This window comes from Paenibacillus sanguinis 2301083 = DSM 16941 (assembly GCF_000374825.1).
GTDB lineage: Bacteria > Bacillota > Bacilli > Paenibacillales > Paenibacillaceae > Fontibacillus > Fontibacillus sanguinis.
Map to the genome: position 1 here is coordinate 1 of NZ_KB895393.1, position 57,671 is coordinate 57,671.

Below are 57,671 nucleotides of genomic sequence, written 5' to 3' on the forward strand. Positions count from 1 at the left end.
GCTTTGCCTTTAAAGAGGACGGAAAAACCAATACCAGCCACTATGGAAACAAAAAAAGCGAGTTCTGCGCAGCCACGCAAACCCGCTCCTAACCATCCGTGGAGATCCACGGTAAACACCATAACTAACCATAGCACAAAACAAAGCTCATTCCAAGATGCTATGTATTCACAGCATAGCAGCTATTCGGAGACCTCCTGGTGAAGCAGGAGGCTCCAACGAATAAAGTGACATTTTCATAGCACAGTTAAGGTGACATTTTCACAGACGATTGACAAGGCGATTCAGAAGCTAAGCTATGTACTATGCCGCTAACCCTCTAGGGTCCGAGCCATATTGATTGGCTGCCGATTGACCTTCTTGAGCCAGGAAAAAGAGAAGAATAATCGAGCCAACTGCCGGAACTAAGGAAATAAGCACAAACCAGCCACTTTTGCCTGTATCATGCAGACGACGAATAGCAACTGCCACCGACGGCAACAACACGGCAAGCAAGTAGACATTAGCCAGAATTAAGCCTAGTGTTTGATGAATAATTCCACCAACAATACTTAGAGCCAAGACAGCAAGTGCATTAAACAGGAAGAACATCCAATACTCTTGGCGACTTGCCCGCCCTTGAAACCCTGTATAATTTTTCAAAACCTTTAAATACCACTCCATCTTGCACTCCACCTCTTCTTTTTTGATTAGCTGCGTTTTCCGCATTCACAATATTATCGGATTTTCATTTGAAAAGCTTGCTTTTTGTTCATAATTATTCAAAAAAACGTATAAAGACCTACAAAGTGAAAAAAGTCCTACGAGAGACTATACTCTCTTACAGGACTTTTCACTTCTTGCCATTTCATAAATGCAAGTCTTATCACCTATTACTTCGCCAACTTAATCTCGAATACATCTCCTGCCAGACCGCCGAATACGATAATGCCATTCTCTGGCAGAAGCGCCGCGCGATTGCCACTGGCTCCCGAGAACTCCACCAGCGCCCCGTCTGCCGTATAGACGGCGAATCCCCCGCCAGCCGGAAGCTGTACACTCATCGTTTTCCCGGCGGCTTCACGGCCGACCTTGAACCACTGTACATAACCGGATTCAGGGATCGTAACCCGTGAAGCCGAGCCGCCATAAATCGTGCTTACTGCCGCTTCACTTACGTAAGTGCGCCCATCTGCCAGCAGGTACTCTACTCCGCCTTGCTGCTGGAAGTTGAGATCAAAAGCGTCACGGCCGTTCATCACTGGAATTTCCGCGATATTAACAGCATGGTTCGCATCCTTAATCTTTGTTCCATTTGCATAGCTGCCTCCTTCATCCAGCACGATTGGCTTCCACAGAATGGATGAAGGGGAGAGATAAAAGAGGGAATTGATCTTCTCGTCCAATGCATAATACGTTTTCCCTGCTCTTTGCTGCCACACCTTTAACACCTCTGGGCTCAGCACGTTCTCTTCCAGCTTTTGAAATTCATAGTAGGCCATCAGCGTCTGGCCAAGGCCCGGGAATTCCAGCATGGCCCGGGTACGAATATACGTATGTCCATTAGTTTGCTCATCAAAGCTGATCAAGGTATGGCCATCTTCACTGGTGAACTCTCCATCACCAGTGTATACATAGTTCTGTCCCGGAATCATGCCGTCTAATAGTTCTGGCATGGCAATCTCACCATCTCCTACACTCACCTTAAGGGTTGAACCTACCGTTCCGTATAGACCGGAGAACTCGCGCAGTTCACTTGGCATATCTACCTTCACAGGCGCTTCGAGGGTTGGCTGAGGCAGCACTTCAGCAATTCGCCCCGTCTCCTGTAAATAAGCCAGCATAATATTGGATGCCGCCAGCGTATTGAAGATGGATGAGCCGCCTGAGGTCAGCAACGCGATAGACATGCCTTCTTCCGGCAAAGCAACCAACGCCGAATGATAGATAATCGTGTCTCCCCCCTTGGTCACGGCCTTAATGCCGTATTGGTCAAATGGACTAAGATCCACGGAATCCCATCCCAGACCGTAGCCATACGTATTGGTCTCGTCTTTAACCCAGACGCCCTTGCGGTACTCTTTGGCTTGCATGGCCAGTGCGGAAGCAGCAGTCATTAGCTCAGGACGCTTACCTGTCAGTACCTCCGAGAACAGAGTTACTTCTTCCGCAGTGGAGTAAATACCGCCCGTTCCCAGTATATTTGGATTCTCATGCGGTAGATCCCCGGCAATTCCCGGGAACCGCGCCGGGCTCAGCGAAGCCCGATTGAATGTATCCAGCGGTGTCTTGGTGGAGGTTAACCCAAGGGGGACGCTGATATAGCGGTCCAGATATTCGCTATAGCTTAACCCGCTTACCCGTTCCACCAGAAGCTGCAGCAATTGAAATCCATCATTCGCATAGACGGAATACTCTCCCGGATTAGATTTGAGCCGCTCGTTACGCAAATTATCCAACAATGTATCATAGTTCTGCGAGTCATTATCCGCCATCAGCATACTATTCTTATAATGGCTCCCGTAAAATCCGGCCGAATGATTCATGAGCATCCGGATTGTAATTTGCTTGTAGCGCTCATCCGCCATTTGAAAATCAGGAATGTAATCCGTAAGTGGACGGTCAATGTCTACTTTTCCCTCCTCAGCCAACATGAGTACGGCTGCGGTAGAGTATACTTTACTTATTGAACCAATTCCGAACATCGTGTCCTTGGAAACGACCTCCTGCTTCCCATCTGCTGTAACTCCAAGCCCCCCCGACAACACAACCTTTCCTTGATCCCGGATCGCATACTGCACGCTATTCACGCCATAATCCCGAACGAGCACTTCAGCGGCTTCCCGCGCTTTGCGCTCTGCCAGTCCGGCATCCTTATGATCTGCCGCACCAACTCCAGCTACCGGTAAAACAAGCATCAGGGCTGCAATCGCAGCTGCGCCCAGCTTCTTTAATGTATTCATCGGATAATCTCCTCTCTTCTCCAGCCAAATTACTTAACTGAATCTTATTATACGAATGGCTTCCTGCGAGAAGTGTGGAAAGACCCCGAAACGAACAAAAAGACCCCTGAACAGCATGGGGTCAGTCCTGACTATTTTAGACTAGGGAGTTTTTGGTTGAAAAAGGGATCATTACCATATTGTCAAATGTGTGATTGGCAGATTCAATCGTCATATGTCCACCGTATTTGGCACAAATTCGTTCAATATTAACTAGGCCAAAGCCGTGATAACCAGAGCTTGAGCTTGTCTTGCGGGTGCTCAAATCGCTTACCTCACGGTCCACATAATTGCGGACGCAAATCAAAAGTGCAGATTTGTTAGAACGGAGCTGGATCCGGATATGTCGGTCCTGCGCGATCCGTACCTTTTTGGAAGCCTCTATGGCATTATCCAGCAGATTCCCCAGTACGACGCAGAGATCATAACGTTCAATGCCAAGCTCCCGATCATGCAAGCGAAGCTCGGTATCCATACGTATACCATTCTCCTGACCAATGTTCAGCGCGTTCGTTACCAACGCATCGACGACCAGGTTCCCGGTGTTCACCCGGTGGTAAGCATGCTCCACCTTATTCAGGATGACCCGGATATGTCGGTTCGCCTCGTCTACCTGCCCCTGATCAATGCATTCAGCGACATAGAGCAACTGCATGTTGGTATCATGGATGATGCTTTTGATCTTCTTGAAGCTGTGGACCGTCTTCTCGTAGTTGGCATCCTGATAATCCATCTGCTGCTGGAGCCCGGCATTCTCATGCAACAATTGGAACCTGGCAATCACGGTATCCAGTATATAAACCACCAGCACATTTAATACGATGGAGCCGATAATCGAGATGATGTAATGAATGTTCTTCTCGCTGTAGACAGACAGCACGTTCACTTGATAGATGCTGATGACCGGCACGCTTAGAAACATCAGGTAATAGCGTGAATCCAGGGGAAAGCTGCGGCGTTTGGCAACAAACCGGATAATCTGCACGACGGCAAACATAATCATACAGCTCAGCAAAATACTCATCTTGGCATACAACATCCCTTCCCGCCCCTGCACAATCTCCCCATTGTCCAGAACCAAAGAGGTCGAAGGATTGAGCCAATACAAACAAAGCAAGTTGATGAGGGAGAGGAGCACAGCATACAGCACCGAGAAGATTACCCTCATGCGCATCTCCACCTCATACCCCATCGCCAGACAAAAGATGACCAATAAGGCGATCAAGGAGGACAAAAGCGGTGTAAAGTAGGCACTCATATACCAAAAATTCAGCAGAAAAAAGAGAAGAATAAACCATCTCTTCGTAGGCTTGCTCTTCTCCTTGCCAAACACGGAGTTAAAGTAGAAATTGATCTGCACAGCCATAACCAACACCACACTCAAATTAAGAAAAAGCAGCATTCCGTCCATCTTCACTCCGCCTTCAAGACCATAAATTTTGTACAGGCATCCTTGACTTCCTTCATTTTGGACCTGCCAATCGGCAACTGCATGCCGTTCGACATCACCACCTGCCCCCCTGAAAACTTATGCACATGCAATAAATTAATCAAAATGGAGCGGTGGATTTGCAGGAAATGTTCCGCCTTGAGCGCTGAGGCATAACCAGAGATTAATCCTTTGCCTTCGTATACGGCATGTGTGGTCGTGAACTTGAGTTTATTCTTGACCGTCAAGCTCTTCACGACCTCAATGGCAATAATATCATCTTGTCTGAGCACAATTTCTTCATGCGCAGATTTGATAATCAGAATATCTGATTCACTTTCCTGAAAGAAGCGGCATACCTTCAACATCTTCTCTTCAAATATTTCAGGCTCCACAGGCTTGATCAGATATTGAAATGTGATGACATCAAAGCTCTCCAGCATATACTCCGGATAGCTGGTCAGGAAGATGACCTGCTCACTCTGCCGCTTCATCTCCCGTAGTCTGCGGGCTGTCTCTATTCCATTCAGTCCATTCATTTCAATATCCAGAATAAGAACATGGAACGGTTCGCCACCAGTCTCATAATACTTAACCAAACACTCTCCTGCCTCAAATGCTGTGACTTCAAAATCAATTCCGCTCTTGAACGATAGGGCCAGCAGCCATTGCCGGACCTGCTCCCGCTGTTTCTCTTCATCATCGCAAATCGCAATACGATACAAGAAGCCGCCTCCTATCTCGTTTGGATTAAATCAGTTCCCCGCGTCTTTTGAGATAACGATATAAAACAAAGCCGCAAAGCATACACAGAAGGGCACATAGTCCGATAAATGCGTATCCTGCCTGTAGCCCGCGCAATAACCCCATCTGTGTCGCTTCCCCGTATATTTTTTTGACCATTTCAATGACAAAACCAATCAGATAATTCCCAATAACACTACCAAGTCCCATCAAAGTCACGGTAAAGGTGATGGCCGTGTCGCTCCCTCGCGGATAACGCTTGGCAATAAAGGCCATGACCGTTGGATAAATCATGGCGATGCCCAGCCCCGAGGCGGCAAACAGGAAGGACCAACGCTCCCCTCCAGCGATCGCGACAAATGTGCATACTGCCGAGAAACCAGAGAAGATGATCAGAGATAAGGTAAAGCCAATTTTGTCCGTCACCGGGCCCAATACGAGCCGCCCCACCGAGAATAGCAGGAAGAAGATCGATAATAGGCCGGATGCCTTGACGGTATCCCAATGGTACGCCTTCTCCAGGAAATTGACCAGCCAACCTCCAACCGCAAGCTCGGATACAACGCCAAAGGACAGAATGAGCACGATCCACCATAATGCCGGGTCCCGTGTTAGCTCCTTAAACGAAGTCCGGCTCTCCAGCGGCAAATCGTCTCCCGGAAACTTACTGTACAAGGCGCTCAGGATGGGAAGCAAGGACAAGGAAAGCATTACCAGATACATGCCCCTCCAATCCAGAACATGCCCAAATATCTGCATCGACATAACACCGGTAGCCAGCAAAGGCGCAACAGTCGAACTGATTCCATAGAAGAAGTGCGACAGGTTCATCATTGTACCTACATTTTTGACAAAGATACGAGCACCTAGAATAGCCAAAGCAATTTCCAACATGCCGTTGCCAATGTACATCAGAAAATATGAACCGGCAAATAACGGATAGGTATGAGACAGGAAGATAAAGACCCCTGAAATGAGCATGGCGGCAAAGGACAGGATACTCGTCGCTTTGATCCCCCATTTCCGCACCAGGATGGCCGTAAAGGAACAGGCAATGAGATAACCCAGCGCATTCAAGGACAACAGACTGCCAAGCTGTTCTTCATTTAAATTGAAGGCAAATTGAATTCTGGGAATAGCAGGTCCCTTAATATTTTCCGAGATGCCAAAAATAATAAAGCCTGAAAAAATCGTGACAAGCTGCATGATGTACAGCTTGTTTTTGGTTATGTATCCTGTATCTAATTTCAAGTGAGTAATGCCTCCCGCGATAATTATTCATTGCCAATAGATGTTGCGCTTCATATTACAATGCCTATTTTGACTACAATTCAGTTTGAATCTTTTCTAGCACACCTTCATCAAAACTAGCCCCCGTTATATTTGCACCTGCCCAAATCACATTATCCAACTTTGCATTAATAAAGCTTACATTTTCAAAATTTCCATTAGTAAGATTTGCCCCACTAAGATCGACATCTCTAAAGGATGCATATTTCGCATTGGTTCCTGTTAAATTTGCATTTCGAAATGTACTTCCATTAAAAATGGAGTCATATAAGTCCCCATCTGTTAAATCAACCTGATCAAAGCACGCCCTCTCACAAAAACTGATTTTAACTTTAGCAAATCTCATAATTGATTTAGTGAAATCTGTGTCCCTAAAATAGCAATCTGCAAAATCAGCATTTTCCAAATTGCAACTTTGAAAGTCAGCCGAACTGAAGTTACAATCACGAAAGGACGTTCTCATCATAGAGGATGCACTTAATTTGACCCCGATAGCTATCATTTGATCAGCTACAAGTTCAGAAAGATCGGCAAAAGTAAGATCTATTTCTGAAATATCCATTGATTTGATAATATTTTTCTCATGTATAGAAAGTGGTATTTTCAAGAGTATTTCATCTCTTTCGCTTCCTTGACCAGCCATTCACTCCTCCCCCCTGTCTCAATCTTTGTAAATTCTTTAAATATTTTTCCCACGCTTTATTTGCATTAAATGAAACTGATCTTTTACTTTCACTAAAGTTGGGAATAGCAAATACCTCGTACTGCTCCATGTAATCCATTACACAAATCCAGCGATCAAGTAGCTCATTAACATCTGCCTCCCAAGGCTTAGCTACAAGATCAACTCGAATACCTCCCCAATCAGTTTCTGTAACGTCAGCAGGTATATTTAAGAATGTCTCTTTATGAAACAAATCAAGTATATCTCCACTAAAATAAGTTCGAGTTCCCATTCCCAATGGACCAGATGGCCCAAAGTTAACCGGAGCAGGTTGAGAGCAAAAATTCATCCATTTGTGTTTGCGATCACGTTCAGATTGCCATGGTGTAGAAACTGGCCAAAAGCTGTGAGTAATTCCGTAGCGTGGCTTAATAATACTTGCGATAACTTCTGATAGTTCATAAATTTCAGGCCAAAGCTTCCTGGGAGTATTTTTAAAATCAAAGCCAAAATAAGCTCTAAAACTTGATATTAAATCAAAGCTCCCCGAATATTCTATTGAATGCGTTCGCTGAAGGTGTAACTCCGAGAATCTTGGTTGTTGCATAGCTATCCTTTCCTTAATCTCATCCCGGTCGTAGTCAAGTTTTACCATCTCCGTATTTCCCCATAAGGTTGGTATAAAATAATCTTTTGTTTCAAAAATATTTAATACATTGTTTATGACAGCTATCTCTTGCAAATCAACACTAGGAAACATAGAGATGCCAATAATTTTTGGTAATTCATTCATATTTTAACTACCTCCAATTCAACCTATATCTTGGGATATCCAGCACTGCTTGGGAGTTGCTTTGCCATCACAAAAGATCAGAAGGAAGAAAAAAACACAATACGAATGGGGAACTCGCATTGTGCAATTCTACGTATTACTCAAAGCCAATAACAATCCATTCATCAACGTGATCCCAAAAATGAATATTATATCTAGGTTGCAATTTTGCTGACCAAAAAGTTGCATTCCCATTATTACAGTTGTTGTAATCAACAGCTATATAAGAACCCATTCCGTTACTAAAAAATCCAAACGAGGTGTTTAAATCGATTTGAATAGGTTCTTTAAGATCGTCGATAATACTCCAATCCAAATCATCATCACCTAGAAATGTTACAAATTCCAAGGGTACTAACCCCATCGATACACTTGCATAATAATAAAATCCATTATGAACATTTTCATAAAATTGTTGAATGGTTACAGGAATCTTATCCCAATTCCGTTCCAATTCATCGTTATGAAATTCTTCTTGTGGGTTTCGCCCTTCATAGTAGGTTACCCCACCGTTTGGTTTTTTTATAGTATATAGAATTGAATATCTTTTTGAATCACTATCTTCTATTTCCAATAATTCAATATCATCAATATTTTTAGTCAAATATAATATTAAATTGCTCAGTTCCCTTCCAACATATTTTTTCCAAATCTCCAGAAGCATATCGATTCTTACTCTAATGTCTTGCTCCCTAAAAAGTCTATGCCAAGAATCTGGTATCAATTTTTGTTTACTTTCATCTAGGTCCTTAATGGTTATTAAATTAGCACTTGTATCAAATTCCCTTAAATAGTGAATCTTCTGTTCCATATTATCAATAAAAGCTTTATGCTTATCTTGATAATCTTTTGATTGTTTTTCAATAATATTTTTCAATAATTGGACTACTTCTTCTTTTTTGGACGGTGAGATCAGACTAAGTATATCTATAAAGGGTTGTCTTAAATTCCTTGAGTCAATAATACTCTTAAACAGTCTCTCCATACACTTTTGCGCATGTGGCTTCATGGTTTCCATTCCTTCAATGACTTTCAATAACCCTTCCCTGATCCCATGGCGTTGAGCAATATAGAATATAGTTTCCATTAAATCGCCGATAATTGCCGGTTCAAATATCTCATCATGGAAAAGTTCACACAATGCAATGATGGAGTTATTATCTGCTGACTCTCCTACTTCATTTAATAATCTCACGATGTCTTCGATCTCATAATCTTCATGATCTAAAAATCGCATTTTTTTAATAGCAGAAATTTTGTTTTCGATAGTACTCACACTACTCCTCCTTCATGCCTGAAATTTATATTTTCTCGTCTTCCATATAACAAATATCTGGAATTACAAATTTACAATGATTTTATTTTCAATTATTGTTCTAAAGTTGGAGTAATTTCTCATCATGTTTCTACCATAGGCACTGACGGGATCATTGCCCTGTATCATACTTTCATAATTTGTTTTGAATTCATGCTTGATTGGCTCTTCCAGACTCTCATACCATCTTTTCGTGGCCTCTTCCGCTAATTCCCTTGAACCATACAGCAAAATAAAATGAATATCTATTTTATATCCACCTAAAGGATAAAAGCCTTCTGCAACAACTTGACGAATAAAGTTCTCCAGATTGTTTGTGCATTCATGAACAATGGGCATAAACACCTCATCTAACCAACCAGTAAACTCTGCTATGGCTCGACTCCAGCTTTCCTGGTCTGCAATATTCCAGTACAGTTTGCCCTCCGGGATATTGCATTCATGAGTATTGATATGAAAGATTTTATTTTTTGATTTATTCAAAATAATAGCACTTTCTCCGTAGAAACCTACATTCCTATCAGACACATTATTCCAGTTCGTATAGAAATAAATCTTATATGTTAGATTTTTATCTTTCTTGGTAAGCCAGTGCCTGGATTTTGCATACTTCCAACCGTTACTTGTATACTTTGCAGAAATCCGTTCACAAACAGCCTGAAATGCTTCGCTTGATTGCATACCTACACCTCGCTTGGGATTTTAGGGGAATATAAGCTGCGCTATCCTACGATTGTCATGCAGTTTCCTCCCTTTTATTGAAACAACTCCCCATTTATTATCGACCTTCATTCTATACATAGGTATCACAACCTTATTATTAGTTAAAGGGTTCTCTGTCTTTATGTCCTGCGGCAGCTCCCATACCAAAGTGGAGCTTGTGACATGCTGCTTCCAATATATCACAGACCACAACTGCTTGTAAGCGGCTCGCCAGACGCTGCAGCAGCTCCCAATCCGTCTCCTCATATTGCAAAATCGGCTCCCCAACCGCCTCGCCGCCCCCGGTGTAATAGATCCTATCACTGCTCGGATAGGCTTGCAGCACTTTCCCGATCAAGGCGCTTTTTTGTTTAATGAGGCAAAAAAGCTTATCCCAACTCTCTGGGATAAGCCTCTTTGAATGATTGAATCGGAACAAATTTTCGGAAAATGAATATGAATATTCATTCGCATAGCATTTTGCAAAAATAACTCACTTAGCTTTGTGTTACCGGGTGTCCGTTAGGGTCTAACATACCCATTACTGCTTTATCTCGGTCCGATACAATTAAAGTATACTCTTCAAACAAAAAAGGATTTGGTTGTAAATCTACATTAACTCTCCAAGCAGGTCGAATATCATCATTCTCTCTATTTTCTGGATCTACTTTAAACGTAAAAGCTTCATCGAAAAACAAATTTTCTATTTGTTCATTAACCGTGCCTTCCAATTCATGTTCTTGATGGTACTGTTTTGCGATTTCAATTGCCTGTTCTGGGGTCAAAACAACATCAAGCGTGATCTCTTCTATTCTACGATAATGTTTAGGAAAATTTTCATTAACTGATTCTATCAATTTTTCTAGTTCTTCTCTAGTTCTATTATATTTTCTCAATTCTGAACTCCTTTTAACTATTTAAATTTCAATCGCAATCTATTGATACACTCAATTGAATGTTTAATTGATGCATCATCGAATATTGTCGTACTACTCACTACAATCTTTTAGATTTAAATACCCCAGATCTGTTACAATATAGCCAGTCAATACATAATTAAACGCAGTTGAAGGCTAATGAGGTGAGTACGCTGGAACCAAAATTCAATCATCCATGGGATGTTAATGAAGCCCAATCCATTGAGATCCAACAGGTGCTCGCAAAGAAAGTCATTCAAGCAGATCAATTGTCTGAAATTAACTACATAGCTGGCGTTGATGTTGCTTACCACAAATCAAGTGATCGATTAGTAGCTGCCGTTGTCATCCTAGAAAAGGATTCTCTAGAATGCATAGAGACATCTGTTATTGAAGATATCGCTCAGTTCCCGTATATTTCAGGATTATTTTCTTTCCGAGAACTGCCTTCAATCATCAAGGCATTTGAAAAAATCCAATATACGCCACAACTGATTGTGTGCGATGGACAGGGTGTTGCTCATCCCAGAAGGTGCGGGCTTGCTTCTCACTTAGGTGTACTATTTGACGTTCCAACAATTGGTTGCGGGAAAACCAGACTATTAGGTGAATATACCGAGCCGGACATATGGCGAGGGAGCACTGCACCATTAATTGACGATCATGAAGTTATAGGTAATGTATTAAGGACGCAGGATAAGATTAATCCCGTCTTTGTATCCGTCGGCCATCGCATATCCTTGGATACCGCCTGCCAGTGGATACTGGACCTTGCACCCAAGTATCGCTTGCCAGAGACAACTCGCCGGGCGGACCAACTGGTCAAGAAACATTAATGTTATGTATATTCTTCCCATTTTCTAGCCTCTAGGAGAATATCGTATCTTGAATTGGGATCGTTAGGATTGACTTCTCTAGTTAATAACAAGTTCCCATGTTCATCCCATTCTGTATAATCAAGTTCGAAAGCCAATTCATAATGAGCTATTGATTTTATTGAACCATTCCGGTGCCAATATTTACGATCCCCATGAATACGTCCTCTGTTCATTTCAAACTCGCACTTAATCTCTCCTGAAGCATACCATTCTCTGCACACCCCATCTTCAAACCCATTTTTATAGGAAGTTACATGCATAATTTGACCATTCGGATATAACTCATATGCTAGTCCACTAAATGGATTATCATTATATAAAACCATGTCACTATCATCAGCAAACTCTAAATAATCAAAATTTACACCTCTACTAAATATCTGGTTTAAACCGTCCATTTCGTTTATCATACCATAGCACCTTTGGGAAGTATTTTGTTCCTCCTGTAATTATCACTCATCTTCAATAGTAACAACCTCAAACTCCTCACCGCTAATCAGGTTAAGTACGGACTGACAAAAGTTATCACCTAACCGAATAAGAAAATCATCGTTCCCACCATAGAAAGCACCTGTAGATGAAATGTACCAAGTCATGTCCATAAGTGAAACTTCTCCTATGATGACAAAAGACTCTTTGCAATGATTTTCATATCGTTTTGACAATTCCCTAATACTTAATACATCTTTCTTGGAAAGGGATTCTATCATCGAACAACAATTCTTCTTGCAATAGTTTTTTAATATCATCTAATTTTGCAATGAAAAGTACAAAATAATCGCCCGAATTAGGATATGAAAATAGTCCATAACCCTTTGGTAGTAATACTTTATTTACTTCCATAATCTTTTCAGGCAAATACTCATAATTAAACACTTCTAATTTCTCGAGTTTTTCTTGTGTTGCTAATTCAATTTGATGGGAAAATTCATAATCCAGAATAAAATCTACAATTTCCTGGTATTGCTCACCTTTATAATCAACATACAAAAATTTTTTCGTCTTCAATCCATACTTTAATAAGTCCTCATGTAAATCGTAACTTCCTTGCTCCTTAAGAAATGATTCCAAATCCTTGTTATCAGAGAATATGAGCTGCGCAATCCCTTGATCTGCCATACTGGCTCCTCCCTTTTATTGAAACAACTCCCCATGCTTGTTAGGAATATATTCAGGGTAGTTTTTACGATAAAATTGATCAATCTGTTTAAGCACCGGGTCCCATGCAGGATATGGCTCTCGATCTCCAAACATCACTTTAGCTTCTGGAGTATTCATTAGTAAATTGTCCAGCATATTAGGCACTGGTAATCCTTGTTTTCTCCTAACATGAAGTAGGAATAAGATTTCAAAAGGATAAAATCCGTATCTAAAATCGCCAAATTCACCTAGCTGTCCAATTTCAGAAGCTAGCACAGAATGAAACCGGGACATTTTTGAAATTAATTGTTCTATTTCCTCTATATGATCAGTCGTCCAATGCTTCAACACTTCATCATAGATGTCCAGGTCTTCCGGGATTGAGCCAAATCGTAAATTCGCTTCTTTTAGCTTCCTTCTAACCGTTAAATACAACCCTTTATTAGTTCCCATGATTGTTTTATTTTTATGCTGTAAGTACAGCTCTAACAAAAACCAAATATGCCTGTTCTCTTCATTGGCATTTATTAAATGTTCGCCGAAATGATGAGACATAAAATCATATAATATAGCTTCTTCCTTTTCCCAGCCATACATAGCAAAATGGATTAATGTTATCACGACTTCTCTAAACGAGTATAGCAATATCATCTCAGGATACTTAATTGTATAAAGCTTCTGCGCCATGCATTGGTAAAATACAACCTTCTGCATCTGCTTTAATTCTTCCGTACTGTTTTTATGATCAATTAATACATTCTTTTTCCACAGTGATAAATAGTACGAGAAGATTTTGCTTAGATTTATTAACAATATGTGGTCCTTTTCTGTATCATTTTGATCAATAATTTTCTCAATCTTGCTTCTACTTATATTATATTTTTCTTTAACATCTTCAAATTTAATTCCTTCGACAAAATTATTTATGTATCTTTTAAATGCTGCTTCAAACTTTTTTGAATTTATCATCGCAAGCTCCTACTAGGTTAGCATAGAGTTTAGTAAACTTTGCAGGTCATTAGTCAACTAAGCATCGACAACATAACCTATCTGCTCTTATTCATCGTCTTCGTCATCTTCGTCTTCATCATCTAGATGGGGTGTGACCTGATAACCCGATGGATCAAACATATATTCAACACATGCTTGTTCATCAGAAAGAATCAGACTTACTGTATCACCACCACCAAAAGGTGAAGGTGGTACTTTCATGTTAACAGCCCAAGTGTATCCCTCAACACCTTCAAATCTCTCATAAAAAGCTATTGACTCCCCATGATTGAAGTTGATTGCTCCCTCTATTTGATACTCATCATTATAATTTCGAGAAATTTCAAGTACTCGCTCTATAGTTAATAGCGTATTTATTTCGGATAATTTACTTCTTTTAATTCCGAATATTAGAAAAGAAATGCCTTTATCTTCATCAGAAATAACTAATAATTTATCAAAATCCACAAAATCGATCTCAACAACCCAAGCACCACCATGCAATGCAAAAAACTTCTCATAATACTGAACAGATTTGCTTATGTCACCTTGAATTGTCCAAGGAACAAAGTACTTGTTGCGCTCGTTGATGTACTCATGTGCAATATTTATGGCTTCCAATGCAGTAAGTTGTGACTTATTCATGTAAGCACTCCCTGTTACCAAAGATCAAATCCCCTGGGCTTTAAGATCCAACGGCCTCTCTGATCAAGGTATCCCCATTCCCCGTTGTAGTTCACATATGCCAGGCCATCCCGAAAGGACTTAGCTGTCAAAAACACATTTTTAATAACGTACTTTCCCTTTTGATTAATAAAACCTGTTTTGTCTTTATTCACCACATCTGCTAAACCACCACAAAATGGTTCAATACTTTGAAATTGAGGCTTGATTACTACCTTACCTAAAAAATTCAAGTACCCCCATTTCCCCCCACTCTTTAATCTAAACCCTGCGAGTCCCTCACTAAATCCTTTCAACTGATAGTATTTTGGTTCAATAGCAAATGCACCCGTTGAGTCGATAAATCCATAATGTTCCCCATCGAGAGTAGCTACAGCAAGACCTTCAGAAAATGGACCAGCGGAGTGAAACACAGGTTCAATAGCCATAGTACCCATAACATTTATGAAGCCAACTTTCCCGTCTTTTCTTACCGCTGCTAAGCCTTCTGAAATCGTCCCTAAGTAATCCCATTCAGGACGAATAATATACTCATTGATATGATTAATCAGCCCCATTTTTTCATCTACTTCAACAACGATCGTTTGGTCTGCATTAATCCTATGAATCTTGTTATATAATGGCAAAGTAACAACTTCTCCATATTTATCAATACAATAATCAGTTCCATTTTTAGATATCTGAGCTAAACCGTTATAAAAATCCCCATAAGAATCAGCTTCTACTTCTATTATCATCTTGTTATCTTTATTTATATATCCCTTCTTGCCATCGAATGTCCGTACCCAGGCAAGTCCATCGCTAAAATCGTAAGCATCTTTGTATTGAGGTTCAATAATGTAGCGCCCAATCCTATCAATAAAACCATATTTATTATCAATCTTCATTCTATACATAGGTATCACAACCTTATTATTAGTTAAAAGGTTCTCTGTCTTTACATCCTGCGGCAGCTCCCATGCCAAAGTGCAGCTTGAGACATGCTGCTTCCTTCCAATATATCACAGACCACAATAACATAGGGATTTTCATCATCCGCAGTGTACGCTACTAAATTTTGATATATATGAAAAGCTCCATGCAAAGCCTATGTAAGATGGGCTTTGCATGGAGCTATTTTTATTTTATTAACATTGACAGATGTGACTCATCCTTTTCCCGTTACAAAGGCCAGAATCGCCTTAACGTCCGCCTCATCGACAACCCCGTCATTATTGAAATCCGCTGCCATGAATTGATCCGGATTTAAGGTGATGGCACCCTTCAAATACTTCGCCAGCAACTGGGCATCCGCAGCTGAAACGCTGTTAGAACCATCAAGGTCGCCTTTAACAAGCTGGGCGTAATACGCCGTATACGTGACCGCCCCAGTAATAACCGTCGCCTTCAACTGGTCGCTGCTTAGCTTGGTCACACCGCCATCGCTGCTCCACCCTGTGAATCGATAGCCAGGGGCAGAGGTAACGGTCGGTACAGCCTCTGGCCGGTCCCCAACCTCAACATCCTCGCTCGCTGTGCTGATCGTTCCGTGATCGCCAGGCTGATAGCTTACCTTGACCTTCACAATATTGAGGGTAAGAGTAGCCGCGTCCGAAGTCAATGGCACCCCGGAAGCATCGGTAATAATGACACGATACAGATAGCCGTCCATATCCCTTGATACCGGATGAATAGTCAGGCTGCTGCTTGTTGCTCCATTCATATCGGTGAAGCTGTCGCCTGTCCCCGTCGTATCCACCTGCCACTGATAGGCAAGGCCATCGCCGCTGGCCGTTACAAAGAAGGTAGCAGCTGCACCAATGTTTACTTGCGCACCTTCCGGCTGCTTGATAATGCTAGATCCAGCTACTAACTGGTACAGACCTGTGTCCGTACCAACCAGCAGCTTCCCGTCGCCATATTCCATAGCACCAAAGTAAGTTGAAGCATTGTCGTTTTCTTTGACTGCGATTGGGGACCATGACATTCCGTTATCGGATGACATGAGCACGGTTCCATCAGAGCGTAAGACATAAATATTGCTGTCTTCATCAACAGCTATAGCCTGATAATTGCTCCCAGAGGGCAAGAGTCTGTTTATGGTAGTTCCTTGCAATTTCCATACACCATCGTCCCCGGCAATGAAGGTTGTCCCTCCAACTTGAGCAAGGTCGGATATAGCTGACGAAGCGGATGTGGAATCCAGCCCGATTTTGTTCCAACTGACTCCTGCATTAACGGAGTAGACGATACTTCCTGCATCATCAGAGAATATGAATCTATTATTGACCTTATCGTATACACCATTTTCAAAGCGGGAGCCGCTGGTGATGTTTTTGCTGCTAGTCCATGCCTTCTCTTCTATATACCCGGTGGTTGAAGCTTGCCGATAGATAACATTATCATTGCCAGCTCCTATTACATAGTTGCTCCCGTCGGTAAGCACGGGCCCAAGCACCACATCTCCCGTTGGAAATGCGGATGCAGTCCAGCTAGCGCTGGTATTGGATGTATCATTCATATAGCCCAAATAGGAAGTAGTAGTATAGTTAGGAAACGTGGTTGTAGACATGTTATCTCCCGTTGCATAGACTCGATCTCCAATAAAGGAGATGGAGGCCAAGCGGAACCTTTTGCTTGAACCAAAGGTATCCCAGCTAATAATTTTGGTCCATGTCTGCAAATCCATGGATTGGTGTGCAATATTGTTGCCACCATCCAACTGTGACTTGTAGTAAAAGGTCCCATTGTTGAAATAAAGCTTCACCCCGGTACCCATATCATCCTTGAGCAGCTTGTATTTATACTGCGGAGCCGTTGCCGAGCCATCCGCCTGGACCTCATCCTTGGGAAGCAAGCTGCCCAGCAAAGTGGTGACTAACGCCAGGCATAAAGCAACTCTTCCTGCTTGTTTGAGCATAAATTGTTCTTCCCCCTCTCCACAATGCAAAAATGTATTTCCATTTCCCCCGTTCCATGTACCAAGCAGACATGCTCGCTTAAGGAACGCCTGTCTGCCGCAGACAAAGTCATCGTATACAGACATAGGGGGCGAATCGCCCCCCTTTACGAATCAAATCAGCTCGGATTGCTCCAGAAGCCTTTGAATAATCGCCGCTACCTCAGCACGAGTCATATGCTGTTTCGGTGCTAGTTCGGCAGCGCCTCTACCGGATATAATGCCTGCCTGCACGCTGTCTGCCACGCTGCTTTGCGCCCATGACGATACGGCTGCTGCATCCTTGAATGAACTCAGCACGGTAGCTGCGGGTGTCAATGCGCTAGACTGCTTATCCTTCAATCCAGTCAGCTTCATGGCTTTTGCAAGCATGACCATGGCCTGCTCACGCGTAATCTTGTCGTTCGGACGGAATGTGCCATCCTCATATCCACCAATCAGTTCATAAGCTTGTGCTGTGCTGACGGCCTTGTTATACCAGTCTCCTTGCTTCACATCCGAGAAGGCCATGTCACCTTGCTCCGAAGCGAGTCCCAGCCCCCGCACGAGAATAGCTGCAAATTCTGCACGGGTGATGTCACGATTCGGACTGAATCGCCCATCGCCAGTTCCCTCAATAATCATCCGCGAACCCATATCGTTCACAGCAGCCTTTGACCAATGGGAAGCCACATCCCTGAACTCAACCGGATGCCATACGACGGAATAAGTGCTGTTGGTCAGACTGTTAATCTGTGCATAATACGTCCCACCTTCGTTCACGACCTTCGTCGGCACATGTCGTACACTTCCGTCTGGGTTAACCACGACACCTGTTGTAATCTTGGTCGGATCAATGCCAGTTGGAAGCAGGATGCTTCGCTCCACGTAAGCATTGAAATTCGACACTTCGACCACAGAATCGCCATTGACAGCCCTCACGGTAAATTCAAGTGGTGATACGGCAATCGTGAATGAGCCTTGTGCAGCTGCGTTCTCTACCACCTGCAGCATACTCGCTGCCGCTACAGCGATCTCAATGCGCACCTTGATATTTTCCAGTGCGATGGAATTACCTAGCTTGTCCGCAAGTGCGTCAATCTGAATCTGACTTGCAGGAAGCGTATATGTCGCCTGGGCCGTCTTGAGTTCGACCACCGCGTGCTTGCTCTCCATGCTCTTGACCATTTGCCCGTTCAATTCGCCAATAATTACATCCGACGCTGTATTGACCGGAATAGTAATGACTGCTCCTTGACCTTCTGCTGCCAGTCTCTGCTCCAGCTTCTGCGGGTCGACCTGAATCGTTGTCACCTTCTGTCCATTGCGCTCTGCCAAGACAGCTGTACCTGCTTGCTCGGCCTTGCCATTGACCAGAATTTCCACGCCGCCGGAGGTTGGGGATGTCGTTGGCGTTGATGACGTGCTACCACCACCCGAACCGCCGCTGGTGCTGCCTCCATTTCCGGTGCCGCTATTGTCGTCGCTGCTGGAAGATCTTCTTGGCACCACGGCATTGGATGCAGCAGAAGCCACGCTTGCCCCGACGGCATTCACAGCCTTCACCGTGAATGTATAGCTGGTGCCATTGCTCAAGCCAGTCACGACGATTGGGCTTGCTGCTCCTGCAACCGTCTGTCCGCCCGGCTCAGCAGTAACCTCGTAGCTGGTAATCGGGCTTCCGCCATCGCTTGCGGGTGCTGTAAAGCGAACCGTTGCCTGTCTGTTCCCTGCAATAGCTGTCACGTTCGTTGGAGGAGTCGGTGTGTCAACTCCCGGAACATTTCCTGCACCAGGGGTTGCGCTCGCCTGAAGCGAAGCCACGCTTATGCCCTGATTATTACCTGCTTTTACCGTAAAGTAATAAGCTTGGCCGTTAGTCAGGCTCCGAACAGTGTAGGTCGAGCTTGTTACGCTTGCGATCTCCTGATCGCTGTATGCCCATGGCTCTGTCGCCATATAAATGTTATAGTACGTCGCTCCGGTAACCGTATTCCAGCTCAAGTTCACTTGCCGGTCTCCTCCAACGGCTGCAAGACCTTGTGGCGCAGCCGGTGAATCACCAGACGATCCCGGAACAGGCAGGACCGTTAACGTCGCTGTGCCTTTCTTGCTGGAATCTGCTGCTGAAGCGGCCTGAACGGTATACGATCCCGGTGCGGTATCCGCCGCAATATCAACCTTGCCTGTATCGTCAATGGTTACTTTGTCATTCTTGCCGCTGATGGACCAGAGTACAGTCGTATCCGCGCCCTCTGAAGCGTCTACTACAGCATTGAACTGCTGGCTGCCTCCCGGCAGTACGCCAATGTTAGCCGGGCTCACGCTTACACGGTTAATGGCCGGAGTGTCGCTGACCGTTATTTTACCAGCCTCCAGCGTCTTCTCCATCTCAGCGGCCAAAGCATCTGTGACCGAAAAATGGTTCAGGTCCGACGTCTGCACCGTCAACTGCTTGTTCCCGATTGCCGCGTCGCTCTTGATGAGGAAGGTGATGGTGAACAGCTTGTCTCCAGCCATCATTGGCGTATCTCCGCCGTCACGGTCTGCCCACGCTGTCTTGAGCCAGCCCTCCGCATTATCATAGTTGGAATCGAAGTAGTCACCTGATTCACCTTCAATGCCCGTCACTTGCAGTGCAGCGGCATCAAAGTCAATCTGCAGCACGTAGGAGCCAATTCCAGGAGTTGCACTGCTTGCCGTCACTGGCACCTTGACCGTCTCTCCTGGCATGCCTGCTGTGCTGGCAATGCCAATGGTTGCAGTATGACGCAGCCATTTGGCAAAAAGTGTCGTATTGGCCGTAACCGCTGCTGAGGAGAAATCCCATGCCGATGCTCCGGCCGGATCAGTGAACCAGCCCACGAAGCTGTAGCCTGCCCTGCTCGGAGCCAGCGGCTCGCTGATGGTTGCCCCGCTGTCTACCCCCGTGATGCTTGCTACTGCGCTGCCGCCTTGTGGGTCGAAGGCCACCGTATATTGCCCGGCTGAGACCGTAATTTTGCCATTAGAGGCATAAGACGGCTCTGCGGGTTCATTACCTTCATAAAGAGTATGCTCGGTAAAATTCACCTCCACCTCGCCAGGCAATACATTTTCCTTGATCTTGAACTCCAATGTTGCGATTTTGGTTTTGCTCATGATGGCTACAACTTCATCAGTTGGAGAATCGAGATTAATTTGGCCTTGCGCTGAATCGCTAGAGTATGTATCCGAAGATACCTCAAGCTCGTTCTTCAAGTCTACCAATTCAAGTGAATTGGGGTCATACTGAAGCGAAATATTAAATTTGTGAATAAGAAACTCAGGTTCGGCATATACCGCCATACTTACTATATCTCCAGGACTGCCCTCCGTAGAAGTCACTTCCACGATGGGCAACCCAAGTGCAGGAGAAGAACTCTCGGCATGAATCATCGGGCTGATGGACAGTGCCAGACAGATCACCAGTAACATCGACGTCCATCTTCTCCAGCCAGCCAGTTGCTTCTTTGTGTTATCCATTTTCATATGCTCATCCCTTTCCTGTAATGATCGCCAGAATTGCCTTGACATCCTTCTCATCCACAATCCCATCACCATTAACGTCTGCTGCTTCCAGCTCTTCAGGCGTCAAATGGATGCTGTCCCTCAAATACTTGGTTAGCATTAGTGCATCCGCAGCCGTCAAGATGCCGTCGCCGCTGAGATCGCCTTTAACAATGGGAGCAAAGTACGCCGTGTAGGTAATGGCCTGGGTGACGACCGTTGTCTTCAACTCGCCGCTGCTCAGCTTCGTCAGGCCACCATCGCTGCTCCAGCCAGTGAAGCGATAGCCGCTATGTGGAGTGACGCTAGGCACTGCTGCCGGATGACCGCCCTTCACTACCGTCTCGTTCGCTGCGCTGATCGTTCCATGCTCCCCTGGCGCATAGTCGACGGTCACGTTCAATGAGGTCCACTTTGCATACAGCAGAACATTGGAATTGCTGATCGTAAAGGTGTCACCAGCCTTGTAATCCGTTCCGCTGCCATCCGCTGCCGTATTCCAGCCGTCAAAAGCGTAGCCCGGCTTCTCCAGATTCCCTGTATTGCCCACGGTCGTCACCGTTGCCTGATCATCATACAAATGGCTGTCTACAGGCACATGACCGGCGGTTGCGCCGTTGCCGCTATAGGTCACTGTGAATGCCTCGCCCAGCTTCATGACCGTCATGCTTTGACCGTATACACTGTCCTGATAGGCAATGTAAGGAATGCCGTGGTCAATCGCAAGCCAGGTATCGTTAATCAAGCCTTCGGAGAACTCGGCATTTCCCACTATTCCCCACACACCGTCTTTGCCGTATTTCATCACAGTCGCCTTTGCAGAGGCCCCATCACGGAAAGCTACAAATGGTGTACCATCTTCATCCATAGCCAGACTTGTATTATAGGCACCGTTTGGCGAGAAGCCCTCCACCCCTACAGGCTTCCAGCCATTCTGCTCGCTATAAGCAACAACGGTTGCTTTATTGCCGTGAGTACGATCTCCGAATGCGAGGTAGGGCTGACCATCATAGACTGCAAACGCGGAGTAATAATTTCCATTATTATTAAAAATGCCATCTCCCAGGCTCGTCCAGTTGGTTGCTTCTGTATATTTCATGACCGCTGTTTTATAACCGTTATAGTTATACTGGTAGGTCAGAAAGAGGACACCATTATCCATCTTCAACTGGATATCCTCAGGACTGTCTTCGGCATAGAGGGTGCTCCCTACAAATTTCCAATTGCCATCTGCCGGATCATGCTTCATGACAAATATCTTGAAGTTGTTTGTAAATGCTATATAGGGCGTACCATCCTCGTCGATGTCCATTCCGGCGTTATAGCCCATAGGCGGCAATGACTCCGGATTACCGACAGGTGCCCAGCCGTCTCCCTCGCTATACTTCATGACCGTAGCCCTGCCATCATGAGCCATATCAGGATAGACAATATAAGGGGCGCCATGATGAACCTCAATCGGGGTCGTGTAAAAGGTCTGTTGGTTGAGCCCGGTGTTGTCGAGTGTCCGCCAGCCATCTGTACTGGAATAGGTCATGACATTCAGTCGCCCATTTACATCCTGAAAAGTCACATAGGGCGTACCATCCCCCACTGCCAGCCGGTGATATCTCATATATCCGTTCGAGATGCCTGGACTGCCTACAGTCGTCCATTTCTCGGAAGCTGCATAGGCACGGTCCGCCTCCCATGTCTGGAGTGGAGGAAGATATCCCATCGTCAGCATCCATGCCAATAGAATTAAACAAACTCTTCTTGCTGTCAAAACGCCTTTCCTCATGGTTCAGTTCATTCCTTTCTTTGTTGATGTATAGATGCGATCCCTTGATCCCTCCTGCCAGCCGGAAGCGGCAGCTTCCACAATCCTGTAATACTTTTGCTCCACTTCTTTTAGCCTAGTATAAAAAATCAAACCTTAAAGAAACCTTAAAAATTGACACGATTCTACAGCAATTTCCGCGCCAACACCCCTTTTTTCACAGTTACACGAATAATCAGCTGAATAATAACCTTAATCAGCAGAAATTTTTTCTGAAAAAGGATCAATCTAAAAATCAGTGCTTAAAAGCCTACGCTTGGTCGCCTTTGCGAGTGGATTTCAACCTTATATGAATTTTATGAATCAAGAAAATCTATGAACAACAGCGATCGGAAGAGCTCTACGAACCCGCCGCACCTCATCGTCCACATGACAAGCATAGATTTCGGTTTTGAGCCAAAAAAAACAGGCCCTATTATGCAATCAATAGGAACCTGTTATGATGTTATGAAAGCTATCACCTTGATTAGAGCCATCGCCTAGACCATCATTTTTCCAGCGCTTATTACGACATGGACGAGGCAGGGATGCGTACAGTTACTTCTGTTCCGTGCCCCGGAGTGCTCTCCAGTTGCAGCGATATACCGTATTCATAAGTCAGCCGCTTGTTGATATTCAGCAAGCCAACTCCTTGCGATTCATCAGTCACCGTGCGATCAAGCAGCGCCTGTAATCGCTCCGGCGGTATGCCAACCCCATCGTCAGCTACAACAAACTGCCAATACCCATCCGCCTCACTCACGGTTAGAGTAACCAGGCCCCCTTCAAGGCGGTCGCCAATCCCATGACGAATGGCATTCTCTACTAACGGCTGCAGTAGCAGTGGCGGAATGCGCAGCTCCAGCGCGCCTGTCGCAATGTCTGATTCAAAGCGGATCCGATCGCGGAAGCGAGCTTGCTCAATGTCCACATAGGTTCGTATGAGCTTGAACTCCTCTTCAAAGGCAATTCTCTCGTCCGTATTGCTAAAGCGGAAGCTGCCGCGCAAGTAATCCGCCAAATCGACAATCATTCCCCGCGCCCGTTCAATATTCGTATAGCTTGAGGCCACAATACTATTCAGCACGTTAAACAGAAAATGCGGCTTGATCTGGGATTGCAGGAAGGCTACCTCCATCTGAACGGCACGTCCAAGGGATTCCTTCATCGCCAGTAGACTTCCGATGCGAGCCTTCAGTTCCTCCATATCGAACGGCTTGGGCAAATAATCGTTTGCACCTGCCTGGAAGGCTGCTACCTTGTGCTGTGGCTGGATGGCTGCTGTCACCATCAGGATCGGCAGCTCCAGCAGCGAATATCGCGTCCGCAGCTCCTGGCACACCTCATAGCCTGATATTCCCGGCATCATCAGATCAAGAATGACCAGATCAACCTTGTCTGCTTGCTGAAGCTGCTCCAGCACCTCATACCCGTTCTTCACCGCAATCACCCGATAATCAAGCCCCTGAAGCGCGTCGATGAGAACCTTCAGATTCTCGTACTGGTCGTCAGCGATGAGTACGGTATGCCTGCCCTCGCGGTTTGAATAATAAGGCGTAGCAAACGAATACTGCATTTGCCTGGGGGCGACCTCGACGTCTGGAGCGAGTATAGTTGCCTGGTTGCCTGGATATGCAATAGGAAGCGTAATCGTGAATGTCGAGCCAACTCCAGGCGTCGATGAGACTGTGAGTGTACCTTTCTGCAGCTCTACCAGCTGTCTTGCGATGGAGAGCCCTAATCCGAAGCCTCCCCGCTGCGTTCCCTGAAGTGATCTGAACGGATCGAAGATCAGCGCGAGGTCCTGCGGCTCAATGCCCCGCCCTGAATCCTGCACCGCAATTTCGAGCTGGTTGTCATGCACTCTTCCCGTCACCACAATGCTTCCGTGCTCGGTATGCTTGATCGCATTATCCAGCAAATTACCGATCACTTGACCCATACGACCCTCATCGGCCAGTGCAAAAGGCAAATGCGCCGGGACGTGGTTCACCAGGTGGAGCTGCCGCTCGACAGCCAAATAAGAGTAGAAGCGCACCTGCATCTCAGCTACGGCACGAATGTCGATTGGCGCCGGAGTAATCTGGAGCTCGCCCTGTCGCAGCTTGGACAAGTCCAGTATGTCGTACACCAGCTGTGACAATCTTTTGGTCATATCCGTCATCAATTGCAGCTTCTCCTGTTGCTCGGGCGTTGGCGGATGGACGGTATCATTCAGCATGGAACGTGAAATATTCATGACTACATGCAGCGGTGTCTTGAACTCATGCGAGGTACGGGCCAGGAAATCATCCTTGACCTTGTCCGCCTGCAGCAGTTCCTCCGATAGCTCCTCGATTTTGCGGAAGGCGTTTGAGAAGTGGACCGACATCAACAAGGCCAGCATCAGCAGCATCAGGAAGGGCTCGATCGGCGCCATTTCAAAAATCCGCACTCCATAGTAAATGTTCATATTCTGCTTCAGCGCCTGTACATTCGTGGCCATGGCGGCTACAGCCAGATACAGGCTGCCCGCGACCCTATGGAGAGCCGCCAATACGAATACATAGGTGGCATACAGCAGCGAAAAGGTAGCGTAGAACGTCGACATCTCGCGGAACGGCCATAGTGAAAGCTGGGCACCAAACAGCACATGCAACACTAGCAATATTGCCCCGAAGCTCAACGCACCGCGAACGAACCATTTGTGGCAATAGAGACGGAAGGCGGAATAGATATAGAAGAAAAATCCAAGCCCCACACCTGCTGCTGACACCATCTGAATACGGTAATATAACCAGAAGGGCAGCGGACCGACCACCTCGAACAACACTCGTTCACCGTTTACACTGGTGAACAAAGCGATACACATGCAGACGATACCAAATACAGCAATTGAAAAGTCCTTGCGGCGCAGAGAAAATGAGCCAATAAAATATAAGCCCATGACGAGAAAAGCCGTTATAGTAATCCAGTCATGAAGGTTTGCACGATTATTGAGGTCGGAAATTTGCGTAGCTGTGCCGAGAAAGACAGACTCAATGATCCCGCTGCTGGCACGAAAATCATAGTTGGCTACCTGGAGCAGCAGTTCATTCGAGCCAGGCTGCAGAGTGAAGTATGTGACATATGGTTTATTCAAGGCTGCATAATCCGGCTGCCTGCCCGGAATCCCGCTGGAGCCAAGCATCTGCCCATTCACTATCAGTTGATTTGATACCTGGATAGATGATGTTTTGAGTCCATACACCTCACTGGTAGCTATGTCATCAAGCTTGATCCGCAATCGGTAGGTCGCCATCCCCTTAACAGGCATCTGCTGCGACCATGATCCTGGCACCTGAATCATGGCAGCCGTTAATTCGTCCCCGGCAGCCATAGAGGGCAGGTCCTGCTGAGTTAATAGCCTGTCCGGGTACAGCTCCCATTCACCATCCAGTGGAATAACCCCGTTCTCTGCGAACTCCCAGGAGGTCAGGTCCAGAACTCCGCCCGTTGCGACGGGTATCTGTTCTTTGGGCATGGATACGTAAATCAGGAAAATCCCGTAGGCAGCAACTAGCAGAAAAATTGTAATACAAGCAGCTTCAGCTTGTTTTCTCATCGCTTTTTCCACTCTGCCTTTTCCTTCGTTCGCTGAATCAGCAGCACTGTCTGTTCCTCCAGATCAGCCCCCAACTGCAGGCATACCGCTTGCTCCAACTGAACGCCTACTTGATGCGCCTCATATCGATTGCCCATGTCCAGATGCAGCCTGATCAGTTCACGTCCGTCCTGTTCCGAATCAGGAAGCAGCTCCAATATACGCTGCATGCTGTCTACAGCCAGACTGGCATGGCCTTGCTTGCGGAAATGCGCATACCATACACGAAGCGCACGAATATAAGCTCCCCTAATCTCTAGCTGTCTGGGCTCCGCCCATCTGAAATCGCAGGCATCCATATAATCGCCCTTGTACAACTGATTCATTTGGTCATACAGCTGTGCATCCATCTCTGTAGCAGCTATATGGTCCGGCTGGGGGCTCGGCTCTTTGAACTGGCTTACCAAGTGCTTGAATTCGGCTACATCGAGCTTCATTCCATCCCATTCAGCCACAAAGCCCATATGAACCTTGTGAATATGAATCGGTATCTGATTTTCTGTCAGGCTTTTGCGTAAATAAGACAGGCATGTATACAGATACGTCTTCGCCTTGTTCAGATCGTATCCAGGCCAGATGGCTTCAAGAATCGCTGCCGTACTTAAGGATTCGCCGTCTGCATGAATCAATAACGCACACAGCTCCTTTGCCTTCTTCGTCTTCCACGACAGCACTCTGCTTCCGTTGCCCGGCAGTCTGATTTGGAATCCTCCCAAACATTGAATGGCAGCAGACAAATTCTCGATAGGTCCGGCTTCGGAAGGGACGGAGGACGAGGAACCAAGGGGGGAGCGGGTCATGTAATGCTGGACACGAGCAACTGCATTCTGCAATCTATCTGGCGTAAAGGGCTTTAGCAAATAGTCGATAGACTGAATCTCAAATGCTTCTACAGCATATTGGGCATGGGCTGTCGTGAAGATGATTGGTATCTGGGGGATCATTTGCCTGATTGCTCGTGCTGCCTCCATCCCGTTCATGCCTGGCATCTGATAATCCAGGAACACCGCATCAATTAAGCCTTGTCCTCCATCCTGGAGCGCCTGAATCACCTGAGCAGCCTCGGCCGGATTCATGTACCGACCGACCACCTGTACATTTCCAAGCTGTCCTAGTAAAATCTCAAGCAAATCAAGCGCATCTTCTTCATCATCAATCAGCATCACACGAATCATCCGGGTGTTCTCCTTAGCAGCTATAATTGAACGGGTGATACATACCCGAGACAATGTCCTTTATTCATTCCTGGAGTGCAAGCCATTCTCGGTATAATAATCCCATATAGATTCGATCGATCTTTACTCCATCCCTTAGGATGCCTTCTCGCATTCGGCCTTCCACTGTGAAGCCGCATTTCTCGTATGCGCGAATCGCAGCAATATTATTGTCGTTAACGTCCAGCCCCACCCGATTCAGGTTTAATTCGTGAAAGGCATACCGTAACAGGAGCCGTATGGCTTCAGTGCCGTATCCCTTGCTGCGATACTCTTTCTCACCGATTCCTATTGCAAGATGTGCCGCCCGGTTGTTCCACTCGATTCCATTCAGTGCAGCAAAGCCAATTAACTTATGATTATCTATCTGTCTAATGCCAAATTCCATTTGTGCAAGATCCGAAATCGTGGCTTGAATATCCGATTTATACCCTTCAGCGCTACGTGGACGGGCATAATCCGTATCCAGGTTGCGAAGATACTCAGAGTCGTTGCTCCAGTCTGCGTAAATCTCCGCATCTTGTTCCGTTAATGCTGTTAACTTAACCCTATTACCTTGGAATAGGTTCACTTGACCAACACCTCCGCCAATGCTTGCTTAAGCTGTTCCTTATACGCCACTCCCTCATAGTCTGCCGGATGCTCCCCATTTCCTTCAAGGAACAACCGTGAAGGCCAGCCTGTTTCCTCATAAAGCTGGTGTATCATTTGGGCTGTCATCGTCTTCCCTGAACCCGGCAAGCCCTCAACCAATATCAAGCGTGTTGCTCTGCCCAATGTAATTTCCTCCGTTCATCATTTAAGAGGACAGCAGACTAAGCTTAAAAGTGAAGAGATGCGGTTTTTTCCTCCATTAAAAAACGGATACCGTCAGGTATCCGCAGAATAGTGGTCGTGGTTGTCACCATGGCTGTCTGCATACCCTGTAAGTGAATTTAGAATACATGCCTAACAAAACGGTGTTAACGCCGCTTTATTAAAAACATGCTCTCCCATCATTCATCCCTGCAGGGCAATCAACATTAGGCCAGGCTCCTTTATATGCATCTCTACAGCTAGAATAGCACCCGTCTCAGGTTATGGCAAATGAATTTTGCCGCTATTATACCACAGCGCATCATTCGTTCCTGCCTTGTGAAGCTCGATCAATGTGTTGCTGGACGCATCGTAATCCACGCTTGGCTTGGAGGAGCTGCCAGAATCCCAAATATAATTGTGAACCCAGTCAATCGCATTTCCCCGAATTTCGCCAATGTTGTACCAAATTAAGCCGGTAGTTTCACTGGTATGCAGCTCAATAACCTTATCGTTGCCTACGAATGCAACCGTCGGGTCATTTCCATTTTGCCCTTGCATATCCCCTGTCGTTCCCCAGGTTATTGAACCATCTTCATTCCAGGCACCCAGTGTATAGTTCAGGCGCCCATTATTCTGATAGACCACGACAAGCTGATCATTCTGGAAAGCAACATCCGGTCTTTCCGCACTCTGATCAAGGATGGTGCCTGTTTGATTCCACGCGATTTGATAGTTGTCCGAGTTGATCAATCCTGCCTGATATTGCAGCTTGCCTCCGTTCAGGTAAACGAGGACGATACGATCACCGTCGATTGCCACATGAGGCCATGAGCCTTGCGTGTGCTGGCCGCCTATGGCAATGCGCTCATTAGTCATCCATGTAATTGTTGAGTCCGCTTCCAGTCGTCCGATATTAGCCCATAGACCTGAGCCATTCCCATCCGTTTGATTCACTTGCACTACGATATGCTGGCCGTTAACCTCAGTCACACCACTATGCGGCTGAATACCGTTTTTGCTGCTGCCGTTTGGATCAATCCGCTTGTTCGTCAACCACTGGATATATCCATCGTCCTGAATGCTGCCGACAGAGTACCACAGATTGTTATTCAGCAGCCCTTCCGCCTTGTGTACCTCGACCACGCGATTGTCGCTCGTTAAGGAGACGGAGACATCAGTGCCGCTTTGCGTGCCTCCTGCCTTTTCGACCCTATGATTATAATCTCTTAGAGGCACAAGGAAGCGGTCGAACACCTTGGTTATCGCTTCATAGGAATCTGTGGATACGAAGTGACGGGTACCCAGCTTATGATTCATATAAGCAAACTGGGTCCAGCGCTGTGCGGCATCACCATCGCCACCCGGGAACTTATAGTGCCAAGCCCCCTCGTTGCCGTTCAGGCTGTAAAAGCGGAGCGTATACCCTTTGTCCGTGGCAATCCGGAGCATCTCCTCCAGACGTTCCTCCTCATCCTGAGCCCAGTTCCCCGGAGTTAGCAGATCGAAGCCGCTCTCAATATGCTTCCAGTGAATAGCGTAGAAGCGATGATAGATATCCGCATCGTTTGGAAAATAATCAGCAGGATTCTCCCGCCGCCCGTCCGTCAAACTGTACACCTCGTCCTTGAAGGCCAGCAGTTTACCAGTCGTACCGGAGATATAATCAAAATAAGCACTCTTCAAACCCTCAGAGCCGGAAAGGCAAACGGTGATAGCACGTTCGGTAAAGCTGCCCGCATCCCCCACATTCCCGAAGGTCATCAGCGCGCCATAATGCTCCAGCATCGCTTGCAGCGAGCGAGCAATTTGCACATAATCAGGATTGTTAGCTGGCTTCATATCCAGATTGATGACGATACTTTGCCCATCGCCATGCAAGCTTCCGCCATTACGCTCGATCTGGGCTACAACCTCTTCAAAATATTGATAAAGATTTCGGGTGTTCGGCTGTGCAGCAGCATCGTGCTTGACGTACAGCTTGACCTGGCCTTGTAAATAGTCGGGATACTGTGAACCGGAGTAAGTGCTATGACTGGAGTCAACCATGATATCAAGTTCTACATTGTAGAAGCTGGTATCCAACGCATGAAGAAACTTTTGATCCGGGTCTTGTTCATCATAAGTATCATGAAATGCCTTATACGAGTTAGAGTTGATCGAAAGGGGGGCTGCCGCCGTAACGCCGGCCGAAATCGGAGACCATAAGAGGGCTAAGCCCATGACCGCCGTTAATGCCGTTCTTCCCCATATTAGCTGCTTGCTCATCATACCACTCCTTCGGATTAAAAGGTTGTCATTTCCGTTCCCTGCGAATCCAGAAATTGAAAATATCATTTCTCAAATAGTCAAATGAATACAACACTTCTCGGTTCCGCTCGTCATAGTGCAATTGCTTCATTAGAATAACGGGGGTTTCCACTTCTTCATCCATCTGCAAACGTCTTACATACTTGTCCTGCTTGAGGGGTACCAGCAGCTCCGTATCGGCTCTGGCAATGTAAATCTTGCAGGTCTCCTCCAGAAATCCAAATAAAGACCCGGAAAAGTCTACGCGCTCGAAGGCATCTTCCACCAGTTCCTTCGGCATAATGTTAATGGAGTAAGCGACCGCTTCTCCATCGGCATAACGAACCCGCTCCAGCTTGATCACACTGGAACCCTCTGCAATATTCAAAGCATCGGCCCACTCTTTTTTGCACATCACCTCCCCGATCATTTCCTTCGTATCCGCCTCGGTTAGACCAGCCAGCTTAATCATCGTTCCCGTACTCTGGAGAACCTCCAGACGGCTTGGGATGACAGGCAAGGGCTTAATGACGAAGGTACCAATGCCATGCTTCACCAACAGCTTGCCCTCCTGCTCCAGCAGCTTGATAGCAGCACGCAGTGTTTCTCGGCTTACATTGAAGTACTTCGCCAATTCGTATTCAGAGGGCAGTCTTTGCCCTACTTTCCATAACCGGTTGTCGATCATTTTCTCGATCTCTTGTTTGATGTGTTGGTAGCCAATCAATAGGTTTGTCCTCGATTCCTTCAAATTTCCTTGGATTCCAATAGCTCTCTCTGTAAAACCTCTAACAGATTTGGATTACAGCAAAGAGTCAGGGCATGACCGTCTATATCGGTTCGCTGCACCTTGCCGCCCGCTTCCTCAGCGATTAAAGCCCCCGCACACATATCCCAGGCATTGAGATCAAATTCCCAATAGCCGTCAAAATAAGAGGCTGCGACAAAGCATAAATCAAGCGCGGCACTGCCCGTTCGACGAATGCCAGAGACTTTGCCTAGCATTCGAGTGAAATATTGCAGATTGAGAGCCTGCTTGCCAAGCCCGTTAGGGAACCCGGTCGACAGCAGACTATGCTTCAATTCCTGCGTTCGGGATACCTCCAGCCGCCGACCATTCAGATAAGCCCCGCCGCCCCGGATCGCTTGAAACTTCATCCCCAATCCAGGGGAATGCACCATGCCTGCTACGGGAATACCACGATGCTGCAAAGCGATGGAGATCGAGGACATAGGGAACCCATGGATGAAGTTCGTGGTCCCATCAATCGGATCGATCAACCACAAATAGTCTGCATTCCCGTCCAGCTTGCCTCGCTCTTCTGTCAAAATGCTGTGGTCAGGGTACCTGCTGCGAATCAGATCAATCAGCATTGCTTCCGATTGGAGGTCAACATCGGTGACATAATCTGTCTCGTCCCCTTTGACCTGCACCCGCAAATGGGACAGGTTTGCCGCTTGTCTCTGGAAAGCAGCCACCCGATCAACCCATTGTCCGATTTCCTCTATAACAAGCTCCAGATTCATAACCATCACGTATCCTTATTCCTTGAAGTATATTTGTTCCCTGGTTACTGGCTTCCCCGAATAGAACGCAGGATATAGGCGATGGAGAAGGCCAGCACAAGCAGCACCATAATGATGGAAGCTGCGGCGCTATATCCAAACTGCAAATTGTAAATCCCCTGCCGATAAATATATTGCGTAACTGTCGCAGTCGAGTTAGCGGGCCCTCCACCTGTCAAAATGTTAACTTTATCGAACAAGCGGAAGGTATCAATCGTTCGCAATAGCACTACGAGCAACAGACCCGGCCATAAGTGGGGCAGTGTAATATGAGCAAACACCTTCCAACCGCTCGCGCCATCCACCTTTGCCGCCTCATATTGCGATCTGGGTATGGCTTGCAATGCAGCATACAGCAGCAAAAATGCAAACGGAGTCCATTGCCAAATATCGATGAGCAAAATCGCACCGAAGGCCAGCCTAATATCCATCAAAAAATTGAAGGGTCCTATGCCGAAGATCGACAGCAAATGGTTGATGATCCCGTTATGATTGCTGAGCATCATTTGCCACACCAGCGCCACCGTAACCGGCGGCAGCAGAGAAGGCAATAGCAACGTCACTCTCAGCAACCGCAGCCCCCTCTTCATACTCTCCACAAGCAATGCAATGCCGAGCCCCAAAGCCGTTTCAATCGAAACGGCCAGGAGCATAAATTTCACTGTATTCCAGACAGACCGCTGGAATAGTTCATCATTCAGAAGCTTTATATAATTGCTTAAGCCAACAAACTGCTTGGACTCCGCGGCCAGGTAATAATAATCGGTAAAGCTGTTCATCACTGTATAAGTGAAGGGAAACACGGTCAAACCGATCAAGAGCACAATGACGGGAGCCAGCATTGCTGCTTGAAACCGCCGCTTACTAGCCAAAGGTATATCGCTCCTTTATATCCATCAATATCTTCGCTCCTTATTGCATGACCTGATCCATCGCTTCATTGGCTGCTGCTAAAGCATCCTCTACCGATTTGGTTCCAGCGATAGCCGCCGACAGCTCGGCTCCAAGCGCTTCTTCTGCCAAAGACCATTTTGCCGTTCTGGGCCGGGCTTGCGAATTTTGCAGAGCTTCAAGCTGAACCGGGAAATGCTTATACTTGGCCGCAAGCTCACCATCCAGATAAACGCTCTTGCGAGTAGGAACACCGCCATGCTCTACCATGGTCTTCTGACTTTCCGCACTGGTAATAAAGGTGAGGAACTGGGCAGCAAGCTCCGGATTTTGGGAATTAGCGGCCACACCCATCATCCAGTTCCCGATCATTCCGGTGGACATCGATTGTCCACTAGCAGTTGCTTTCGATGGAATGGGAGCATAGTCCGCTTGAGCCGTTTCTCCAGAGATGAACCACGAAGGCCAGCCTAATGCCATCGCCCCACGGCCTTCCGCTAAGGAGCTGACGATGTCCGTCGTCTCGTAATTCTCGCCCACAGCCAGCAGACGGATATAAGTATTCAGCGCCTGCCGCCCTGCCTCGGAATTCACTTGCGCTTTCCAGTTCTCATCAAAGACTTGTCCGCCGTAAGCCCAGAAGATAGGCAGAAAGTCGGAAACGATCGGATTGCCCTGTTGGCCGCGAATAACATAGCCTGCCACACCATCTGCAGCATGGACTTCCTCAGCCATATTCAACACTTCCTCCCAGCTTCCTGGCACGTTATAGCCGTGCTTGTCGAACAGTTCCTTGTTATAGAAGAACAATTGGACATTGCCCGCGAACGGCAGAGCATACAGTTCCCCGGTGTCGTAAGGATGCTTGCCAAGAGCCAATGAGGATTCTTCAAAATCGGCATCCGGCTCTACATCCAGCTCGGACAGATTGGCGAATATACCAGCTTCACTAAATTCAGGCATCCAAGGATCATCAGCCATAATCAAGTCATAAGCGCCCTTCTTGTTCTTGGCATCCAGAGATACCTTCTGCTTGAGGTCCGCCGCTTCCAGTCCAACAATTTCAATAGTAACGTTATGCTCTTGTTCAAAGGCACCCTTCACAGCTTCCATCGCTGTGACATGCGAACCTCCTCTTGCTGCGATTACCAGCTTGTCCGGTCCGCCAGATTGACATCCTGCAAGCAAACCAACCGCCATAACTGCACTAAGCACGATTCCTAAACTTTTCTTCATTTCTCCCATCCTCCTATTCTTTGATAGCACCGGCCGTAAGGCCGCTCATTAAATGCTTCTGCATAAACACCGCTGTCAAAATCACCGGCACCATGGATACAATTCCACCGCTCGCTACCTTTCCCCACTCCGTCAGCTCCTGCTCACTATTCAAGGTGGCTAACTTGAGCGGAATGGTGAAATCCCCCGGACTTTGAATAAAAATTACGCTGTACAAATACTCATTCCATGAATCCATGAACGATAGAATGGTCACTGCGGCAATCCCCGGCAACACAAGTGGCAATACCACCTTGTAGAACACCAGAAAATCGGAAGCTCCATCAATTCTGGCACTTTCTTCGATTTCCTCTGGTACGGTATAAAAGAAGGTCACCATAAACCAGATGACAAATGGCAGGTTTACCAGCACATGCGCCAGGATGATCGGAATTTTCGTATTCAGCAGTCCGGCATCATTCATGAGTATGTAAAGCGGGAGCGCAAAGGCGATCGGCGGAAGCACCCGTACCAGCAAAATCCAGATGAGCAGCGTTCGCTTGAACGGAACCCGGAAGGCTTTTCTCCCCAGCACATAGGCGCTCGATAGCCCAAAGGCCAGCACAATGAGCAAGGACACCGCCGTCACTGTAAAGCTGTTGATAAATGGAATAAGGTAATGATCCTCTGCAAAAATGTTGATAAAATGCTCCAAGGTGATGGATTTCGGCCAAAGCGTTACAGCAGTGAATACATCAGCCGACTGCTGCGTCGCCATAACGAGCATCCAATAGATCGGGAACAACGCCCCCGTCAATACCAGAGCCAGCAATCCATATTTGGGCATTGCTCTTAGCCTGTTCAAGTGTTCAAATATTCTCCTTCCCTTTGATGGTCTAGACGTCTATACCTCCACTATATGGGCTGTTTGTTATCGGGATATTAGTGCTGTTTTAAGGCGGGATGAAATAAATTGGGGGAATCAGGTTGTTTTTGTGCAGATGAAAATACCTTGATTAGTGAAGGCCTGCATCATGGCCTACCTTCTTGAAAAGGAAAACCGCACATGAAAAACGTATTGTACATCCCTCTGGATGATCGTCCCGTCAATTTGGATGATGTTGTCAGGCAAGGCTACTCGGCAGGCCTCCATTTGATTACTCCGAGCAGCACGGACCTCCGAAATGGTCTGGACACCGTGGCTATCACCTCGGGCTCCAAAATCCTCGGCACCCGCGAACCGATCTACGGGAATACGGAACACCTTCGGCGGTTCATTCTAAACTTTGCAGCATCGGTGGATGGATTTATTATCTCTACGGATATGCTGGCTTACGGGGGCCTAATTGGCAGTAGACGCCTGCGTGAATGCGATAGCGGTGATTATCCAGACTATGATCGCTCGATAACTCGTCTGCTCGATGTCATTCGCCAGATTAAGCAGCGATACCCATGCAAGCCTGTGTATGTTCTCGATACCATCATGAGACTGGCTACCACGACTTATGTGGAAGGCTTGACTTATGACGCATATGTGGAATCCCGTGAGTTGATGGGGCGGCCGCGCCGCTCATGCACCCGCTTTGACGATATTCTGTCAGACTACAACATTTCAGACACGGGTGAGCCTTACGGAAGCACAACCCATTTTGATAAAGCGGCGTATTACAACACCCGGCGGCATAAGTTCAAAACCAATCATTACATTCTGGACCGGTTAACCCGCCCCGGGTTTATCGATTTTCTTGCTATTGGTGTGGATGATGCCAACACGCAGGGGGTACAAATCAACGAAATCCGCTTCGTGGAACAATTTATTGATCATGCGCTGGATGGATGGGGCGGACAAAATCCGGACCGGGCTGTCATTCTGCCGGATGCGGATGGGCTAGGCCACTCGCTCGTCGCCCGAATGGCGAATCAATTGTATCGAAATGGAAGAAAGCAACGATTCTCGATTCAATATTACGGTCCGGACGGCTCCACAATCATCAACCCGTATGAATACATGAGTGTACATGATAACCTGCTTCGCCACATCGATATGGTCGGTGGCAGGCACGTGGCCGAAGCACCGGACATCGAGATTATCGCCATTACGGGCGCTGATGATGCAAGCAACGCTGTTCATCGAATACAAACCAACGGCGATAACTCGCAGGCCACGCTTGCCATTGATTTTGTGGGACAAGGGGCGGCGAATGCCGCCGTGACTGATGCTCTGCTGGAGCAACCTGTAACCGGGCGGCTTCTGGGCTATAGCGGCTGGAACACTGCGGGTAACAAGATCGGCATCGCCTTGGGCATGGCTCAAGCGAGATATGCCTTCCTCGTTACGGAGACACAAGAATCTGCTTTGGAGAAGGCACTTCAGGCCCACGGGTCCCTATTGTTCAAGCGCTTCTTAAAGGATTACTACTATAAGGCGGTGACGATCGCCGAGATCAGAGCGTATTCCAGAAGCCATGCCCAATACAGCAACATACCTCAGAATTTTGCGGACCAGCATATGCTGCTCTTTAATTCACCGGAGGATTACAGCCATGTACTTACGATGCTGCGAGAGCAGATGCAAGCTCATACTCCGGCTCTGGCGAGCAGGAAGGCCTTTGCCTGGGTCGACAGTACCTCGGCAGCGGCTAACGTGAAGCAAATTCATGGCTCAATCTGGACTCTGGCCGCCTATACGGGCGCAGACTTAGAACTGAATGATCCGAATTTCAAATGGGGCCGGGCGTTTGAGATTACGTTACAGCCGAGCGTGAGGTTCTGAACACTTTTATTTATTTGAATGCCACAGCAAGACGGATCATGAAACTGCCTTTATGCGAATGAAAGAAGACCACAACGAGAAAGGCATGAGGCCAAATACTGGCGCTCATGCCCTTGCTCTGAATAAATATTGGGCACTTCATCGATAAGATATTTTTACCTTTACTAAGCCAAATTACTGCTATTGTTACAATTATCGCTAGCACTCTCATTAAAAGCACTAGAGAACGGAGGTTAACACTTTTGAAGACTATAACCCCTCAAGGGGCTTTATTAAATAGTAACCCATTGTAATGAGGACGATTTGGTGTATGATTTCCATTCTTCCGGCAAGTCCGTATCTGTATAATCATGTCCACTCCTCGGCACCCGCGAATCGATCTATGGGAATACGGAACATCTTCGGCGGTTCATTCTAAACTGTGCGGCATCGGTGGATGGATTTATTATCTCTGTGGATATGCTGGCTTACGGGGGCATAATTGGCAGTAGACGCCTGCGTGAATGCGATAGCGGTGATTATCCGGACTATGATCGCTCGGCAACCTGTCTGCTTGATGTCATTCGCCGGATCAAGCAGCGATCCCCCAGCAAGCCTGTAGGGACATACTGAGCACAGGCCAATGATTTAATTCTTGAGAAATCGGGCATGCAGTCCTGCAAGAAAAGTATCCAGCATTTCCTGAAAGCTCTCCTCCCGATCTACGGGCAAGCCAAATCCACCTCGATGCTCTAGCGAAGCAAAGCCATGCAGGAGACTTCGCAAGGCGCGCGCCATGTGGATCGTATCCGACTCCCCCAGACGATACGAGCGAAGAACCTGGGTGACCAGATCAAGTATTTCCTGTGCCGCCTGCTTGACCTCAGCATCCTCCTGATCGGGCACAAAAAACGTTATCTCGTATAGACCCGGATGAGCTCTTGCAAAGTGGAGATAGGCCTTAGATATCTCCAGAAAGGCCTCATCACCGGAGCGGCCTATAGCTGCCCGCATCATCACAGAGCAAAGCTGCTTCAGACCATAGATCGAAAGCTGGCGCTTTACATCCGGCAAGCCATCCACATGATTATAGAGTGAAGGAGAGCGAATCTCCAGCTTCTGCGCCAGAGCTGCCAATGTTAATTCGTCAATTCCCTGAGCATCTATAATCTCTATCGCAGCGTCTAATATATGAGGTAATTTAATGTTGTTTCTGCTTGCCATCATTCATTCGCTCCTTCTTATTTGGGCTCACGGATCAAGGCCCTCGCCATCTCCGCCTCCTTGATTGCCTGTCTGATTGCATCGGCAGGATTCTCCAGCATAGAACCATGACCTACTGCAAGCAGGGTTGGCTGAAGCTCGCTTATTTTCTTTGCACTTGCAACAGCCTCGCGTTTAGACCAGGTTGCTATGGCCGGGAAAGGGAACCCCAGCCTCATCCTGCCTGCAACAGCAATTCCTCCACGTGTCTGAAAGGCATCTCCGGCAATAAGTATCCGATTGCGAGTATCTAAAAAAGCCATGGAACCCGGCGTATGTCCAGGAACCGCAACCGCTAACAGCGAGCCTACGTGGTCCCCCTCCTGCAAAAGTACATCTGCTCTGGTCTCGACCTTGGTAGGCATACTGCCGCGAATAGGCAAATCAGGCTCCCCTGGTAACAACGACATGTCTCCTCCTAGCAATTTTGCGTCCCGCTCCGAAATATAGACTGGAACGTCAGGCATAGCTTCTATAAGCAAATCCAGCGCGCCGACATGATCCAGATGGGCATGTGTCAACACAATCCGGGCGATTGGCTTACCGAGCTGGCTGGCAGCTTGCAAAATACTCTTGGCGCCAAAGGCCATCCCTGTATCTATTAAAGTTAGCCCATCCTTTTCCTCTACAAAATAACAGTTCATGGGGAAGATACGAGGCAACAACGCCAACTGGGTCACGGTTTTTATGGTTACAATTCTACTCATGAGCCACCTCACTTTCCATTGTTATCAATCACTATAAACTAATTATATTAGTTATATAATTAATTGTAAACATAAAAAACTAATTATATTATATAAATAATTCGTATTGTCCATAAACAAAACAAAAACATGGAATTTCTATACTCGTACATCTGCACAAGTAGAGGGTTCCATGTTTTAGAGTCCTACCATCTGCACCACCACGGCATCGCCACGGCATCGCCACGGTATCACCAAATAGTGCCGAGGCAGCTTTCTCCTATCTTGATAACTCAGCCTCCAGGGCCATCAGTTCCGCACGAATGCCCTCCCTTAGTTCATCCACGATGGCAAAATCCATCGCTGCGACATAAATCTCCTCTAACTGATCACGATGCCGTTTGGCTTCGGCCAGAGAGGAAATTCCCTTCTGCATCTTGGTTTTATATTGTGCTCCCATCTGTGCAATCTCTGCGGCAAAACGCTCGTCAGTACCCGGCGTAACGAATACGCTGTAGGTATCAAGGATTTTATCCCCTGCCCGTTCCGGCTGGTATTCATGGGGGGCCGTGCTGTCAAAAATAGCAAAATCCAGGGCGCGGACAATGACCATATCCAGGCTGTACGGGTCAAAACCGCAGTGATAAACCTCTGTATTGTAGCCCCGCTGCTCTGCTGCTGAGGCCACCTTTTTCAGAATCGTAGATTTTCCGGTACCGGCCCGCCCTTTGAGGAAATAACGCTTGGCCAAGCCTTCCGTTAAATTAGGTACAAAATCAACCGCCCCTGTCGGGGTTGCTGCGCCCAGGAAGCGATGCTTGACTTCGGGCGCACCGGACTGTTTTTTCCCTTCAAAGAGACGATATAACAGTTCCTCCGTCCACTCATTCGCCCTGTCGAAGTCCATTTGTCCAAAGTAAATTTTTTCCCATTGGTCATGAATCCGGAGCGCATCGGCAAAATGGCTATAGGCCGCCTGATATGCATCTGTAACCTGTTGATTCAATCGTTCAATGGGCTCCCGCTGAGCAGCTAGCTGCCGAGAGTGCCATGCACCTCCGAGACTCACATATTCCTCAACCGCCCCTGGCGCTTTAGGCTCGACCACATGCGGTGCCGTACCATCCACAATTCCGGCCCTCAGAGCAGGGATGATTACCGCATCGATGGAATCCCGATCCGACGAGCAATGGATATATTCAATATCGAATCCCTGTTCCGACCATTCCGAGCCGATCGCCTTCATCAAGGAGGATTTCCCCGTTCCGGGGCCACCTTTTAAAATAAATAAACGCCGGAGCCCCTGAAAGTTCGACTCAAACAAGTTATGGAAGCCTCGTGCCGTATTCCCGCCGCCAAAGTATCTTAATATTTTCCCTGCCATGCTTACCCTTCCTTTCCTAAACCTTTGCCTAGACTGCTCTTACCTTACAATATGCGTCAGATTATGCGAAGGTGCCTAGATGGATCGCGGCTGGACAAACCAACGAAACTTTGCATGGATATATTTACAATAATTGGTATACATGCTATGTTGAATATGAAAGCGTATCCATTAATGGATACATGATAAGCTTTCACACTTTACATGGAAAGGAAGGATGAATCATGAATCATTTGCTCCAGAAGACAACCGTAATGGTACTGGCATTGACTTTACTGCTCGGATTGCTGACAGCGCCCGTTCATGCAGACACCCCACTTTTCATCATTGAGGGCGAGGATGCCCAGCTTACCTCCGATCTTCAAGTAGCCACCGAGATCTATGGGCAGCCCAAGCCCGGATACTCCGGCAGCGGATTCGTTTGGATGCAAAATTCCGGTACGATCACTTTCAACGTAACAGTCCCGGAAACCGGCATGTATGCCATATCCACCCGGTACATGCAGGAGCTTAGCGCCGATGGCAGGCTGCAATACTTGGCTGTCAATGGCAAATCCAAGGGTTCGTATATGCTCCCTCACACGACAGAATGGTCAAACTTCGATTTCGGCTACCACAAGCTGACCCAAGGCAGCAACATAATCGAATTGAAGGCTGGCTGGGGCTTCGCTTACTTTGACACCTTCACGGTGGATTTTGCCGACTTGGACCCTCTGGAGGTACAGCCGATTTTGAGCGATCCTCAGGCTACGCCGGAAGCACAGATTCTTATGAATTACTTGACCGAGGTTTATGGCGATCATATCATTTCTGGCCAACAGGAAATTTACGGAGGGGGAAATGACGGCAACCCTGAATTGGAATTCGCTTGGATTTATGATTTAACCGGCAAGTATCCGGCTATTCGCGGCTTCGACTTTATGAACTATAATCCGTTGTACGGATGGGAGGACGGGACCACCGATCGGATGATCGATTGGGTGAACAACCGGGGCGGAATCGCTACAGCCGCTTGGCATATCAATGTGCCGCGCGACTTCACGGCTTATCAGCTTGGAGATTTCATAGATTGGAAGGATGCCACCTATAAGCCGACGGAGACTAATTTTAACACCGCCAACGCGGTGATTCCTGGCACCAAAGAATATCAATATGTGATGATGACGATTGAGGATTTGGCACAGCAGCTTCAAATTTTGCAGGATAATCATGTGCCCGTCATTTTCCGCCCTTATCATGAGGCTGAAGGCAATGGGGGCTTGAATGGAGAGGGAGCATGGTTCTGGTGGGCAACGGCTGGAGCGGAGGTGTACAAGCAACTTTGGGATATCCTCTATACCGAGCTGACAGAGACCTATGACTTACACAACTTGATCTGGACTTATAACAGCTACGTCTATAGCACCTCTCCGGCCTGGTATCCCGGCAATCATCAGGTAGACCTGGTTGGCTATGATAAATACAATACGATCTATAACCGTGATGACGGGTTGTCCGGCGTTCCCAATGAGGATGCGATTACTTCGATCTTCTATCAGCTTGTTGAGCTTACTGAGGGTAAGAAAATGGTAGCCATGACCGAGAACGATACTGTGCCAAGCTTGCAAAATCTGACGGAGGAAAAGGCGGGCTGGCTTTACTTCTGCCCTTGGTACGGCGAATATCTGATGAGCTCGGCCTTTAACTATCCAGCCACTCTGACTACGCTGTATCAAAGCGATTATGTGATCACGCTGGATGAGCTGCCCGATCTCAATCAAGGCAATCCGATTCCAAGCGCTTCCATCGCACCCGAAAGTATCGTGCTGGATCCAGATACGGGCCCTCCAAGCGATCAGGCCATCACCATTCAGTTTAACGGCCACACGTTAACCGCGCTACTGTTAGACGGGATTGCACTAGACAAGGGGCTGGATTATACGTTGAGCGAAAATACGCTTTTGTTGAAAAAGGAGTTTCTAGCACAATTACCGGCAGGCGATCACGCTATTCTCTTTGATTTTAATCAAGGAAAGGATTCTGTATTGCAAATCAGCATTGTCGATTCCACACCTAACGCCGTGATTTCACCCGTGAACACAACCTTTGATCAGGCAGCTGATCTGCAGCAGGACATTGCCCTATCCCTTAGCTTAAACGGCCACCAACTTGCCAGCATAGCTAATGGAAGCCAGGAGCTGGTTGCCGATCAGGATTTTACCGTCTCCAGTTCTTCGATTGTTATCAGCAAATCCTATCTATCCACATTACCGCTGGGACAACATGTGCTTACCTTTCATTTTAGCGGAGGAAATGACGCCACTCTTACTATTAATGTAGTGGATACCAGCGAGCCTGCTTCCCCTGGAGGCTTGATCGTCCAAGCCTTTAATAGCAATACAAACAACTCCGCCAACGGGATATCCCCAAATTTCAGGGTCGTTAATACAAACGATTCGGCGATCCAATTGAGTGATATCACACTCCGGTATTACTATACCATTGATGGAGACAACCAGCAGAGCTTCTGGTGCGACTGGGCCAACATCGGAAGCGCCCATATCACTGGAAAATTTGTGAAGCTAGAGAATGCGAATGCAGGTGCTGATTATGCGTTCGAGCTTGGATTTGCCCCATCTGCCGGAACACTTGATCCCGGTGAAAGTGCGGAAATTCAAATACGCTTCTCGAAGAACAACTGGTCTGATTACGACCAGACCAACGACTACTCCTTCAAAGCCTCTGCCAGCCAGTTTGAGAATCACGAGCAGGTTACGGGATACCTGAATGGGCAGTTAGCGTGGGGCATAGAGCCGTAAGCGAATGAGGCAGAAAAGGGGTTGGAGCAACGGGAGGACTCTCCCTGCTTCAACCCCTTTTTGCGACTATAGCCTGGTTTGAATAAATGTTTTGTTCTATAGACCCTGCCACAGACGATTTATACCATATGCCAAAAATGCTATTGCTGCTTCAATAAGGCCAGAATATCCCGTGGGTATTCAAATTTGTATTGGGCCGGAATCGCTTCAGGCTGTCTGCACCCCCACAGGGCTAACCCAAAATCCACGCCTGCCTCTCTCGCACATTCATAATCATAGGTGGTATCGCCAATGTATATGGATGATTCAGCCTTGGCGCCGGATACTTCCAGAAATTTGAGCAAGGGCTCGGGATGAGGCTTATGCAAATCGGTATCGTCTGCACAGATAGCATAGGTCAAATCATAAACAAGGCCAAACGGGATGAAGTCATCCAGAAACTCCTGATAGGTTTTGGACGTAACTACCCCAGTCACCACCGACTGCTCTTTCAAATCAACAAGCAGCTGCCGAATTCCTTCATAGACATGGATGGTATGCCTATATTCCCGCTGCATGAGTTCATTCCACTTCTTATTAGCCATCTCAATGTAATCCAGACCAAGCTGGCGCAGAGATACCGAAACAGGAATGCCAAGCACAAAAGCCAGGTCTGGCTGGCTCATTTCCACATCGTAATGCTGCTTCAAGAGCTTTTGCAAGGAGCCCAGCACAGCTTGCTCCGTATTGATCAGAGTGCCATCAACATCAAAAATAAATGTGCTATACACGAAGCCTTCCTCCTTTAGCATGATGGGTAATACGCTTCTATTTACATGCTAAAGTATGAAATGCATTTCAAGTCAATAGCTACACCGATGAACGCATGATAATCCGGTAAGGAATTTCGCATTTGGCCTTGGATTTCTCAACCGCAAGCTCAAAGGCTTGCTGTCCAACTCGTACCAGTTGATGATCGACGGTTGACAGGTTCAATGCAACCCCCACAGGCTGATTCTCCTGGCCGATGATGGCCAGTTCCTCTGGAACCCGGAGTCCAGCAGTTCTCGCATACTGATATATGCCTGCCGCAACCTCGTCCCCATTAGCATAAATAGCTGTAGGCTTCATTTGGGTCTGGAGCCATTGCCTGGCCGCATTCGCTCCATCAGCCATGCTGTGGCAATCCGTAATATGGAAGGAGGGCAGCAGATCACCAAACACTCGCTGATACGCTTTTAATATAAGCCTGGTGCTATTGCTTTCTTGTCCTCTGGCAGTAGTAAAGGCAACCCGGGAATGCCCTTTGCTCTTCAATAGTCGAAAAGCATCTACATAAGAGGCGTATCGGTCCATGTAAGCACACGCAATGTCCAGATGATCCGTGAACTCGCAAGCTACCAGTGTGCCATATTTGGCATAAGGGACAATCGTATCCCAAGAATTTGAGCGAGAGGTAATGATGATCCCGTCCAGTTGTTTGTTCTTCAGCATATCCAAATAACTTAGCTCTTTTTCCGGCTGGTAGTTGGTAGGCAGCACCATGACAGAATAATGGTATTCGACCGACCTGTTAAGCACACCATGCAGCATCTGATCGAAGGCCTGATTATTGTTATGTGGCATAATGACGCCAATGGTTCGCGTACTCTGGCGAATCAAATCCACGGCTGAACGATTTGGCGTATAGTCTAGCTCATCTATGGCCAGCTTTACGGCCAGTCGCTTCTCTTCGGATACATATGGGTTGCCATTCAGCACTCTTGAGACGGTGGATACCGATACTCCCGCGCGCCTTGCAACATCATGTATATTAGCCATAGCCAGCTTCTCCTGTTTAAGCTTTCATTTTGTTCTTATTGTGTCTATAAATAAGGAATATCCCAAATGACAGTAATACGGCTGCAATGACAATATAGCTCTCAGTTGAGGCTATTCTTGACGACTGATGATCCAGATTTTTAGCATTCATCATAACAATTGGCGAACCCCCGCCTGAATCGGAGGGTACATTTTCCCGACTCGCGGCAATTTCCTGAATCAAAGCGGTTAGCTTTTCTAATGGATACACTTCACCAACTTCAAAACCTTCCAAGTAGTATCCTTTTCTGATTGGTGTAACCATATAGCCTTCGTCTGTTTTAGAGGCAAGAGCATAAGTGGTATATTGACGATCATAGAACACGAAGCTATCCTCTGTATAGCCAAGCAAGTCAATAGCTTTATTAATCCCTTCCTCAAATTGAAGATCGTCAGATATATCCGAGAGACTAACATCGTTGTCTAAAGCAGATGTCATGCCCACCCCAATATTTTGTTCTCCTTTATTTATTGGAAAAATATATCCGGCAAATTCGGCAAAATCATTTGGATCTTTTGTGTCATAGGTATCAACTGCATTGATTATGTAATAGGGGTAACCCTCACTAAGAGCTAGTGTTTCGCTTTCGTTAAGTGTCTGCACCTGGAAATTTCCGTCTGCCAAAATAACGGGGGCTTTATCCAACAGACTTTTCTCAGCAGCTTCTTGTATTTCAGCAGGAACTTGTTGCGCCATCACCGATAAAGGAAACAAAGTAAATCCCAACACCACCGAAAGCAATAACTTTTTCATTCTGCTTTCTCCCTTCATTAACTCACATATAAATTTGGATTCATATTCTTGCCGTAATAATAATGTACAAGCCATTTTTTTACTATGAAAAATTCGACATCTAACGGGGGGTTCCTACTTTTCTCCTCTTATTATCCCAAAATAATAAGTGATACCATTAGAAGAGTATTTTGTTCATCATGATTCATTCATAAACAAGAACCCAATATCTCGCCCCAGGCTCTCCTTCTTCCACCACGGCTTTCCAGCCCAACTTCTTATAAAAGCTGAGCGCTTTATGATTCTCGGAGACACATTTTAAGGTAACTGGCGTTCCCAGTTCAGCCACAGCGCGTTTGAGTAGCCGTTTGCCAACACCTTTGCCCACAGCAGTCGGATGTACAAACAGATTATGAATAAAGCGGTCAGGTACATACAATGAGGCGAATCCGAGAACTTGGGCACTCTCCTCGGCCAGAAGAATTTGTTCTTCCGATGTATCCTGGTCAAAATCATCAAGCGTCATCTCATCAACGTTGGCCCAATGAAAACTCTCACGACGCGAGTCCAGATAAATTTGTCTCAATTGCGGGTAGTCTTTCAAACTTGCTTCTCTGATTATCATCAGATCAATCCCCCTTTTCTATATGCAAAAGTTAGCTTTAACCTATTAACGTCTCTATGACTGTATATGTTTAACTCATTCAAACTACATCTGATTAAAATATCATAATCACCATATGATTCAGAGTCAATTCGCCAAAGGCAGATTTTATCCGGGTAATATTGATCTTTCACTTTTACCCGGGTATAATTAAGACGCGCAGAAAGGAGGTCAGTATGAGCAATGACTTAAAACGTTCTTGCACGGCATTTTTGGGTGTGCGAGTCGTCTCCAGTGGTTCATTACAGCACGTTGTTACTACAGTGAAGGAGGCTCTGGATGACAGAGATCTCACACAGCTGCTTATATTTGACGATTCCACGGGGAAGCCAATAGATGTTGATTTTCGCGGGAAGACAGATGATGTAATTAAACGATTAGGAGAACTGTTTGGTGACTCATCCGGTATAGAAGTGAATCACCAGACTACACGGCGGGTCGGTCGACCCAAGCTGGGTGTTGTATCCGGTGAGGTTACGTTATTGCCTCGACATTGGGAATGGCTCAAGAGTCAACCTGGAGGGGCATCGGTAACATTGCGAAAACTCATTAATGAAGCTAGCCGTGCCGGAGATCAGCAAAGCACAGTCCGCGAGTCACAAGAAGCAACACATAATTTTATGACAGCTATGGCCGGGGACTTCAATCAATACGAAGAAGCCTTGCGGGCGCTGTATGCCGGTGATTCGGAGCGTTTTTACCACTTAATCGATGCCTGGGCGCCTGATATCAGAAACCATGTCAAGAGATTAGCCGCCCATGCATTCGGAAGGAGAACATGACCATGAACATTCTAAAGGTTAACGGTGTGAAGTTGGCCTATGATAGCTTCGGCAGCGAAAGTGACGAGGCTATTATCCTAATCGCCGGGCTTGGAACCCAAATGCTTCGCTGGACGGTTCCGTTTTGTGAACTATTGGCAGCGCGGGGTTTTCGAGTGATCCGCTTTGACAATCGCGACGCAGGTTGCTCAACACACTTCAGCCATTATCGGACACTGGATTTTGATGCATTAGCGACTTCTCTCATGTCGGGACAGCGACCGGACATCCCTTATACTCTCGATGACATGGCAGGCGATGCTATCGGGCTGCTCGACGTCCTTTCCATTGACCAAGCCCATTTCGTTGGCAGATCAATGGGCGGAATGATCGCCCAGATTGCAGCTAGCGAGTACCCTGAACGGGTTTTATCACTCACCTCCATGATGTCCAGTTCCGGTAATCCCACCCTTCCGCAAGCTTCCCCGGATGTTATGGGGATGATGACTAAATCGGCACCGAACCCGTTTGAGGATGAAGCAGGATTTTTAGCGCACAGCCTCTCTTTTGCCAAACGCATCACCGGTACTGGCTATCCGTTTGAAGAAGACGCTTATCGGGCACTCATTCTGGAGGAAGTCCAGCGAGCCTACGATCCAGGCAGTGTCGGGCGACAAATTGCTGCGATCGCTGTCTCCGGTGACCGCCGTCCGCGACTGGCGACCCTAAAAGTACCAGCACTTGTCATTCATGGGATGGACGATCCCCTGTTCGTCCCGGCATGTGGTGAGGACACGGCTTCCTCCATCCCGGGCGCCGAGCTAATGTTGGTTGACGGTATGGGACACGACCTGCCGCACCAGTTGTTCAAAGTAACCGCTGATCGCATAGAGCGAACGGCCCATCGCAATTGACGCGCGTTTCCTCAATAACAACCAGCCGGAGTACGCAGTGCCCGATGTAACGAGCAGGCCCAGGGAGCAGGGCTGATCAGTTTGCACCCTTGGGGGTGGAGGAAAGAAGACATGCGAAACGAGATTATTCCTTATGTTTCTAATGATCACGATAAATTAGTGAATATTGGGTACCGTGCAGTTTGTCGCACACACACTTTTTTGACAGAAGCAGACATTCAGTTTTAAACGGTGATGTGCAAGAAATTAAAGCTGGAGAAGACATTCCTGAGGAGATTCTTCAAGCGTTATGGCAAGACCATAAACTAAATGCGATGGATAATCCTTACGGGACATGCCATGCTCGCTTAAAAGGAGACTGTCCTCATATGGAAGCACCACCTTGCCTAACATGCAACGGAGGAAGCCCATGTAAGGACTTAGCCATCGGCTTCTCTGAGCTAGATGCTCAGAAGTATGAGCTGCACATCAAGACCACATCCAAGGCGATCGAGGTAGCAAAGCAATACGGTCGTGATGATATGGCGGAAAAGCATGAGAAAAACTTGCAGCGCTATCAAGGTATTTTAAATAACATTCAAGCGGGAAACATCATCTTTGGCAGACAAGACCGCATAAAAAGAAAGGCGCGTGCTTTAAATGGCTAATTACGACCGCGCGGCCCATCTCAAAAACATTCATTCCCAGCGGAAGGCAACTACCGCGGAGAAAGTAGATCTGGCGATTAAACGCCTTTTACGAGCTGGTGGGAGCATCAATTTCAACAGCGTGTCCAAAGAGTCTGGTGTCTCGAAGGCGAGCCTATACAATCATAAAGACATTCGGCAGCAGATCGACTCCTTGCGCCAACAGCAATCCAAAGCTCCCACTCCAATGCATTTAAAACGTGAGATGAGTGATGGAAGCAAGGATGCTATCATCGAAACATTAAAACGCAAAATCAAGACGCTGGAAAGCGAAAACAAAGATTTGCGTGAGCAGATGAAAAAGGCTTATGCACAGGTTTACAGCAAATTTTAACGCATCCATTGAGCTACCCCGAAAATTACTCTTAGCTGAGACTTATAAAGCAACACGAAACTAAGCCCAGCCTTAATGGTTATTAAAAACTGCGCTTCTTAGGAATCTATTGGACATTAGGATAGTTAAGAGGCCTCCGAAGTAGATAAAGCGACCTGAAAATCAAGATTCTCGAGCCTTCGAACAGCTTGTTTTACGATCGCTTCTTGCAGTCGCGGTTCGAAGTAGTGGCTGCCTAAATCTTTAGACTTCTTTTCTTGTCAGCAAGTAGTAAACAATGGTCATGATGGAGTGGGCGACCGCTACCCATAACAATAACGTTGGTAATTTGATCAACAATTTCAATAACCCATTCATTAACTGTTCTAAGTAAATTTGACGAAAATGCGGTTAAAGTTATATCAGGGGAAACAAAAACCGTTTTTATAGTATTTGATTGTATGTAACCTAACAATCGACCACTAGTAAGAATGGATTGCTGATGACTTAACACTTTTATCTCTTCCCTGTTTCACTATTAGGTTTGATTGAACCGTAAATAATGGGGTTAGCAATCCCTATAGGAAGGAAGTTTTCTCTCTTGAACATTCTCATCGTGGAAGATGACCCTCACATTACCAAGCTACTTCTCTCTTGTGTCCGGGAAGTTGATCATTCTATCCGGACGATAACTGCAGTACGGTCAGCAGAAGCTTTGAGCATCGCCAGCGAGGAAGAGATTGATCTGTTCATCCTGGACATTCAATTAACAGACTATAAAGGAACCAGACTGGCTCTTCAGTTGCGGTCCATGGACAAATATATCTACACGCCCATTATCTTTGCAACTGCGCTGGCCAACGAGGAGCTTGCAGCTTACCGCGATATTAAATGTTACAATTATCTCATCAAGCCGTTTACGAAAGATGAGGTTATCAGCGTGCTACGAGATACCATTCGGTATAGTCAGCACCTTGCTCATGATCAGAAGAAAAAAACGCTTCGCATTGAGCAAAAAAGCCATATTTTTGAATATGAACTGAACCGGATTGTATATGTAGAATCTTTCGGCAAAACATTGGAACTGCATTTGAGAACGGGCGAAGGCCAGATAAGGTCTGACCGAATTTCAGGACTATCACTCCGGAAGATGTACGATCTGTTGGATGACAGTTCATTTGTTCAATGCCACAAAAGCTATATCATCAACACATCATATCTGATGAAAATCGACAAATCTGAAGGGTTTGTGGAATTGACAGGCGTAACTCACCGAATTCCCATAGGTAGTAAATATAAAGACTACCTGTTAAATAGAGGTGGCGGATGATTTATTTTCAGATTTTACTCGACTCGTTCATTATGCTTTTTCTCTGTTATGCGCTGGCAGGTCATTCAATACGGATGGAGAAAGGCGTCATCCAATGGTTTTTAGGGATACATGGATTGTGTCTTTTTCTTCGAATCCGCTTTTCAAGCAAGCCCATTTTTTTTGCAGCGTTTGAAATGAACAATTATGATTTGCTGCCTGTAAATAACCTTGTTACGCTGCTTTTGTTATTGTGCTGCGTCCTCATGTTGAACAGTGTACTGATCCGTCCTCTATCCAATATGAAGGTCGTTGTCGTTACACTACTGAGTTTTCTTTTCTGGGTTCTACTGCGTACCTTCAGTATATCTGCAGCTGGGCTGATTTTAGGTAGTAGCGAGGCATTATTTCCTTACTTCCATCGAATCTTTACCTTAATGCTCGCCGTGGTATTATACTATGTACTCATTGTACGACGAGCCAACGGGTTTCTTGCTGATTTTAGTGGAGTATTTACGAAAATTATGCTGATCCAGTCTTCTCTTGCCGTGCTCGCGATTATCGTCTATTCCAACTTTGAGACCTCTTTTGTATTAGAGAATTTGCTGTTTATTCTCATCGTCTTCTCGTTTGTGCTCAGCATGAACTTCTGGATCATTTACGAACACAATAAAAGGTTCCGTCAGGAAAAACGATTTTCTGCTATGGAACAATATCTTCCCGTTATTGACGAGCTGGTATCCGAGGTTCGGGCAAGACAGCATGAATTTCATAATAAACTGCTTGCGATTCACAGTATCGTTGAAACCTCAGTTAGCCTTCAGGAGGTACAATCCCAAATTAAGGCGTACACCAAGGATGTTATTATGCAAAGTAGTGTTCGTGAAATCCTACAGATTGACAGCAAAGTAATCGGAGGCTTTCTGTATACGAAGATGAAAATGGCCGAAGCGAAGAAAATGACACTGTCCACCCGCATCCACGCTTATCTTAAACCAATGGTCACAGAGGAACATGTGCTGGTCGAAATTATTGGTGTGCTGGTAGATAATGCGATAGAAGCTTCATTCCCTGGAGATGAGATTATCTTTACCGTGCAGCGATCCGAGAATGAACCATTGACCGAGATTAGCGTGATGAATCCTTATTCCCACCGATCAAGCACCGAGTTTATACAGATGTTTACCAGAGGATACACGACCAAGAATAGAACTAACGGAGCGAGAGGATACGGATTGCATAATGTAAAGCAAATTGTAACACAGCAAAAAGGAAAAGTGATTACACGCAACACTGAGCTTTATGGGATTCCTTACATCTCCGTTGGCGTGCAAATTCCATAATTATGCCTGCATAAAACAAGGGTTTTACGGGAACGATATAATATTCATTCCCGTAAAACCCTTGTTTGTTCCCAGTCTATTGTACCTTATGAATGGGAAGTCTAAAGTATTTAAACAAGGAGGTTGTCTGATGAAAAACTTACTCTTACTCGAATGGCAAAAACTACGATGGCCAGTAATGGCGACGCTCATATTTCTGTCTTTGACCGTTTCGGTTCTGACGTCGACACTGTACAAAAGTTATTCTCTCGAACACGATTTGGAAGCTTGGGAGATCGGCATTAATTTTATTGTACTTCTATTCCCTCTGATCTCTGTCATACCGGTATGCTGGCTGATGTATTTCGAGAGAAAGGACCAGTTTCTGATGTACACAGTGCCGCGGGTTAGTAAAAGCCGTTATTTAGCGTCCAAATGGATCGTTGTTGTATCCAGTTCGTTTTTGATCATGTTCGTTTCCATGGCAATTGGCGTTATCACTGCCCTATATATTAAACCCGATATTATTCCGGTTTATAGCTTGGTTGATAACGCCACAGGGAAGACAATACCACGTCTTGAACTTCAACATTTTATGGGGTCCCTGTTCGTTCATCATCCGTTGGTCTATGGCTTATTGTTAAGCTTCTGGCAAGGTATACTGGCAGCCATTATCGCTACCTTTGGATTTATTCTATCCCTTTATATAAATAATATTTTCGTTATTCTGACAGGACCGTTTATTTATGCGATGTTGGAAAATTTCATTCTCAGTATGCTGGGTTTTGAAGGTTACCGTCTCTATATAAGCTTTAATCCTGAAAGTTTCAATGCAGAGAAGTTTGGCTACTTCCCACTGCTTGTCGGCCCGTTACTGGCCCTGTTGTTTACCGCTTTGATTGCATATTTCTATAGTAAAGTCAAAAGAAGTACGGTCTATCCGTCCTAGGAGGGAAACCGTATGAGAGCGATTTTTGCACGAGATATCGGTCGTTTTTTAACAATAAAACTGCTATTCTTGGCTCTGGGATGTGCCCTCTATAGTTTGGCTGAGAGGAAAGGGTTCTCCCTGTCTTATAGTAACTTTGTACTTTCCGTGATTTCGGATCACTATTATTTGACCTTTTTTATGGTTCCAGTGTTTCTTTATACACTGTATAACCATCTTGAAGATGATATGGATTATGTGCTCATTCGATCAAGCAACTTTCCCCGATATTTCGCGGTAAAAGCGGCAGCTATGACGGTGAACATGTCCATTTTCGTTATCATCCAGCTCGCTGTAATTCTCATCGTCGGAATTGGATTAACCGAGGGTTCGACATTTCCACTCCCTGATCCGGACAATCCCAAGTATGACGTTCTCGTACTCTTCGGCGAGTATTTTCAGTACTCTTGGCAAGCTACCGTTGTTTCCGCACTTTATATGATCCTTGGACTTAGTGTGCTGTCCATCTTTTTTATGACTCTGCATCATTTTTTTGAAAAAAGAATAGTTTCAATTATCACGATTACACTTTACTTTCTCATGGTCTATGGCATGAAGTCCAAAATACCGGAGCTTACCCGGATTCCGTTCATCTTTATCAATAATTACATTATTTTCATGTATAATCTGACCTATCCCTATGCTTTGCAGGTCAGCTTCGCCTCTCTGGCGCTCATAATGGCTGCTATTGTGTTTTTTATCTACAAATACTGGAACAAACGGCCCAGTTGGCAATGGCGTTTCTCGCCAAGAGGAATCGCGCCCTATTACTTATCCCGGCTTTATTCTCCCGGTAACGTGATGGTGCTTCTCGTATTTGTCGCCGTGCTCTGTCTGTGGAAGCTGCTTCAGATCCGATCTTTTCCGGACAGCACATTGGAGGATTACCTCCTCTATACCTTCTGGGGACATGGGCACGGATACTTTCAGTTTACGGATTTTATTGTAATGATATTGATGAATACGATACCCATCTATCTCCTGTCCGTATTTCTTGAGAATGAGAAAAAAGATCATAGCATCCTGTTCACAATCCGGCTGCGTTCGAAGAGGCACTGGGCAATTTCTATCGTCCGTATCAGCTTCATGTTCCTGCTTAGCTACACTCTTCTGCTGACGGCGGGAAGTCTCCTCTTTGCTGTATTTGCCGGCCTGCCTACGGGCGGAATTACCATTATTCCCGGTGTGCAGCAGAGTGCTTTAGAGATATTTGTCTATATCAGCAGTCTAAAGCTGCTTGATCTGCTTTTTCAGTTTATGTTCCTGCTTGTTGCATTTCTGTTTACCAGGCAGGTAACCGCAGGTTTTGTCGGTATTTTACTGATGTATTCTCTCTACTTATTACCTTTCCTCTGGACAAAATACATCCCCTTTGGCATGTCCAGCTTTGCACAAAATGATCGATATATTGTTGAGTCTGGCCAAGGGCTTACTGAAAGTTTTATTTCATTACTACTTGCGGGATTAATAGTTGTCTTGACGGTCTACGTACTGTTGGCGGGATATAAAAAACGATTCAAATAATAACGATGAAGAGGTGAGCCATGGTGAGTGAAATCAAAGTGGAAGGTGTATCTAAAGCCTTTAACGGCATGAGCGTTTTATCCAACATCAATCTGGAAATCGCAAAAGGGTCAACAGTGGGGATTGTTGGAGCAAACGGTAGCGGAAAATCGGTCCTGTTCAAAATTATTTGCGGATTTACTGCACCGGATCACGGCCGCGTATACGTAAGGAATAAACAGCTGGGAAAAGACTTGGATTTCCCTGAAGAAGTAGGCGTATTTATCAACTCACCAGGTTATATTAGCATCTATAGCGGGTTCAAAAACCTAAAGTTCCTTGCTGACATTAAACGCAAAATCGGCAATACCGAAATTAAACAAGCGATGCAAACCGTAGGCCTCAACCCTGATCTTAAAACAAAAGTAGCTAATTATTCTCTCGGAATGAAGCAAAAACTTGGCATTGCACAAGCCATTATGGAAGGTCAGGATATTCTTGTTCTGGACGAGCCTTTTAATGCGCTGGACTATCAGACGTATAACGATATGAAGGAAATTATTCTCCGGCTTAAAGAAGAAAACAAAACAATTTTGCTCACAAGCCATAACTATGAGGATTTGGAGTCGCTATGCGATACCGTGTATATCATTCAAGGCGGGCATATGGAATTGTTGACCGGGGAGTTGAGAGAGAAATATTTCAGAAGAGGTTTATCCCATACTTAAATTTCGTAAACATTAACTTCAGCGCCGAAGCACCCTGAGACAAAATGGCCGAGAACCTTGATAATTACTCAAACCGCACATACATGTATTGAGCTATCGGAGACGATAGCTAACAATAAGGGGTTATCACATATTAGACATGGCTATTATGTGATAACCCCTTATTTAATAATAGTTTTTTAATTCAAGTCTTGATAATTTTCAGTCTAATACTTTATTTTCTTTTAACAACAATATTCTTGATGTCGGCTCTCCCTACTCCACCGTCACACTCTTCGCCAAATTCCGTGGCTTATCAACATCGTTGCCACGGGCCAGAGAAGCGTAGTAGGCGAGCAACTGCAGTGGGACGACGGAAATGGCCGGCGTCAGCATTGGCAGAGTCTTCGGAATGGCGAACGCCTGATCCACCGATTTTAGCAGGCCGGGAACATGTTCCTCATGGGTGAAGGCCATCACATCCCCGCCACGGGCCTTCACTTCCTTGATATTGCTGACAGTCTTCTCCAGCACGCTATCCTGTGTTGCCAAGGCGATGACCGGCACGCCTTCCTCGATCAAAGCCAACGTACCGTGCTTCAGCTCTCCGGCCGCATAGGCTTCGGAATGAATATAGGAGATTTCCTTCAGCTTAAGCGAGCCCTCTTGTACGACCGCATAGTCGATGCCCCGACCGATAAAGAACAAATGCTCATGCTTGGCGATTTGCTCTGCATACGCCTTGATGGTATCAGACTGAGCGAGTACGCTCTCCACCTGTTCTGGCAGAGCATGCATGGCAGCAAGAACATGCGCCACTTCGTCTCCGGATTGCGTGCCACGTACCTGGCTCATGTAGAGCCCCAGCAGATAGAAAGCAATCAACTGCGACGTATATGCCTTCGTAGAAGCCACGGCAATCTCCGGGCCGGCCAGCGTGGCAATCACATCGTCTGCATCGCGGGCAATCGAGCTGCCTACCATATTGGTAATGGCCAGCACATGCGCTCCATTGGCTTGCGCTTCGCGCAAGGCTGCCAGCGTGTCAGCCGTCTCCCCGGACTGGCTAACTACAATAACCAGGGTATCCGGAGTAATGAGCGGCGAACGGTAACGATACTCCGAAGCTACATCATACATGACTGGAATGCGGACCATCTGTTCGATGGCGGTTCCACCCACCAGCCCAGCGTTATAAGCCGTACCACAAGCAACGACATGAATGCTCGTTATGCTGCGAATTTTCTCGTCGGACAATTTTAATCCAGGCAGTACTACCTTACGCCCACTTTCGTCGATGCGGCCAAGCATAGTGTCCCGGTAAGCACGCGGCTGTTCATGGATTTCCTTAAGCATGAAATGATCATATCCGCCTTTTTCTGCCGTCACGGCATCCCAATCGACACGAATCATTTCCCGAGAAATAAAATTCCCCTCAAGGGTCATCAATTCGACACTATCCTTTGTCAAAACGGCCATCTCACCGTCGTTCAAAATGTACACGTCACGAGTGTAATTAAGCAATGCGGGAATATCGGAGCCGATAAAGTTCTCCCCATCGCCAAGGCCGATAATTAACGGGCTGGCTTGACGGACGGCAACCAGCTTCTCAGGCTCGTATTCGGTCAATACCCCAAGCGCAAAAGCGCCACGCATATGACGAATCGCTTGTTGTACAGCCTTTACGATATCTCCCTGGTATTCGCGAGCCACCAAATGGGAAATAACCTCCGTATCTGTCTCCGATACAAAAATATACCCTTGCTCAATCAGCTCTTCTTTCAGATCCAGATAGTTTTCGACGATCCCGTTGTGAACCACCGAGAACTTCTGCGTATGATCGGTATGCGGATGAGAATTGACATCAGACGGCTTGCCATGGGTTGCCCAACGGGTATGACCGATCCCGGCCGATCCGGCAAGTGGTGCATTCTCCAGCTTCGTCTCCAAATTAGCCAACCGGCCTTTTGCTTTGGCAATCTTCAGTCCCTCGGACGTGAACACCGCAATGCCAGCCGAATCGTACCCACGATACTCCAGCTTCTTAAGTCCTTCGATCAATACCGACTGCGTATCCCGATTCCCAATATATCCAACAATACCACACATAATTATATTTTCCTCCGTTTCGTTCTTACAAGATGGTTATTAACCGTAAGAAGCGAACGCGAAAGAAACCTCGCGCGATATACCGAAACAAGAACATATTTAATTGTCAAAAAGCAACTGCTTTTTATGAGTTCAGTCAAATCTCTCACGACAAATCATGATGCTTCGTCTACCGCAGAGTTTTCCCCCGCGTCCGTCTGCTTACGCGACACTCATCAAATTCATGAATGAATATCGTATTCCATCTGTCCGCATGGTTTGTGGGAACGGTCGCCCATTCCTTTTGCCCACACAGTTACGGTGTGATGTGACACCGGGAGGCCCCCGCCGAACATTTCGAACACCTCCACCTCGTCAGCTTCCAAGCTGCCGCCACCTTCCTCTGAAGCGTCTTATAAGGTCCAACAGTCTCATCCCTCGCAAGCTGGCCTACAGCCCTTGCCATGAGAATGAGTGAAATCCCTTATTCGCAAAAATAAATCTCCAGATTCATGTGCGCGCACGCTGAAGCTCTGGCGCTTAACTTTCCAATAACCTCA

51 protein-coding genes and 2 pseudogenes are annotated in these 57,671 nt (G+C 46.3%); 14 read left to right on the forward strand and 39 right to left on the reverse strand.

The window, feature by feature from the left end; translation table 11 throughout:
- A pseudogene (locus C557_RS25785) lies at window positions 1–204 on the forward strand (ISNCY family transposase); the annotation flags it as partial.
- A gap of 99 nt (window positions 205–303) precedes the next feature.
- Here C557_RS25785 and C557_RS0119570 read toward each other — a convergent pair.
- The 11 genes from C557_RS0119570 to C557_RS0119620 form a co-directional block, all read right to left on the reverse strand.
- On the reverse strand, window positions 304–663 hold the full coding sequence (locus C557_RS0119570) for a DUF805 domain-containing protein (protein WP_018753567.1): 360 nt from the start codon (window positions 661–663) through the stop codon (window positions 304–306).
- 209 nt (window positions 664–872) lie between these two features.
- A complete protein-coding gene (locus tag C557_RS0119575) occupies window positions 873–2,942 on the reverse strand; it encodes a serine hydrolase domain-containing protein (RefSeq protein ID WP_018753568.1) in 2,070 nt (689 codons plus the stop codon).
- Between the two features lie 136 nt (window positions 2,943–3,078).
- Window positions 3,079–4,392 carry a sensor histidine kinase gene (locus C557_RS0119580; protein ID WP_018753569.1) on the reverse strand — a complete coding sequence of 438 codons (1,314 nt, stop codon included), beginning with the start codon at window positions 4,390–4,392 and terminating at the stop codon, window positions 3,079–3,081.
- Between the two features lie 2 nt (window positions 4,393–4,394).
- Complete coding sequence (locus C557_RS0119585) at window positions 4,395–5,135, reverse strand: LytR/AlgR family response regulator transcription factor (RefSeq protein WP_018753570.1); 741 nt, start codon at window positions 5,133–5,135, stop codon at window positions 4,395–4,397.
- Window positions 5,136–5,160: 25 nt separating this feature from the next.
- Window positions 5,161–6,360: an MFS transporter gene (locus tag C557_RS0119590; RefSeq protein WP_051082480.1), complete on the reverse strand. Its 1,200-nt coding sequence runs from the start codon at window positions 6,358–6,360 to the stop codon at window positions 5,161–5,163.
- A gap of 118 nt (window positions 6,361–6,478) precedes the next feature.
- Entirely contained in the window at window positions 6,479–7,087 is a 609-nt protein-coding gene (locus C557_RS0119595; RefSeq protein ID WP_018753572.1) for a pentapeptide repeat-containing protein, read from the reverse strand.
- Complete coding sequence (locus C557_RS0119600; protein WP_018753573.1) at window positions 7,059–7,901, reverse strand: hypothetical protein; 843 nt, start codon at window positions 7,899–7,901, stop codon at window positions 7,059–7,061. Before C557_RS0119600 ends, C557_RS0119595 begins: the two co-directional genes overlap by 29 nt.
- A 136-nt stretch (window positions 7,902–8,037) precedes the next feature.
- Entirely contained in the window at window positions 8,038–8,751 is a 714-nt protein-coding gene (locus C557_RS0119605) for a hypothetical protein (protein WP_026263585.1), read from the reverse strand.
- A 528-nt stretch (window positions 8,752–9,279) separates the two neighbouring features.
- Window positions 9,280–9,936, reverse strand: coding sequence for a hypothetical protein (locus C557_RS0119610; RefSeq protein WP_018753575.1), 657 nt, complete (start codon window positions 9,934–9,936; stop codon window positions 9,280–9,282).
- 139 nt (window positions 9,937–10,075) lie between these two features.
- Window positions 10,076–10,315: a hypothetical protein gene (locus tag C557_RS24270; protein ID WP_018753576.1), complete on the reverse strand. Its 240-nt coding sequence runs from the start codon at window positions 10,313–10,315 to the stop codon at window positions 10,076–10,078.
- 139 nt (window positions 10,316–10,454) lie between these two features.
- Entirely contained in the window at window positions 10,455–10,853 is a 399-nt protein-coding gene (locus C557_RS0119620) for a hypothetical protein (RefSeq protein WP_018753577.1), read from the reverse strand.
- A 194-nt stretch (window positions 10,854–11,047) separates the two neighbouring features.
- On the opposite strand from C557_RS0119620, the gene nfi reads away from it, so the two are divergent.
- On the forward strand, window positions 11,048–11,710 hold the full coding sequence (gene nfi, locus C557_RS0119625) for a deoxyribonuclease V (RefSeq protein WP_026263586.1): 663 nt from the start codon (window positions 11,048–11,050) through the stop codon (window positions 11,708–11,710).
- Between the two features lie 2 nt (window positions 11,711–11,712).
- Here nfi and C557_RS0119630 read toward each other — a convergent pair whose 3' ends face one another.
- The 19 genes from C557_RS0119630 to C557_RS0119725 all read right to left on the reverse strand — a co-directional run bounded on the left by C557_RS0119630 (window position 11,713) and on the right by C557_RS0119725 (window position 35,266).
- Window positions 11,713–12,162 (reverse strand): toxin-antitoxin system YwqK family antitoxin, encoded by a 450-nt coding sequence (locus C557_RS0119630; RefSeq protein ID WP_018753579.1) that lies wholly within the window; start codon window positions 12,160–12,162, stop codon window positions 11,713–11,715.
- A 42-nt stretch (window positions 12,163–12,204) separates the two neighbouring features.
- Window positions 12,205–12,501, reverse strand: coding sequence for an SUKH-3 domain-containing protein (locus C557_RS25745; RefSeq protein WP_420805406.1), 297 nt, complete (start codon window positions 12,499–12,501; stop codon window positions 12,205–12,207).
- The gene (locus tag C557_RS0119640; RefSeq protein ID WP_018753581.1) at window positions 12,422–12,871 is read right to left on the reverse strand and encodes a DUF6630 family protein; all 450 of its coding nucleotides are present in this window, start codon (window positions 12,869–12,871) and stop codon (window positions 12,422–12,424) included. Before C557_RS0119640 ends, C557_RS25745 begins: the two co-directional genes overlap by 80 nt.
- 15 nt (window positions 12,872–12,886) lie before the next feature.
- Window positions 12,887–13,861 (reverse strand): hypothetical protein, encoded by a 975-nt coding sequence (locus tag C557_RS0119645; RefSeq protein WP_018753582.1) that lies wholly within the window; start codon window positions 13,859–13,861, stop codon window positions 12,887–12,889.
- Between the two features lie 87 nt (window positions 13,862–13,948).
- A complete protein-coding gene (locus C557_RS0119650; protein ID WP_240472989.1) occupies window positions 13,949–14,527 on the reverse strand; it encodes a hypothetical protein in 579 nt (192 codons plus the stop codon).
- A 14-nt stretch (window positions 14,528–14,541) separates the two neighbouring features.
- Complete coding sequence (locus C557_RS0119655; RefSeq protein WP_205621636.1) at window positions 14,542–15,462, reverse strand: WG repeat-containing protein; 921 nt, start codon at window positions 15,460–15,462, stop codon at window positions 14,542–14,544.
- A 251-nt stretch (window positions 15,463–15,713) separates the two neighbouring features.
- Window positions 15,714–17,465, reverse strand: a complete 1,752-nt coding sequence (locus C557_RS0119660; protein WP_018753585.1) for a dockerin type I domain-containing protein — start codon at window positions 17,463–17,465, stop codon at window positions 15,714–15,716.
- A gap of 153 nt (window positions 17,466–17,618) precedes the next feature.
- Window positions 17,619–20,987 carry an S-layer homology domain-containing protein gene (locus C557_RS0119665; protein ID WP_240472990.1) on the reverse strand — a complete coding sequence of 1,123 codons (3,369 nt, stop codon included), beginning with the start codon at window positions 20,985–20,987 and terminating at the stop codon, window positions 17,619–17,621.
- Window positions 20,988–20,997: 10 nt separating this feature from the next.
- Window positions 20,998–22,776 (reverse strand): InlB B-repeat-containing protein, encoded by a 1,779-nt coding sequence (locus C557_RS0119670; RefSeq protein ID WP_205621637.1) that lies wholly within the window; start codon window positions 22,774–22,776, stop codon window positions 20,998–21,000.
- Window positions 22,777–23,335: 559 nt separating this feature from the next.
- Window positions 23,336–26,392 (reverse strand): ATP-binding protein, encoded by a 3,057-nt coding sequence (locus tag C557_RS0119680; RefSeq protein ID WP_040677380.1) that lies wholly within the window; start codon window positions 26,390–26,392, stop codon window positions 23,336–23,338.
- Window positions 26,389–27,606, reverse strand: coding sequence for a response regulator (locus C557_RS0119685; RefSeq protein WP_018753590.1), 1,218 nt, complete (start codon window positions 27,604–27,606; stop codon window positions 26,389–26,391). Before C557_RS0119685 ends, C557_RS0119680 begins: the two co-directional genes overlap by 4 nt.
- Window positions 27,607–27,670: 64 nt before the next feature.
- Window positions 27,671–28,216, reverse strand: a complete 546-nt coding sequence (locus C557_RS0119690; protein ID WP_018753591.1) for a GNAT family N-acetyltransferase — start codon at window positions 28,214–28,216, stop codon at window positions 27,671–27,673.
- Window positions 28,213–28,422: a P-loop NTPase family protein gene (locus C557_RS0119695; protein ID WP_018753592.1), complete on the reverse strand. Its 210-nt coding sequence runs from the start codon at window positions 28,420–28,422 to the stop codon at window positions 28,213–28,215. Before C557_RS0119695 ends, C557_RS0119690 begins: the two co-directional genes overlap by 4 nt.
- A gap of 300 nt (window positions 28,423–28,722) precedes the next feature.
- Window positions 28,723–30,708, reverse strand: coding sequence for a hypothetical protein (locus tag C557_RS0119700; protein WP_018753593.1), 1,986 nt, complete (start codon window positions 30,706–30,708; stop codon window positions 28,723–28,725).
- 28 nt (window positions 30,709–30,736) lie between these two features.
- Window positions 30,737–31,456, reverse strand: a complete 720-nt coding sequence (locus C557_RS0119705; protein WP_026263588.1) for a GntR family transcriptional regulator — start codon at window positions 31,454–31,456, stop codon at window positions 30,737–30,739.
- A gap of 20 nt (window positions 31,457–31,476) precedes the next feature.
- Entirely contained in the window at window positions 31,477–32,262 is a 786-nt protein-coding gene (locus C557_RS0119710; RefSeq protein WP_018753595.1) for an inositol monophosphatase family protein, read from the reverse strand.
- A gap of 38 nt (window positions 32,263–32,300) precedes the next feature.
- A complete protein-coding gene (locus C557_RS0119715; protein WP_018753596.1) occupies window positions 32,301–33,167 on the reverse strand; it encodes a carbohydrate ABC transporter permease in 867 nt (288 codons plus the stop codon).
- A gap of 40 nt (window positions 33,168–33,207) precedes the next feature.
- Entirely contained in the window at window positions 33,208–34,422 is a 1,215-nt protein-coding gene (locus C557_RS0119720) for an extracellular solute-binding protein (RefSeq protein WP_018753597.1), read from the reverse strand.
- 13 nt (window positions 34,423–34,435) lie between these two features.
- Entirely contained in the window at window positions 34,436–35,266 is an 831-nt protein-coding gene (locus C557_RS0119725; RefSeq protein ID WP_154656288.1) for a carbohydrate ABC transporter permease, read from the reverse strand.
- A gap of 201 nt (window positions 35,267–35,467) precedes the next feature.
- On the opposite strand from C557_RS0119725, the gene C557_RS0119730 reads away from it, so the two are divergent.
- Both C557_RS0119730 and C557_RS25060 read left to right on the forward strand, forming a co-directional pair.
- Window positions 35,468–37,174, forward strand: coding sequence for a DUF4127 family protein (locus tag C557_RS0119730; RefSeq protein WP_018753599.1), 1,707 nt, complete (start codon window positions 35,468–35,470; stop codon window positions 37,172–37,174).
- 378 nt (window positions 37,175–37,552) lie between these two features.
- On the forward strand, window positions 37,553–37,786 hold the full coding sequence (locus tag C557_RS25060; RefSeq protein WP_154656289.1) for a DUF4127 family protein: 234 nt from the start codon (window positions 37,553–37,555) through the stop codon (window positions 37,784–37,786).
- Between the two features lie 15 nt (window positions 37,787–37,801).
- Here C557_RS25060 and C557_RS0119735 read toward each other — a convergent pair whose 3' ends face one another.
- The 3 genes from C557_RS0119735 to C557_RS0119745 all read right to left on the reverse strand — a co-directional run bounded on the left by C557_RS0119735 (window position 37,802) and on the right by C557_RS0119745 (window position 40,486).
- The gene (locus tag C557_RS0119735; RefSeq protein ID WP_018753600.1) at window positions 37,802–38,380 is read right to left on the reverse strand and encodes a WHG domain-containing protein; all 579 of its coding nucleotides are present in this window, start codon (window positions 38,378–38,380) and stop codon (window positions 37,802–37,804) included.
- Window positions 38,381–38,394: 14 nt separating this feature from the next.
- The gene (locus C557_RS0119740) at window positions 38,395–39,123 is read right to left on the reverse strand and encodes an MBL fold metallo-hydrolase (protein ID WP_018753601.1); all 729 of its coding nucleotides are present in this window, start codon (window positions 39,121–39,123) and stop codon (window positions 38,395–38,397) included.
- A gap of 259 nt (window positions 39,124–39,382) precedes the next feature.
- Complete coding sequence (locus tag C557_RS0119745) at window positions 39,383–40,486, reverse strand: PRK06851 family protein (protein ID WP_018753602.1); 1,104 nt, start codon at window positions 40,484–40,486, stop codon at window positions 39,383–39,385.
- 224 nt (window positions 40,487–40,710) lie between these two features.
- On the opposite strand from C557_RS0119745, the gene C557_RS0119750 reads away from it, so the two are divergent.
- Entirely contained in the window at window positions 40,711–43,284 is a 2,574-nt protein-coding gene (locus C557_RS0119750) for a glycosyl hydrolase (protein WP_018753603.1), read from the forward strand.
- Between the two features lie 140 nt (window positions 43,285–43,424).
- On the opposite strand, the gene C557_RS0119755 is transcribed toward C557_RS0119750, so the two are convergent.
- The 4 genes from C557_RS0119755 to C557_RS0119770 all read right to left on the reverse strand — a co-directional run bounded on the left by C557_RS0119755 (window position 43,425) and on the right by C557_RS0119770 (window position 46,481).
- Entirely contained in the window at window positions 43,425–44,054 is a 630-nt protein-coding gene (locus C557_RS0119755) for an HAD family hydrolase (RefSeq protein ID WP_018753604.1), read from the reverse strand.
- A 79-nt stretch (window positions 44,055–44,133) separates the two neighbouring features.
- Window positions 44,134–45,084 (reverse strand): LacI family DNA-binding transcriptional regulator, encoded by a 951-nt coding sequence (locus C557_RS0119760; protein ID WP_018753605.1) that lies wholly within the window; start codon window positions 45,082–45,084, stop codon window positions 44,134–44,136.
- A gap of 16 nt (window positions 45,085–45,100) precedes the next feature.
- Window positions 45,101–45,877 (reverse strand): hypothetical protein, encoded by a 777-nt coding sequence (locus C557_RS0119765; RefSeq protein ID WP_018753606.1) that lies wholly within the window; start codon window positions 45,875–45,877, stop codon window positions 45,101–45,103.
- A 184-nt stretch (window positions 45,878–46,061) separates the two neighbouring features.
- Entirely contained in the window at window positions 46,062–46,481 is a 420-nt protein-coding gene (locus tag C557_RS0119770; protein WP_018753607.1) for a GNAT family N-acetyltransferase, read from the reverse strand.
- A gap of 215 nt (window positions 46,482–46,696) precedes the next feature.
- Here C557_RS0119770 and C557_RS0119775 point away from each other — a divergent pair, with 215 nt between their 5' ends.
- From C557_RS0119775 to C557_RS0119790, 4 genes and pseudogenes are all read left to right on the forward strand, one after another.
- Window positions 46,697–47,302 (forward strand): DUF2239 family protein, encoded by a 606-nt coding sequence (locus C557_RS0119775; protein ID WP_018753608.1) that lies wholly within the window; start codon window positions 46,697–46,699, stop codon window positions 47,300–47,302.
- Between the two features lie 2 nt (window positions 47,303–47,304).
- A complete protein-coding gene (locus C557_RS0119780; RefSeq protein WP_018753609.1) occupies window positions 47,305–48,195 on the forward strand; it encodes an alpha/beta fold hydrolase in 891 nt (296 codons plus the stop codon).
- Window positions 48,196–48,419: 224 nt separating this feature from the next.
- Window positions 48,420–48,842 (forward strand): annotated as a pseudogene (locus C557_RS23830) (tyrosine-type recombinase/integrase); the annotation flags it as partial.
- A complete protein-coding gene (locus tag C557_RS0119790; RefSeq protein WP_018753611.1) occupies window positions 48,835–49,215 on the forward strand; it encodes a DUF6262 family protein in 381 nt (126 codons plus the stop codon). The pseudogene C557_RS23830 and the gene C557_RS0119790, both read left to right, overlap by 8 nt.
- Before the next feature lie 235 nt (window positions 49,216–49,450).
- On the opposite strand, the gene C557_RS25295 is transcribed toward C557_RS0119790, so the two are convergent.
- On the reverse strand, window positions 49,451–49,708 hold the full coding sequence (locus C557_RS25295) for a hypothetical protein (protein ID WP_205621638.1): 258 nt from the start codon (window positions 49,706–49,708) through the stop codon (window positions 49,451–49,453).
- Between the two features lie 87 nt (window positions 49,709–49,795).
- Between C557_RS25295 and C557_RS0119795 the strand changes: the two genes are divergently transcribed.
- The 5 genes from C557_RS0119795 to C557_RS0119815 all read left to right on the forward strand — a co-directional run bounded on the left by C557_RS0119795 (window position 49,796) and on the right by C557_RS0119815 (window position 55,044).
- Complete coding sequence (locus C557_RS0119795) at window positions 49,796–50,524, forward strand: LytR/AlgR family response regulator transcription factor (protein WP_018753612.1); 729 nt, start codon at window positions 49,796–49,798, stop codon at window positions 50,522–50,524.
- 176 nt (window positions 50,525–50,700) lie between these two features.
- Window positions 50,701–51,846 (forward strand): sensor histidine kinase, encoded by a 1,146-nt coding sequence (locus C557_RS0119800; RefSeq protein WP_205621639.1) that lies wholly within the window; start codon window positions 50,701–50,703, stop codon window positions 51,844–51,846.
- A 130-nt stretch (window positions 51,847–51,976) separates the two neighbouring features.
- A complete protein-coding gene (locus tag C557_RS0119805; RefSeq protein WP_018753614.1) occupies window positions 51,977–52,774 on the forward strand; it encodes an ABC transporter permease in 798 nt (265 codons plus the stop codon).
- Between the two features lie 12 nt (window positions 52,775–52,786).
- Entirely contained in the window at window positions 52,787–54,337 is a 1,551-nt protein-coding gene (locus C557_RS0119810; protein ID WP_018753615.1) for a hypothetical protein, read from the forward strand.
- 20 nt (window positions 54,338–54,357) lie between these two features.
- Entirely contained in the window at window positions 54,358–55,044 is a 687-nt protein-coding gene (locus C557_RS0119815; RefSeq protein WP_018753616.1) for an ATP-binding cassette domain-containing protein, read from the forward strand.
- Window positions 55,045–55,299: 255 nt separating this feature from the next.
- On the opposite strand, the gene glmS is transcribed toward C557_RS0119815, so the two are convergent.
- Entirely contained in the window at window positions 55,300–57,132 is a 1,833-nt protein-coding gene (gene glmS, locus C557_RS0119820) for a glutamine--fructose-6-phosphate transaminase (isomerizing) (RefSeq protein WP_018753617.1), read from the reverse strand.
- Window positions 57,133–57,671 lie beyond the last annotated feature (539 nt).

Coding starts and splice junctions, on each gene's coding strand:
- C557_RS0119800 (WP_205621639.1), top strand. CDS start 50,701: ATGAACAATTATGATTTGCTGCCTGTAAATAACCTTGTTACGCTGCTT.
- C557_RS0119790 (WP_018753611.1), top strand. CDS start 48,835: ATGGCTAATTACGACCGCGCGGCCCATCTCAAAAACATTCATTCCCAG.
- C557_RS0119630 (WP_018753579.1), bottom strand. CDS start 12,162: ATGATAAACGAAATGGACGGTTTAAACCAGATATTTAGTAGAGGTGTA.
- C557_RS0119685 (WP_018753590.1), bottom strand. CDS start 27,606: ATGATTCGTGTGATGCTGATTGATGATGAAGAAGATGCGCTTGATTTG.
- C557_RS0119655 (WP_205621636.1), bottom strand. CDS start 15,462: ATGTATAGAATGAAGATTGATAATAAATATGGTTTTATTGATAGGATT.
- C557_RS0119605 (WP_026263585.1), bottom strand. CDS start 8,751: ATGGAACAGAAGATTCACTATTTAAGGGAATTTGATACAAGTGCTAAT.
- C557_RS0119660 (WP_018753585.1), bottom strand. CDS start 17,465: ATGCTCAAACAAGCAGGAAGAGTTGCTTTATGCCTGGCGTTAGTCACC.
- C557_RS0119765 (WP_018753606.1), bottom strand. CDS start 45,877: ATGAAAAAGTTATTGCTTTCGGTGGTGTTGGGATTTACTTTGTTTCCT.
- C557_RS0119710 (WP_018753595.1), bottom strand. CDS start 32,262: ATGGTTATGAATCTGGAGCTTGTTATAGAGGAAATCGGACAATGGGTT.
- C557_RS0119610 (WP_018753575.1), bottom strand. CDS start 9,936: ATGCAATCAAGCGAAGCATTTCAGGCTGTTTGTGAACGGATTTCTGCA.
- C557_RS0119595 (WP_018753572.1), bottom strand. CDS start 7,087: ATGGCTGGTCAAGGAAGCGAAAGAGATGAAATACTCTTGAAAATACCA.
- C557_RS0119680 (WP_040677380.1), bottom strand. CDS start 26,392: ATGAGAAAACAAGCTGAAGCTGCTTGTATTACAATTTTTCTGCTAGTT.
- C557_RS0119805 (WP_018753614.1), top strand. CDS start 51,977: ATGAAAAACTTACTCTTACTCGAATGGCAAAAACTACGATGGCCAGTA.
- C557_RS0119665 (WP_240472990.1), bottom strand. CDS start 20,987: ATGGATAACACAAAGAAGCAACTGGCTGGCTGGAGAAGATGGACGTCG.
- C557_RS0119775 (WP_018753608.1), top strand. CDS start 46,697: ATGAGCAATGACTTAAAACGTTCTTGCACGGCATTTTTGGGTGTGCGA.
- C557_RS0119580 (WP_018753569.1), bottom strand. CDS start 4,392: ATGGACGGAATGCTGCTTTTTCTTAATTTGAGTGTGGTGTTGGTTATG.
- C557_RS0119730 (WP_018753599.1), top strand. CDS start 35,468: ATGAAAAACGTATTGTACATCCCTCTGGATGATCGTCCCGTCAATTTG.
- C557_RS0119570 (WP_018753567.1), bottom strand. CDS start 663: ATGGAGTGGTATTTAAAGGTTTTGAAAAATTATACAGGGTTTCAAGGG.
- C557_RS0119770 (WP_018753607.1), bottom strand. CDS start 46,481: ATGATAATCAGAGAAGCAAGTTTGAAAGACTACCCGCAATTGAGACAA.
- glmS (WP_018753617.1), bottom strand. CDS start 57,132: ATGTGTGGTATTGTTGGATATATTGGGAATCGGGATACGCAGTCGGTA.
- C557_RS0119575 (WP_018753568.1), bottom strand. CDS start 2,942: ATGAATACATTAAAGAAGCTGGGCGCAGCTGCGATTGCAGCCCTGATG.
- C557_RS0119815 (WP_018753616.1), top strand. CDS start 54,358: ATGGTGAGTGAAATCAAAGTGGAAGGTGTATCTAAAGCCTTTAACGGC.
- C557_RS0119600 (WP_018753573.1), bottom strand. CDS start 7,901: ATGAATGAATTACCAAAAATTATTGGCATCTCTATGTTTCCTAGTGTT.
- C557_RS0119720 (WP_018753597.1), bottom strand. CDS start 34,422: ATGAAGAAAAGTTTAGGAATCGTGCTTAGTGCAGTTATGGCGGTTGGT.
- C557_RS0119750 (WP_018753603.1), top strand. CDS start 40,711: ATGAATCATTTGCTCCAGAAGACAACCGTAATGGTACTGGCATTGACT.
- C557_RS0119780 (WP_018753609.1), top strand. CDS start 47,305: ATGAACATTCTAAAGGTTAACGGTGTGAAGTTGGCCTATGATAGCTTC.
- C557_RS0119645 (WP_018753582.1), bottom strand. CDS start 13,861: ATGATAAATTCAAAAAAGTTTGAAGCAGCATTTAAAAGATACATAAAT.
- C557_RS0119810 (WP_018753615.1), top strand. CDS start 52,787: ATGAGAGCGATTTTTGCACGAGATATCGGTCGTTTTTTAACAATAAAA.
- C557_RS25745 (WP_420805406.1), bottom strand. CDS start 12,501: ATGATATTAAAAAACTATTGCAAGAAGAATTGTTGTTCGATGATAGAA.
- C557_RS0119740 (WP_018753601.1), bottom strand. CDS start 39,123: ATGAGTAGAATTGTAACCATAAAAACCGTGACCCAGTTGGCGTTGTTG.
- C557_RS0119735 (WP_018753600.1), bottom strand. CDS start 38,380: ATGATGGCAAGCAGAAACAACATTAAATTACCTCATATATTAGACGCT.
- C557_RS0119640 (WP_018753581.1), bottom strand. CDS start 12,871: ATGGCAGATCAAGGGATTGCGCAGCTCATATTCTCTGATAACAAGGAT.
- C557_RS0119760 (WP_018753605.1), bottom strand. CDS start 45,084: ATGGCTAATATACATGATGTTGCAAGGCGCGCGGGAGTATCGGTATCC.
- C557_RS0119650 (WP_240472989.1), bottom strand. CDS start 14,527: ATGAATAAGTCACAACTTACTGCATTGGAAGCCATAAATATTGCACAT.
- C557_RS0119700 (WP_018753593.1), bottom strand. CDS start 30,708: ATGAGCAAGCAGCTAATATGGGGAAGAACGGCATTAACGGCGGTCATG.
- C557_RS0119745 (WP_018753602.1), bottom strand. CDS start 40,486: ATGGCAGGGAAAATATTAAGATACTTTGGCGGCGGGAATACGGCACGA.
- C557_RS0119590 (WP_051082480.1), bottom strand. CDS start 6,360: ATGCAGCTTGTCACGATTTTTTCAGGCTTTATTATTTTTGGCATCTCG.